Source organism: Chloroflexota bacterium (assembly GCA_011322445.1).
Lineage (GTDB): Bacteria > Chloroflexota > Anaerolineae > Anaerolineales > DRMV01 > DRMV01.
The window spans coordinates 57,672-115,342 of sequence record DRMV01000041.1 but is presented as its reverse complement, the minus strand read 5'-3'; the positions used below and the strand labels follow the sequence as shown (position 1 = coordinate 115,342).

Below are 57,671 nucleotides of genomic sequence, written 5' to 3'. Positions count from 1 at the left end.
TTCGCGTGGCAACACAACACCCGCGTGGTCATCTCTACCAACACCAAAAACCTGCAAGACCAACTCATTCAAAAAGACATTCCGCTGGTGCAAGAAGTGCTGGGCAAGCCCTTGCAGGCCGCCGTGCTGAAAGGGCGCGCCAACTACCTTTGCCCCCACCGTCTGCACGCGTTGCTCAACAAGCGTCAGAAAACGCCCGAAGAGGCACGGGTGCTCGCCAAGGTGCTGGTGTGGCTGCACGGAGGCGGCAGCGGCGACCGCGCGGAAATCAACCTGCGCGGCGCAGCCGAAAATGCCGTGTGGCAGCGCATTTCCGCCGATGCCCCTGCCTGCACGGCCGACAACTGCATGCGTTACAGCAGCGGCCAGTGTCCTTTCCAGCGGGCGCGCACCGCGGCCGAGCACGCCCACCTGCTGGTGGTCAACCACGCCCTGCTGCTCAGCGATGCCGCCACCGGTAACCGCGTGCTGCCCGAATACAACTACCTCATCGTCGACGAAGCCCACCACCTGGAAAGCGCCCTCACACACGCCCTGGGCTTCGAAATCACGCGCGAAGACCTGCGCCGTATGCTCTCAGAACTGGGTGGCCCGCGGGCCGGTCTGCTGGGGGCGCTCGCCGCGCAGGCTCGCGGCTGGCCGCTCGCAGTGCGCGAAGAAATCATGGCCAGCATCGACGACATCACCAGCCGCGCCTTCGTACTTCAGGAAGCCCTCAACGACACCTTCCGCGCCCTCGCCGACTTTATGGAAGAAGCCCGCGAAGGCCGCCCCTTGGGGCAATATGCCCAGCAAGTGCGCCTCACCCCCGCCATGCGCAGCCAACCCCAGTGGGAAGCCGTGGAAATCGCCTGGGACGACGCGTCTCGCGCTCTCGCCAACCTCAACCGCGCTCTGCACAACCTGCGCGAGGCTCTGGCTTCCGGCCGGGTGCCTTCCGATGAAAAGACCCTCGACTTAGCCAACGAACTCGCCAACATCCGCCAGCGGCTGGAAGAAAGCGGGCAAATGTTGCACACCCTGATTGCCGCGCCGGAAGACAACATGGTCTATTGGGCGGAACTGCGCCCGCGGGGGCGGTGGCTGGCCCTGCACGGCGCGCCGTTGGAAGTGGGCGAGGGCATCCGCAAGCACATCTGGGAGAAGAAGGAAACCGTGGTGCTCACCTCGGCCACACTGACCACCGGCGGCGAAATGGATTACCTGCGCCAGCGGCTTGCTGCCGAAGATGCCGACGAACTCATCCTCGGTTCGCCTTTCGACTACGAACACGCCGCCCTGTTGTACGTCGTCAACGACATCCCCGAGCCGAACCGTCCTGGCTACCAGCAGGCCGTAGAACGCACCCTGACCCACCTCGCCAAAGCCACGCGCGGGCGCATGATGGCGCTTTTCACCTCCTACGCCCAGTTGCAACGCACCGCTCGCGCCATTCGCCCTGCGCTGGAAGAAGCCGGGCTGGCCGTGTACGAACAAGGCGGCGGCGCCTCTCCCCAGGCGCTGCTCGAAGATTTTCGCACCAGCGACGGCGCCGTGCTGCTGGGCACCCGCTCGTTTTGGGAAGGCGTGGACATTCCCGGCGAGGCGCTTTCGGTGCTCGTCATTGTCAAACTTCCCTTTGCCGTGCCCAGCGACCCGCTGGTGGCCGCCCGCGCCGAAACGTTCGAAGACCCTTTCAACGAATACCAGCTCCCGGAAGCCATTCTGGCCTTTCGACAAGGGTTTGGGCGGCTCATCCGCACCAAAACCGACCGCGGGGTGGTGGTGGTGTTAGACAAACGCTTGCTTAGCCGTCGCTATGGCCAGGTTTTCTTGGATTCCTTGCCGCCGTGCACCCGGCATCAGGGCCCCATGCACCGGCTGCCGGCCGTGGCTTCCCGCTGGCTGGCGCGAGGCATCCCCGAAACCAAGGGGGGCGGGGAATGACGAAACCGCCCCCCACCGCAGCCGCACTTTTGCAAGCGGCAGGCTTTGGCTGGCCCGCCGATGCCCGCCTGGTGGTTGGCACGCCCCGCGCGCGGCTGGTGGGCTTCCTGGTGCGCCTGTGGGATGCACCGCCGGCCGCGGTGACCCTGGGGCGCACGGTGTTCGTGCCCGATGCGGCCTATTTTGCCAGCCTCAACCCCGCCAAACAAGCCGCTTTGCTGGCGCACGAAGCCGTGCACATTCGGCAATGGCAGCAATTAGGGGCGTGGCGCTTCCTGCGGCGCTACCTGCGGGAATACTTCCGCACCCGGCGGGAGGGCATTCCTACCCACCATCCGCAGCACGGCATTGACCTGGAACGCGAAGCCATTGCCATCGAAAACCGCGTGCGCATGGCTTTGAAGAACAACAATTCGGGGGAAATTCTGGTATAATTCGGCTGCCCAGGCAGGCACTCCCCCCAGTCTGCCCTTTACGGAGAGGTGCCGGAGTGGACGAACGGGGCGGTCTCGAAAACCGCTGTGGTCCTTAGGGCCACCGTGGGTTCGAATCCCACCCTCTCCGCCAGAAAAACCACAAGGCAGCCAAAAGGCTGCCTTGTTTGCTTTCTGCAACACTATTTCAAACGGGGGTCTCAGGCTTCTTCCGCCAGCGTCAGGCGGCATTCCTCGAAAATGTATTCCAGTGCCATCGTATGGCTGCAGCGGCCGCGCATTTGAAAGAAATCGCAATCGCAATGCCACTGCCCTTGCTCAAAAGTGACCACATGGGGGTTGTTCGCGCCCTGAAAAGTGACCTTGAGGCCCTCGAAGCGCAACCGATCGCGCTCCTGTGCATAGCGTTTGGCCTTTTCAATCTTCCGAACCATCCCAGAATCCATAAGTCGCTCCTTTCGTGGGATAAAAACACAGGCACGCGCGGGCGTGCCTGTGACTCACGGCTCAACAGTTGGGAGAAGCGGGAACTCGCATGGCGGGGCATTCTCCAGAACAAGAAGGTTGCCTAAGTATAAGCCTTCGAGTGAGGATTGTCAAATCGGAGAGATTGGGTTATAATCCGCCCCGCTATCGGGGCGTGGCTCAGCCCGGAAGAGCGCACGGTTCGGGTCCGTGAGGTCGGCGGTTCAAATCCGCCCGCCCCGACTAACTTCCCCAACATGGTTTTGGGGCTTCGCCCCTTTCTTGCCAGCATCGACGCCCGCGGAAAATCCGCGGGCGTTTGTGCGTTCAATGCCCTTGTGCAAGCCCTCGGTCAGGAGCAATGGCTATATCCATCCTCCCCACGTCTTCAATCCACGCTCCCCGCGAGGGGGAGCGACAAGGCGCTCTATGTGGTGAAGGAGTACACCGAGGCGTTTCAATCCACGCTCCCCGCGAGGGGAGCGACCGGCTACGATCTATAATTCGTCAACGACCGGGCGTGTTTCAATCCACGCTCCCCGCGAGGGGGAGCGACCTCAACCTGTGCCACTTCGCCCGCCGCGAGGGAGGTTTCAATCCACGCTCCCCGCGAGGGGGAGCGACGTCAACATGCCCCGCCACGCCCGGCCACGAACCCGTTTCAATCCACGCTCCCCGCGAGGGGGAGCGACCCGCTGGGCGGCGGCGGTGCGTTTTGGGTGCGGTTGTTTCAATCCACGCTCCCCGCGAGGGGGAGCGACATGTGCCAGCACCGTTGCTAACCAAACCCTCAGCAGGTTTCAATCCACGCTCCCCGCGAGGGGGAGCGACACGCAAAGAGAGGGCATAAAGTGGAGCGGGCACGAGTTTCAATCCACGCTCCCCGCGAGGGGGAGCGACTGGTATTCCCGGCAATACATTCCCCAGGTCGACGTTTCAATCCACGCTCCCCGCGAGGGGGAGCGACAGTTAGCACGCTGAGGGGCGGTCACTGCCCAGGCCAGTTTCAATCCACGCTCCCCGCGAGGGGGAGCGACATTGTGACATTGGTCAACTCCCTTTGTGAAGATTGGTTTCAATCCACGCTCCCCGCGAGGGGGAGCGACTTTCAACTCTTGTCAAGAGTGTTGAAAACAAATAGTTTCAATCCACGCTCCCCGCGAGGGGGAGCGACATCTATACATGACGCAACCCCAGGGAGCGGATGGGTTTCAATCCACGCTCCCCGCGAGGGGGAGCGACCGCCAATGCCGGTGGGAACGCTGCCCGCCGGAACGCCGTTTCAATCCACGCTCCCCGCGAGGGGGAGCGACTGGAGTATTAGCGTTTTTGGTTTGCGTGGCAGATGTTTCAATCCACGCTCCCCGCGAGGGGGAGCGACTCGGCGAGGATTACGCAAACCAATTTGAGCAACGTTTCAATCCACGCTCCCCGCGAGGGGGAGCGACTCGCCAGCGCCTCATCTCGCCTCGCCAGCGCAGCATCGTTTCAATCCACGCTCCCCGCGAGGGGGAGCGACATCATGCGCAGGTAGGTTTCCTCGGCCTCCAATTCGTTTCAATCCACGCTCCCCGCGAGGGGGAGCGACGGTGCCGCCAGATGACGCACCGCAGCAGGAGCCCCGTTTCAATCCACGCTCCCCGCGAGGGGGAGCGACACGTCGCCAGACGGCGCTTGGCGTCAGTTTTCTCAGTTTCAATCCACGCTCCCCGCGAGGGGGAGCGACTAACGCCGCCCGCAATTCCGCCGCTGCGTCAGCATGTTTCAATCCACGCTCCCCGCGAGGGGGAGCGACATGTATTCGCCGTCCACCCAGCGGACGTCGAAGGTGTTTCAATCCACGCTCCCCGCGAGGGGGAGCGACTTCGCGGGCGAACGCTTGGGCCGCCATTGCGGGGGTTTCAATCCACGCTCCCCGCGAGGGGGAGCGACGAGGGAATCATGTCCGAGCAACAAAACAATCCAATTGTTTCAATCCACGCTCCCCGCGAGGGGGAGCGACCACCACCGCCCGCGCCGACAACCAATACACCACCCCAGTTTCAATCCACGCTCCCCGCGAGGGGGAGCGACGTGATGGAGCGGTACTACACGCCGCCTGCTGAACTGTTTCAATCCACGCTCCCCGCGAGGGGGAGCGACAGGATCGCGAGTACATCAAGACGCATGCTATCCAGTTTCAATCCACGCTCCCCGCGAGGGGGAGCGACCCTGTCGCTGGTGTTTTCGTACGTGCCGGGGGTGTTTCAATCCACGCTCCCCGCGAGGGGGAGCGACGACGCTCTTGGTGCAGCGCTCCTCAACCTGAGCGGTTTCAATCCACGCTCCCCGCGAGGGGGAGCGACAGAAGCCTTTCGTCAAGCCTTCGAGGTCTCACCAGTTTCAATCCACGCTCCCCGCGAGGGGGAGCGACCTGGCCCGCGCAGTTGGCAGGCGGCAAAATACGGGTTTCAATCCACGCTCCCCGCGAGGGGGAGCGACCAACACTGCGTCCACAATCGGGGCGGTTTCGCTGGCGTTTCAATCCACGCTCCCCGCGAGGGGGAGCGACAATACTCAGGAATTAAAATTTACAGGTTGGAAGTGTTTCAATCCACGCTCCCCGCGAGGGGGAGCGACGTGCATTATCGTAGATAATATTGATGACTATATTGTTTCAATCCACGCTCCCCGCGAGGGGGAGCGACTTTTGGGTTTTTCTTATAATTCTTCAATTTTCTCTCGGTTTCAATCCACGCTCCCCGCGAGGGGGAGCGACGGCTGAGGTTGGTCTTTGCCATTCACTTGCAGGGTTTCAATCCACGCTCCCCGCGAGGGGGAGCGACGTTGGATTTGGAGTGGTATCCGCCGGAGGGCGAGGTTTCAATCCACGCTCCCCGCGAGGGGGAGCGACAAACTGCTCCAACTCGGTCACATCTCGCGCCCAAGTTTCAATCCACGCTCCCCGCGAGGGGGAGCGACCCGTGCTACGACCTGGTGGGCGCGCGCGATGGGCGCTGTTTCAATCCACGCTCCCCGCGAGGGGGAGCGACACAGGGAACGGGTACGGTTCCCGTATGGATTGCGGGTTTCAATCCACGCTCCCCGCGAGGGGGAGCGACCGCTTTTGTGCGTTCATATTTTCTCGCATGCGAGGTTTCAATCCACGCTCCCCGCGAGGGGGAGCGACTCTTCACATGCTGCTTGCAGTAGGCAGCTTGGAGGTTTCAATCCACGCTCCCCGCGAGGGGGAGCGACATCTGGAGCATACATGATTGTGGTGAGGTAATATGGTTTCAATCCACGCTCCCCGCGAGGGGGAGCGACTTTCCGCCCACGCTGATTTTTCCAGGTGGTGGCTCGTTTCAATCCACGCTCCCCGCGAGGGGGAGCGACAGATTGGGAATAGGTGGTTAGTGTGCTACTACCGCGTTTCAATCCACGCTCCCCGCGAGGGGGAGCGACTGGCAATACAGAGTATCTACAAGCGGGAATTATGTGTTTCAATCCACGCTCCCCGCGAGGGGGAGCGACGCCCCACCTGCAAGCCTATCATCAGCAGGCCGCTGTTTCAATCCACGCTCCCCGCGAGGGGGAGCGACATAATGGCGTTTATTACTGCGAAAAACACTACAACGTTTCAATCCACGCTCCCCGCGAGGGGGAGCGACTTCCGCCCACGCTGATTTTTCCAGCCAACCGACCGGTTTCAATCCACGCTCCCCGCGAGGGGGAGCGACTATCCAGAATCATTTCTTGTCTGGTAATTACAAGGTTTCAATCCACGCTCCCCGCGAGGGGGAGCGACGGTGTTAGCTCCGCTGCATTGCCGAAAAGAACCCGTTTCAATCCACGCTCCCCGCGAGGGGGAGCGACGAGATATAGGCGTCACCCGGGGTAATATGGAAGGTGTTTCAATCCACGCTCCCCGCGAGGGGGAGCGACCATGACCGCTTCGACCACCGTCGCCGTTTCGCCAGCGTTTCAATCCACGCTCCCCGCGAGGGGGAGCGACCGGAGATTGTCAAAAATTGGCAAAAACGGTATATAGTTTCAATCCACGCTCCCCGCGAGGGGGAGCGACTTAGACGCTTAAAAAATAGTTGGGCGCTCTATGCCCGTTTCAATCCACGCTCCCCGCGAGGGGGAGCGACACGCTGATGTCAGGAGCGCGGTGACCGACATCAAACTGTTTCAATCCACGCTCCCCGCGAGGGGGAGCGACAGGTGGCCTCGCGAACCATCGGCGCAATTGGCATTGTTTCAATCCACGCTCCCCGCGAGGGGGAGCGACGCCCTGCGTGGCATGTCGCCCGACAATGTGGCCTTGTTTCAATCCACGCTCCCCGCGAGGGGGAGCGACATGATACGGATAGTGGCGAAGTTATCGCAGATTTTAGTTTCAATCCACGCTCCCCGCGAGGGGGAGCGACAAGCGAGGTTTTGAAAATCCGCCTTGCGAGCGGCGTTTCAATCCACGCTCCCCGCGAGGGGGAGCGACGTAAGACGAGTTTCGGCGGTTGGGTGTTTTGGACGGTTTCAATCCACGCTCCCCGCGAGGGGGAGCGACCGACTGCGTTCTACCCGCCCTCATTGGGCGGCGATGTTTCAATCCACGCTCCCCGCGAGGGGGAGCGACGCTTTCCTCATTCCACCACCCACCACCAAAGGAGAGTTTCAATCCACGCTCCCCGCGAGGGGGAGCGACTACTCAATGCTTTCGGCCTTCTTCAGGGCTTCGAGGTTTCAATCCACGCTCCCCGCGAGGGGGAGCGACAAGCGATAACATTGGCATTTTTCAAGGCTTCGAGGTTTCAATCCACGCTCCCCGCGAGGGGGAGCGACTTATCCTCATGGAAATCTTTAACAATTTCCCTAAGTTTCAATCCACGCTCCCCGCGAGGGGGAGCGACGCACAAACACCAGGGCGATAAACGCCACAAAAGCGTTTCAATCCACGCTCCCCGCGAGGGGGAGCGACAGCCCTACTTCTGCTCATTCAGGCATAACCTGGCAGTTTCAATCCACGCTCCCCGCGAGGGGGAGCGACTATGTTGAGATATAAGGAGGCATAAAAATGGAGAAGTTTCAATCCACGCTCCCCGCGAGGGGGAGCGACTGAAAATTTCGTACTTTACAATTACCTTACAAGGTTTCAATCCACGCTCCCCGCGAGGGGGAGCGACCTTCCGGCCCCGCTGGTTTTTCCAGTTCACGGCCCGTTTCAATCCACGCTCCCCGCGAGGGGGAGCGACATAATTTCAACTATCGGGAATATGGGAGCGCACGGGTTTCAATCCACGCTCCCCGCGAGGGGGAGCGACTTGCCAATTTCTGCCAGGTTATGCCCAAATAGGCAGTTTCAATCCACGCTCCCCGCGAGGGGGAGCGACCGCAACATCTGGCGTTCAAAAACACCAACGCCGCCAGATATGGCGCTGGCTTCCGCTATTTTATCCCAGAATGCCCCTTGTTTGTGGGGCTGTTCGGTTGTTAAGGTGCCTTTTGACCTGCGAACCTCCGCACATTTTTATGATCGCTTGCGGTTCGCAGGTGCCTTTTTCTACACCACGAGGGTGCCTTCCAGGTCTACCGGCGCTTTGGCGCCAATGTGCTCTATTTTCCCTTTCCAGTTGTTGCCCAGAAGGTAGAACCGCAGGCTGTCTGTTTCCGGGTTGATGACGTCGCTTAGCCGCGCTTTCAACACTTTCAGTTGGGCAGTGTCTATCAGGCACTCAAATACCGAGTTTTGCACCCGCTGGCCGTAGTCTTCGCAGATTTTGGCCACCTTGCGCAGACGCGCCTGCCCGGCCGGGCTTTCGGTGTTGACATCGTAAGTGACCAGTACCATCATTTCAGGCTCCTCGTTCAACTCCAAAAGAAAGGCGGATACGCGTCCAAATCGCCCCGCAGGTGGCGGGCAAGCAGTTGCGCCTGCACATGGGGAATCAACCCAATGGGGATACGCTCTTTCAGGAAAGGGTGCATGATTGGCTCCCGCTTGCGTTCCTGCCAAGCGGTAATCACTTTCTTGCGGGTGTCGTCGTCCATCAGCACGCCGCCGCTTTCCTTGCGGGTGAAACCACTGCCCTTGATTTGCCTGCGGTTGATCAGGGTGAGCGCCAGGCGGTCGGCCAGCATGGGGCGCAGTTCTTCCATCAAATCCAGCGCTAACGAGGGGCGTCCGGGACGATCGGCGTGCAGGAATCCCACCTGGGGGTCCAGCCCCACACCTTCCAGCGCGGAGGCGACCTCGTAGGTCAAAAGGGAGTACAGGAAGGAAAGCAGCGCGTTGAGGTTGTCGCGCGGCGGCCTGCGGTTGCGTTCCTTGAAGGGAAAGTCTTCCTTTTGCTTGAGCACCAGTTTGCCGAAGACGCGGAAGTATTGCTTGGCGGCGCTGCCCTCCAGGCCGCGCAGGGTTTCCAGGCTGTCGGCATCGCGTACGGCAGGCAAGGTGGCTTTCAGGAAGGTGGAAGCCTCCAGCAAGGCCTGAGTGTCTACCAGCATGGCATGGTCGCGTAGCGCCCGCTCGATGACCACGCGGCTGTTGGCGATTTTCGCCAGCACGCAGGAAACTGCAATGGGCAGGCGCGCGGCCTCGTCTGCGGCGACCTGGTATTGCTTCTTGCGCAGAAGCAGGTTGCCCTTGACCGGCCCCACCACCCGCGCCAGAAAGCGCCCGCTGGGGCGCAGGAAGGTCAGGCCGATGCCGCGCGCGGCGCAGGCGCCCATCAGGGCCGGGCTGATGCCGGGGTAGTTGAAGCACACGATGGCTTCCAGGTTATGCAGCGGCAGTTTGAGTGCCTTGCCCTCTTCTTTTTTGACCACCACGGTTTCGCCTTCCAGCGAGAGGTAGGCTTCGGGGGTGGTGACATAGAGCACGTTGCCGAGTTTCTTCATGCCAGGTCGTCCAGGTATTTTTGGATGTAGGCCGAGGCGGTGAGGCGGCGGTTTTGCAGGCTGGGCAGGCAGATGTCGGCCAGGGAACACGAGCGGCAGGCTTTGGAAGGTTTGACGCGCGGGGTGTAGCCACGACGAAAGTATTGGTGCATTTCCTGCGCCGCTTTGCGCACCAGGTCGCGCAGTTCAGGGGTAAAGGCCACTGGCTCACGACGGCGGGTTTGGGCGTAGAAAATGTAGCCTTGGGGGATCTCCGTCAGCAGCATTTCTTCCAGGCACATGGCCTGGGCGCAGAGTTGGGCTTCGTCTTCGGGGCCGTGTTTCTTGCGCCCGCGTTTGTATTCCACGGGCACGGGCTGCCAGCGGCCTTCCTGCCCGGGAAGCTGGACACCCTCCGCGGCGCGCACAAATTCCACCACATCGCAGATGCCGCTGAGGCCCAGGGTGGGGGAAGCCACCGGCACCGCGCGGGCGATGAGCACATCGCCGCGCTTTTCGGTGATGAACGGCTCATCGGCCCGGCGGTGCAACAGGCGGCCTTCGGCGGTGAGCGCGTTTTCGGCCCACTGGCCTTCAATGTGGATCAGCGCCCACTGCCGTCGGCAAAAGACGAAGTGCTGGATGCCGGAGAGGGGAAGCCATTCGTCGGGCGGGTATGTGCTCATGGGTAGGCGGCGAGGGGACGCCGGCCAGGAACTCCGGCATCCCCCAGAAAAGGTCAGAGTATCTCGGTCAGTTCAACGCCGGGGGGAAGATTGGGATGGTCAACGGTGATGATATAGTCCGAGAATTTGCGCGGCACGGCAACGTCTTTATCTTCAACAAGCGAGACGTGAACCAAATCGAATAATTTATGAGCGGGCGCATTCCCCAGCATTTTCTCATGGGAGAAAATATAAAGGCCGCGGAAAGCCATCAAACCGCGAGAGGAAGAGCGGTCGAAATCCCACATGTTTTGCAAAGCGTTCCAAAACAGTTCCAAGTCTTCTGATGTAAAACCTGTCTGCCTGGCAAAGTAGGGATTGAAAAAACCATGTGCACGGTACAACCCGTACGGCAAGATAGGCTTTCGTCCCATTTCGCTTACCTTGCCTTTTGTTTTGCCATCTTCCGTCACTGCCACCAAGTCCTCTTCCTTCGTAACTGCGACGCGTGTAATGGAAATATCCAGCGGGGCAATAGGATGAATGGAACGGGCAAACGTTAGTTGAATCGGGCCGCGCACTTGTCCGCAATTTACGCCGACCGTCATTACCGCGCCAAAAGCACGAATGTCATAGAAGTTTTCACACATCCACCGGCGGGCTTTTTCAACGTCTTCCCGGGCTTGCTTTGAACCAGTAGATTCAAGCCCCAGCGCCGTATATGCTCGCTTGTGTTTAGTGATCAATGCTTCGCCACTTTGTACATAGATTTTGTATTTTTCCTCTGAACCGCGTATGGCGTCAACCCAGTCTCTAACACGGCGCTTTATGGAAACATCGGTTACAAGCCCTTGCATCGTCTCCGGATCGACGCGAGGCATATTATCCGCATCAGGATCGCCGTTTGGGTTGCCATCTTGTACATCAAAGAACAGCACAAAGTCATGGCGACGGTTGACATCGAGATAAGATTTTGTTGACATGAGAAACCTCCTCAGATAGCGTGAAATTGGACAAAAGACTCAAATCTCATTGTTCATTGGCAGTCGAACGTTCGCTAATACGTTGCCATTTGCGGGCGCGCTGGTGGTAGTAACCAAGAGCGAAGAAGCCCTGCTCCTGCATGGTCAGTGTGGTCGGGAATACAGTGATGTGTGATAACACATCACTCAGTTCGTTTTGCGCAAAAACATACGCCGATTTTTTCTGGCGACGGAGTTTGGAAAGATGGCTTTGGGCTCGGGTGAGTAAGCGCCCAAATACATACGCGGGGGATGTAGAAGCGCCACCATAAGCACGATCGACGATAGTGGTGTTTGTTTTACCCAGTGCTTCGTATTGAATATTCTCCAACACTGCAAGCAAACGGCCACAATGATAAGCCAGAGAAAACTCGGGAGGGGGAGTTTCCAATTGCGACATATCATCCTCCTTGATTAGGTTACGGGTGACAAAAACGAGTTTAATTAAAGCGGCGCGAGCATGCGTTACACGCCGTTCACTCACATTCCGCCTAACAGCCTGTTGCAATAGATTCCAGGGTAATGGAGACCCCATTAAACTGGCCCGCAACAACGTCTGGTAAGTCGAAGTGGTTACCTTGCCTAAATCCATAGCCGTGGCTCCAGCCAAAGCATAAATGCTTAAAGGCTGAGATAAATCGCCGTGTGCATTTACCATGGCTTGAGCAGCAAACCATTGGCGCAAATGTTCTTTCACCTCGCCAACCGTCGTATCAATCCAATCGCGAATGACGGCGCGCCCTCCGCTAGCCGAGAGAGAAGCAGCGTAAAACGACGTAGTATCCAAATTGGGATTCCATTTGCTGGGACGTTGTGATGCGTCCAGTAGATTTTGTACATCTTGAGGATCGGGACGTTGCAAAAAGGAAAGAGGGTTCCACTCTACGGGGTCTCTCGTCCAAAACACAAATACCAACTTCTGTCCAAAGACCAAATGATGTTTATCATTTGCCAGCAAGAAATTCAACGCTTTCGTGAAGCGCTCACTGCACTCAAAGCAAATGGGAGCAATCAAGGAATTCTTAAGCCCATAAGACTCGAATGCGGTTTTGTTGGCAGAAATAAGCGATGTACCTGAACTTTGCCCTCCAGGGATCCCTTTGATTTTTCCCTTGAGTCTAGGCAAAACAGGCTTACGCTCTCCACACGCAATGCACTCCATAACGTTGCCCCTAGGCATATTGTGCTCAATCCAAAAATCGCGCACAGCAGTGATCTCATGCACCAGTTTTCCATCGACTTCAAACACAATGATGCCGCCGGCATCGAAATTATCAGGTAAAACAAGATGCTGCAGAGGGTCATTTTCAAGAAATTGAAGCACCGCCATGACCGCCGGCTCTTGCGTATGGTCAGCACAATCTCTAATCAGGCTCAGATAAGCGGCGTGGCACTTGCGTACTCGCTCCGGTTTGGATTCAGACCGTCCGATACCTAAGGTATATTCTGCGTTGTCGGCCAACAAGATAGGCTTAATGCCCGAGGCCTTCACTGTATCCGGCAAAATCCAACGAGGCAACGTCCCGTCTTCCTTAGTTAAATCTATGGGGTGAGGATTTCGCAACCGGCCCTGGCTATCCAGGCTCAACATATAGCGCACCCCCTTATTGCGATGCACGGGCGGGGCCAAATTGCCTTGTTGTTCCAATCGAGACGCCAGTTCAATGAGCTGTTGCAATAACATCTAAACTCCCTCCGAAGACAACACAGGGACGCGCAGTATCCCCCTTTCCAAACGAGCAGAGAAAAAACGAGGGGTACCGCGCCCGTCATCTTTGTAGTCCAAATCGTAGAGCATGCGCCCGATCTCCATGCTAAGATCAATGGGCTGCTCATCCCCCATGGGTTCAGAGAAATATGCTGCGAACTCGCGCGTGCCCAAATAAGGGCGATGGAAACACGCCCCACGGCGTAACCGGCGTTTAAATTGAGCAACATATTTGGCCGGGTTCGCGTCAACATAAGGCTTCACATCAATGCGGGCTCGAATAATGTATTCTACGTCTCGCAATGCCAGTGTGTGGCGTTGAGCACGATGAAATTGGGCAACGTACCCTTTATGGCTCCCCACCCAAGACCTTGCAGCGCGATGACTAGCAGGTTCGTTCACTTCATTGCGCAGAATCGAGAAATACCGAATTGGTTTGAGCACCCAAATTTCTCTCACCCGCCACACGAATTCCGGTTTCCAGAAAATAGCCTCCAAAATTCCGCGGGCCGCAGATGGGGGGGGCACCGGATAAGTAACACGCTCTGCCTTCATTTCGGGGCGGGTAAAGCAGGCATAGTGACCCCACACCCGCACGCTCAATAAGGGAAAATCATCACTTTGGGACATAGAGCCGCCCTCCTTTCTTGAGATGTACCAGCCGATAACATGATTTCAATCCACTTTCCATGTGATTGGTTGGTAATGGAAAGACAAAAGTATCATAGCACGCAGCGAGGAAAACGTCAAGAGAAGATCACCGCTTTTCCTTCGCCAGGTTCACAGTCACTTAATACAATGCCTCGACGCTCATCATAATTTCCCTTCCATTCCCACATTTGCCCTCCAAATCCTTCTGATGTTTGAGGCATCAAGAGCCCGGCGTGCAAACATGTTGCTGCCCGATAGCGTGGCAAAGTGACCAAATAAGGCTGCAAAGCGCGCATTCTCTCGCGTGTAAGTGGCGCGCCCGCATATAAAGCGCTCAAAATAGAGCGGACTTCTGCCTGTTCTTTCTCACTCCCATATGAGGTGATCACCACATTTACCGTATCGTCTGGTATCAGCCGAAAACGGCGGGCAACCTCGGGGAAATCCCAATTCTCACGGTATTGCTGAATGGTTTTCCCCAAAGCATTATGATCTTGTTGAGCGAGTTTATACAAAGATGAAAAGTATGCATGGATAGCCTCTGGACTGTAAATATCCGGCAATTCCTTCAACAACATGCGTGTGATCTCAACCGCTTGCCTGTAAACACCCCGTGGCAAATGGCCTTGCTCTGGCTCGAAGACAACGACTCGTCCTCTGTGCCGCTTCCCTTCGCGATTTGCGCGCCCAGCAGCCTGAATAATGCCATCCAGAGGGCCTAAAGCGCGCAATACTAACGGAAAATCTATATCTACACCAGATTCAACCACTTGAGTCGCAACCACACGACAAGGCTGCCCTTCACGTAAGCGGTTTAAAATCTCATTGATGACGGCATCCCGGTGTTTTCCGCAAAGCCGTGTGGAAAGGTGCAACGCGTTCGGGTCGTCTAGCGCATCCAACAAGGCCAGTGCATCATCTTTTGTATTGCAGATTGCCAACGAATGGCGTTCCATTCGCATAATGTCAGCCACCTGCTCCCATGACAAAGGCCGTTTCAAATGCCACTCAAATTCAACACGTTTCAATTCGTGAAAATATCGTTCAGAGTTTGGAACAATTTCTCGGGCGTTCAATTCCTGCACCAGGCTGCGGAAAGGAGCAAAGACCTCAAAAGCGGGTTGCGTGGCGGTCGACAATACGACCGTAGTGTGATAATGTGTACACAACTCTTGAATAGCATCCAGCATCGGCTCTAATAAGTGAGGGGGCAAGGATTGGGCTTCATCCAAAATCACCACGCTATTTGCAATGCGATGTAATTTGCGAGTCTGGCTTGTGCTATTCGCAAACAGGCTTTCAAAAAACTGCACTGTTGTCGTCACTATAATGGGAGCATCCCAATTTTCCGATGCCAATCGCCAAGTTTCGGGGATTGTTCCATTCCTGAATATGTTGCTATGATGCTCTAGAACAACAATTCCATCTTCGCCAGCCACTTCAAAAATTTCCCTATATGTATTCGCCGTCTGCTGCGTAATCGTTATATATGGTACAACGACAATGATACGATTCTGACCATGTTTAACAGCATGGCGCAGGGCAAACCCCATTGCCGAACGCGTTTTTCCCCCGCCAGTGGGCACCGTCAAACGAAACAAACCGGGAGGGTATTCGGCGGCCTTTTTGGCCTCTTCGTAAATCTCAGATCGGATCCGGTTGATTTTTAATGCCTGATTCGCTTTCTTTACCAACCGTTGCTGATCTTTCTGAAAACGCTCCCACAGATCTGAAATATCAGCCCAATTACCCCGTTGCCTCGCTTTTGCCGGTTTAAAGTGCGCTTCTGTATCCAAAAAATCAGCATCTACCAGAGATGAAAATAACATGCGGGCAAAGAACTCCCCACTCCGACGATTTTTCTCCCCATTACGGTGATTTCTCAATACATGTTGAGGAAAAGAAATCGGACTGGTTGGTTCAAAGTCCAACACTGTTCTTGCGACCGTTAAAGATTGTTCTGCTGCACCTTTATTTCGCTCATACCAAGATCTAAAATCACTGGGAGACTGCAAACCGCCGTGGTGTCCCTGTATCAACATGCCCAAAAAGTCCCCGAGATGCTTAACAGCAACCCGCGCGCCTGCGGCTTTATGATCAGGCCCTTTACGCTTAATCCCAGCATCTGCATCCCATAAATAACGCTGAAAATCTGGGTGAAATTTGCCTAAGTCATGCCACAAACCCAAGTAATAGGCCACATCTGCCGCTTGGAGGTTTGCAGCAAACGCGGACGCTAATTTTGCTACGTTTAGCAAATGCTTCACCAGATCATGATATTGACCTTGTTCATTTCTTGTATGTGCAATGAATTGAGGAAGTGTTCGCTCAATTAAGATTCCATACAAATTCGCCAACTTGCCTACCTCCTGCTGCAACCTTTTCCTTAACGCCTCGGGCGCCAGTGCTTCCACATCCGCCCCCCAGCCGCGAATCCAGGGGAGCATTTCACGCCAGTCGGCCACCCACGCCCGCCAGACGAGCGCGCCATCGGGCTGGGGTTCCAGCACCTGGGTGTGATGCCACAGCGTCTCGCCCACCCGTTTGGCGACCCGCGGGCTGAAGCGGAGCACGATCTCGGTCGGCGCTTTCTCCGATACCCAGATGCCCCAGGCGTCTTTGAGGTACTCGGTGGGGTCGAAGTCCGGCGGGATGGTGTATTTTTCGCCCAAAGGTCGCACGGTGCGAATGCGCTCAATCTTGAAAGTGCGGATGGCCCCCGGCGGCTCGCGGAAGCCGATGACGTGCATGGTGCGGCCTACGGCATACGGCTCGATGAAATAGGGGGCAAACTTGTAGGCGAAGGTCTGGCCGTCTTCCATCTCATGGGTGACTTTGACCTTTTCGCCGCGCGACCAGGCGCGGGTCAGGGCTTCCAGCACTTCCAAAAACGCACTGTCGTGGCGGCGATGGGGGCCTTCCAGCACTGCCGCCGAGCGCATCATGTGCTCGCTGATCAGAGGCGCCAGGTGCTTCAATGCCTCGCCCAGTTTGCGCAGCGCGCTGGCGGCGTGGGGGTAGTGTTTGTCAGTGCGGGTGGTGAGCAGGCGCGTGGCCAAGTGCAGCGCCAAAGCCTCGTGCATGTTCACGCTAATGCGCACTTGATAGCGGTCGCGCAGGATGCCAATGCGGCGCTCGTCTTCCCAAATGGGGATGCCGAGTTGCGAGAGGTCTTCCACATAGCGCCCCACGGTGGAACGGTGCACGCCCAGCCGCCGGGCGACCTCGGCGCGGCTGAGACCCTCGGGATACTCCAACAGCAACATCAGCATCTGTTGCAAGCGGGTTGCCTTGCTGGCGCTTTTTTCGGCCAATGTTCCCTCCTTTGAGCAAGATGGTGGCTTTGTACCACTATAGCACAGAAGGCCTTTCCATTCCGCAACAACGGCGCAGGTTATCGTTTCACCTTCCGCCAGAAAAAGAGGCGACCGCTCTGGTCTTCGTACAGCAGGTATCCCATCTCTTCCAGAGATGGCAGGCGCCTTTGCACCGTAGAACGGGCAACCCCCAGGCGCTGTGCCAGGGCAGCCGGCCTGATGCCGGGGTTTTCCTGAATGAGTGCGGCCATCCGTTCATATTCGGCCTGGTTTCGTTTTCGCCAAACAGGCATTTTGCCACCTCCAGCCAGGGTTTTGCTTCAGGATAGAGGTGGCATGTTGCAGGGTTTGCAACATCAGGGCTTTTTCTCCACTTTTACGGCCAAACGCTGCTCACAAACACTGGAATCGTTGTATTCTGCACCAACGACACGTTCTTTTGGAGAATTGATGCTCTCTGAGGGAATTATGCGCCTGCTCTCTCTTTACAAGGCAATGGCGCTGCGCATTAAACGCCAAACCCCACCCGAAGGTGGGGCATAGTGCAGAAACGCCGCCGCAGGAGGAAAATCCTGCCTCCCAGCGGTACCCATGCATAGGCACAGGAATGCGACCACCGTCACCCCCTCTGGCGGGCAGCCAGAAGATGGGCGCTGGGAACGACCTGTCGTCACAACGCAGGGGCATGACGTTGTTGGTCTGAGCGCAAACAACCATAAACAACACAGAAAGGGAACAAAAGTCGCTGCCCCCGCGATTTCCCTCTTTGTTGTTCCCAGGAATGCTGGTATTGTTTGACACGCTTGATAGCCCAGTCATGAAGGAGACGTTTTACGTCATTACGGGGCCCCTGAATTGTTCTTTTCCGCGTGCGGGGGCTATTGGCTTGGTCGGTTGAAATGAACTTTGCGAATCACGGAAACCACCCTTTCAATATCTGTGGAAGTCAATTGGGTCCCAGAGGGCAAACAAAGCCCATTCGCAAAGAGATTATCGGAGATTCCCCGACCAATGTATTCGCAGGCTTGATATACAGGTTGCAAGTGCATGGGTTTCCACACAGGGCGGGCTTCGATATTCTCGGCTTCTAACGCCAAACGGATGTCTTCGCGCGTCGCTCCGAATTCCTTCGGGTCGATGGTGATAACGGTCAACCAGCGGGTTGCACGCCCCCACGGGGCCTCGGGCATGAAATTCAGGCCAGGAATGTCTTCAAGGGCTTGCTTATAGGCAGTAAAAATTTCCCGTTTCTGTCGAACTCGCTCATCCAATACCCGCAGTTGCCCCCGTCCTATTGCAGCCAGGATGTTGCTCATACGGTAATTGTATCCAATTTCCTTGTGTTCATAATGGGGGGCGGGCTCTCGGGCCTGGGTTGCGAGTTTGCGTGCATGAGCAATGAATGCTGCATCGTCGGAAACCAACATGCCCCCGCCAGAAGTGGTAATAATTTTGTTCCCGTTGAAGGAGAAAATACCCGCCGCACCAAAAGTGCCTGGTGAATGCCCTTTGTAAGTCGCCCCCAATGCCTCTGCAGCGTCTTCCACCACAGGGATATGATAGCGTTGACAAATTTCCATGATCGCGTCCATATTGGCCGGTTGACCGTAAAGATGGACGACAATCACCGCTTTGGGTAATTTTCCTGCTCTGGCTTTGCGTTTGAGAGCGTCTTCCAACAGATCAGGGTCTATGTTCCAGGAAGTGCGCTCGCTATCGATGAAGACTGGCCGTGCCCCCTGGTACACGATGGGGTTGGCGCTGGCAGCGAAGGTCAGTGTAGAAACGAAGACTTCATCCCCCGGCCCTACGCCCAGGTGAATCAATGCCAGATGAATGGCTGCAGTGCCTGCGCTAAGAGCCAAAGCGTGTTTTGCCCCCACCTTCGCCGCGAATTCCTGTTCAAAGGCTTCTACCTGGGGGCCAAGCGGTGCAATCCAGCCGCTTTCGAAAGCCTCTTTGAGGAACTCCCATTCCAGCCCCGACATGTGAGGAGGGGAAAGGTACAGTCGAGGGTTTGCCATGGTTTATGTCTCCTCGCGCGCCGCGAAAGGCCGCGCCGGTATGCCAACCACCGTCGTTTCAGGGGGCACCTCGCGCACGACTACTCCTCCGGCCCCCACTACAGCCCAAGAGCCGATGCGTTGTTGTGGAATCACAGCCGCGCCCACACCAATCAAAGCACCTTCCCCTACACTGACTTCACCGGCTAAGTGCGCCCCAGGGGCAATGTGTGCAAAAGCACCGATGCGGTTGTGGTGATCGACAGTACATCCCGTGTTGAGGATAACCCCCTCGCCAATTATGCTGCCTGTATTGACGACCACCCCCGCCATCACCACCGTGCCTTCGCCCAGAGAAACACCGGGGGCGATCACGGCTTGTGGGTGCCGGGCCGTAAAAAAGCGGGCCCCTGCGGCGCGAAATGCTCGGTGTAAACGCGCCCGCGTAGCGTTGTGTCCAATGGCAACGATCAGCGCATCGTGCGCTATCTGCCGCCAGACAGCAAGGGGGCCTAAGATAGGTAACCCCATCAGCATTTGGCCTTGTAAAGCAGGGTCATCATCCAAAAAACCGACAATTTCAATCTCTGCGCCCGTGGTCTGCATTGCCATCAGGGCATCGGCGATGACCTGCGCGTGGCCGCCTGCTCCAATCAGAAGGATTCTTTCAGGTTTCACGGCGGCTGCTTCCTGTAAATTTAGGCATGGTTTTGCTGCCAGGGTGGGAAATCCCTTCCTGCATCAACACTTTCCAAAGCGTCAGGGCCAGAATTTTCATGTCCAGCCACAATGAGAGATGGTCCACGTACCAGACGTCCAGGGCAAAGCGCTCTTCCCATGTCAGCGCGTTGCGCCCGTGGATCTGTGCCCAGCCAGTCATTCCCGGTTTGACCTCGTGACGCCGGAACTGTTCGGGGGTGTACAGGGGCAGGTACTCCATAAGTAGTGGACGAGGCCCTACCAGGCTCATGTCTCCCTTGAGGACATTCCACAGTTCCGGCAGTTCGTCCAGGCTGGTGCTGCGCAGGAAGCGCCCCAGGCGGGTAAGACGCTGCTCGTCGGGCAGAAGGTTGCCCAGCGCATCGTGCGCGTCGGTCATGGTGCGGAACTTGTAAAGGATAAAAGGTTTGCCGTGCAAGCCAGGGCGGCGCTGGCGGAAGAGGATGGGTGTGCCCAACTTCCAACGGATGAGCAATGCAAGGACAAGCAACAATGGCGCCAGCACCAGCAAGGCTACCGAAGCCACGATGACATCCAGCAACCGTTTGAAAGTAGGGTTATAACGCGGTTTGGGCATATTGTAGCACCTGCTCCAGGCGTTCGGCCAGCCGGTCCAGGTTGTGCTCTTGCTCCACATAGGCGCGGCCACGCAGCCCCATAGCCCAGCGCTCCTCGGGAGACGTCTGTGCCAGTTGCTGGATAGCCCGGGCCAGTGCGTCGGGGTCGTCGGGAGGCACAACGATACCTGCCTGATCCTTCTTTACAGGATTATATTTACTGACATTTGAGATGATAATGGGCCGCGCCATTGCTAAATAGTCGAAAAGTTTGTTCATGCTGAACCCCCACTGATACAAGGAAGATTTTCTCACAATTAACAAAAAGGCACCTGCCTCCTGCAAATAATGATATATCTCCGCTTTAGACACCGGCGGCTCGAATTGTACATTGGTGAGCCGCCACGCTGCGGCCTGCGCCATCAGGCGCGCCTTTTCCGGGCCATCGCCCACAAAGCGAAACTGCACTCGCTCCCCCCAGCCCTGTTGCTGAAGTTGGCGGGCAGCCGCCAGAGCCACGTCCAGGCCATTGGCCAGACCATGGGCACCGGCGTACATCACTACGAAAGGCTCACCAGGTGGCGGGGGAACCGGATCAGGGATCAGAGAAAAGTCCACGCCATTGGGAATCCAGAACACCCCCTCTTGCCGCCCCACCTTTTGGGCGATATAGTCCGGGCCTCCCGGAAGCAGGGAGACGATGGCATGGGCGCGGCGATACAGCGTCCGCTCCAGGGCAGCCAGGAGCAAGATGAAGGGATGGTAGGGGGAAAAACCGCCCAAATCAATCAAAGTCTGCGGCCACAGGTCCCGCACTTCCAACACGAAAGGAACGCCCAGACGACGGGCCAGGCGGTAAGCCGCCCAGGCCCCAAAGAGATGGGGGGTGGAGCCAACGATGACGTCGGGGCGCGCCAGGCGGCGGGGCACGACGGTGCGCACCCGCCTGGCAAAGGCCAACATATTCGCCACCCGGCGCAAGGAATTGCCCTGGTAAGGGGGAGTACGTAGCCAAAGGAAAGGTACTTCATCCTGAATCTCCAGGCGAGCCTGCTCACCTGGAGCCAAATGGCTTTCCTGGCGCCGCATATAGTCCACGCTGGAGGCAATCAACGTGACATCGTGTCCGCGGCGGATCAACCCTCGGGCCAGAGAGTAATGCCGGGTGCCGCCGGAGCGTTGCGGCGGCAGGGCATAGTGATTGACCAGCCAGACCTTCATGGCCGGGCCCCCCACAAGGATTGCACGATCCTCTCGGCCGCGTGGCCATCGCCATACAGTGCCCCAGCCTGACCAGGGCGATCCAGGCGGGAAAGGATCCCCCGCCAGACCGCTTCCGCTGAAATGGGCGGAAGGAGTACGTTCCAGCCCGTCTCTACCAGCTCCACCCACTCCGTCTCGGCGCGCAAGGTCACGCAGGGCACCCGGTGGAAGTAAGCCTCCTTCTGCACACCACCCGAATCAGTGGCAATGAGCCGGGCGTGCTTTTCCAGCATCACCATGTCCAGATAGCCTACGGGGTCGATCAGGCGGATGTGCTGGATATTTCCCCACAGACTGTGGGCTTCCAGGGCTTTGCGGGTACGCGGGTGAAGAGGCAGCACCACCGGGATTTCCTGCGCCACCCGCTCCAGGGCTACGACAATGGCCCGCAGCCGTTCAGGGGCGTCGGTGTTTTCCGCCCGATGGACGGTAGCAAGGATGTACCCCCGCGGCGCAAACCCCAGGGCAGAGAGAATGCGCGAGCGCTGCTCCGCCTTAGTGGCATAGTACAGGGCGGCATCGTACATCACGTCCCCCACCATCGCGATACGCTTTGCAGGGATGCCTTCCCGCTGCAGGTTGGCCACCGCCGTTTGGGTCGGGGCAAAGAGCAGATCGGCAGCATGGTCGGTGAGCACCCGGTTGATCTCTTCGGGCATCTGGCGGTTGAAGGAGCGCAACCCGGCTTCCACATGCGCGATGGGAATGTGCAGTTTGACTGCAGCCAGCGCGCCCGCCAGGGTGCTATCGGTGTCACCGTACACCAGCACCCAATCGGGGCGCTCCTGAAGAAGCACCGCCTCGATCGCCTCTATCATCCGCCCGGTATTCTGGCCATGCGTTCCGCCGCCAATGCCCAGGTTATATTCCGGCTGAGGAATTTCCAGTTCTTCAAAGAAGACCTGGCTCATATTCTTATCATAGTGCTGCCCCGTATGGAGCAGGGCCTCCTGCACCTCGGGGCGTTGCTGCAAAGCCCGCGACACCACCGCGGCCTTGACGAATTGGGGGCGAGCGCCGACGACCGACACAATTTTCACGGCAAAAGCCTCTCATACAACTTCAAAAGTTTTTGGGCCTCAGCATCCCAATTGTACTCCTTCAGAACCCGTTCACGCCCCCGCTGGCCCATGGCCTCGGCCTCTTCAGGGTGGGCAAGTAGCCAGTCGATGGCCTGGGCGATGGCCGATGGGTCTAAAGGGTCAACGAACAACCCCGCGCCTTCACCCAGTTCGCGCCAGAGGGGGAAATCAGAAGCCACAAAGGGAATGCCCGCGGCCATGTACTCAAAGAGTTTGACAGGCCAGGCTTCCCGATACCTTGGAAGAGGATGGAGAAGCACCAATCCCACACGCGCCTTTCCCAATAAATCCCTCACCTGGGGGCGGCCCAACCACCCCAAGAAACGAGTGCGCTGCCACCCTGGAAAAGACGTCAAAGTGTCTTGCAAAGTTGCCGATTCAAAACGCCCCGCGAATACAAGTTGAGCAGGTGTCTTTGCCTGTGCTATAGCCTTGACCATTTCAATTGCACCGCGAACAGAAGCAATTCCACCCACGTAAACCACCCAGTGGGGGCGTTCAGGGTACGGAATCGCTTCCTCCTGATCGAAGGTTAATTCCTCTACACAGGGAAAATTGCGCACAATCACGGTTTTGGAAGGGGGAAAACGGCGAGCAATTCCCGGCGTGGCGGCAACCAAACCGTCGAAGCACCCGGCTGCCAGGCGTTCCAACAGCCCCATCCCCCAGGCGATGGGCTTGCGGAATGCAAAAGGTATCCACGGCTTGGAGAGAATCTGACGGGGGTAGTCTTCGTGGATATCGTACACTACCCGTGCAGATGTCAGGATCTTGAGTGCCAGTCCCAAGGGTATCAATTCGGGATCGTGGAAGTGATACACATCTGCCCTTTGCCCCAGCGCCAGGCGGAAGGCAGTCCAGGTGAGGCCGAAAATGCGGGTAACCCTGTTTTTCGGTTTAGGGAGAGCGACAACCTTTACACCATCTACAACCCCATTTTCTTTGTGCTGAGCAATTAGCGCTACGTCATAGCCTGCTGCGACCAAAGTCCGCGCCTCTTTGTGGAAGATGCGGGTGTCGAAAGGAGGATGGACGGTGGTTAAAACGCACACCTTAGGCGCCATTCAACACCTCTTCATAAACTTTGATTGTCTTTTCAGCATTTTTCTCCCAAGTGTAGTTTTCCAGAACAAGTTTGCGGGCTCGTTTGCCCATGGCTCGTGCTTCCTCTGGGTGACTAAAGAGAAAATCTATGGCTTTAACGAGGGCGTTTACATCGCGCGGTTTCACAAGGAGCCCCGTTTCACCATGTCTCACGATACCATCAACCCCTTGTCCTTTGACCGCCACAATAGGTTTTCCGTGCGCCATTGCTTCAATGTAAACCAATCCAAAAGTTTCCTGCCAACTGGGCAAGGTAAAAACGTCAGCACGAGCCATATATTCCATCGCTCTTTCGTGCGGTACCCACCCTATGAAGTCGACATACTGGGTTAGATTTAAATCTCGTGTCATTTCTTCTAATTTCACACGTTCTCCCCCATCTCCCACAATTACATACTGCAAATTATCATATTTTTGCACTAAATAAGGCAAGGCTCTAAGAACTAAATCGATACCCTTTGTGGGAAGCAATCGAGACACACTTAACAATACTCGCTTATCTTGATACTTTGTCAAAGGAAAAGAAGACGGCGCATCCACAATATCCTCTAGATAGATTCCATAAGGCACATCTGTAGGCTTAAAACCAAAAAGAGCGACAAAGTCTTGAGTAAGACGGGGGCTTGGGGAAATAACGGCCGCGGCGGATTTGAACACTGTATGCAACATGCTGGCGCAGCCTGTGCCCCGTTGTAATGTAATATCCGTGTCGGTGGCTTGGTAGGTGACGACAAAAGGGATTCCAAACAGCTCACTCAGTAACATCGCGGCAAAGCCATCGGGTAAAGCCATGTGGGCATGTATCAAGTCAAAAGAGAACGCCTCCCTTATCTTTTTCGCAACGGACAAAATACTAAAGTACATAAAGCGAGCCGATATCGTAAAAAACCACGCTTTAGGAAAAGCCAAATAGCGGGGATAGTATACTTCTATTCCCTCAATTACATCATACCTTGGGACCCTAGAATAAGCCTCCCACTTCTGAGAAAAGCGATTTACAGGGAAAGGAGACCACGGGACAGGCGCTATGACTTTGGAGAACCACCCAAATTCTTGCAAAGTTTTGACTTGATGATGCATTGTAATACCCAGCATTGGATCGTATGGTTTCGGGTATAGATGCGTGATATGAAGCACTCTCTTCATCTCAATCCCCTTTGTGGAGACAGATTTTGCGAATAAGCCAAACCTAAGAACACGATAAAGACCGCCATCAACTGAAAAGAGTGATACACGGAGGCCAAGACCATATACACCCCGTAACCGATAAATGTACCCTGCAAGGCTGTTGTATAAGCCATAATTTCAAACTGGGGATTTCTCGCACGGATGCGTGAAAGGCCAAAGAATAGGCTCAAGAATAAGGTTAGAAAAACGGATAGGCCGACAACGCCATACCTTCTTAGCAAAAGCAACCATTCGTTATCTACGATTGTGCCCATGTTGGCCTTGCCAGGGCCCCAGCCAAAGACAGGCGATGTTTGCCATATGCCAACATTATTGCGCCAGTTAACAAGTCTCGCTTGCCAGCTTGTTGCTCCGGAAATATTAGAAAGTTGGGCATAGCGAGCCAGACTTCTCTGGGGCAAAACATAAACAGTTATTCCCCCTGCAATAACCCCAAAAAGCAAAAGCAACATCCATCTTCTAAATTTCCATTTCAAACACACGCCTCGCTGTTTCGTAAATATCCCCAAAATAATACCCGTGCTTACGAGGGCTGAGACCAAAGACGTTCTGGACAAAGTTAGCACAAGAGCCACCCAAGAGATTATCAGACTTGCCCAACTTAATCGCCTGAATTTTTTATCTCTGAAAAACAGTACGCCGGCCAATGCCAGAGAAACGGACAAAACCATAAGCGCACCGAATTCGTTGGGGTTGGGTGTAGTCCCTGTAATCCGTCTATGAACCAACAATCCTCGCATCTGGGTAGGGGCATAGTAGGGAGAAACAACCTCATTGATCCCGGCAAAGTTAAAATACTGCAGAAATCCCACAAAAGCAGAAACCATAAAAAGAATCAATGACAACCGATAATATCGCCGGAAAGTCTTCAGACCCACTCGTTGACTGGCAACAAAAGCAAAAAGCAGAAAGTACAAGAAAACCTTAACCACTTCCCACCAATCGCGCGCGATGACAGGTTCCCCCTTGAACATTCCAGCATACGCCATAGACAACACTATAGAAACACCAAACAGCCCAAACCACTTATAGGCAGGTTGGGCACGAAGCCAAAGGTGCCCGGTTCTTATGAAGTTAATGAAGAGCAAAGACCAGGTGAGCAAAATGAGAACAAACTCTGGGCGAACATCAGGAATGCTTCCGGGAAGGCGAATGTATGGAAAAAGCACAGAGAGCACAAGAAGCACTGGCGTTACGTTCCTTTTACACTTTGGCAAAGCCATAACGATTTGATGCCGCTTTTCCCCTCCCAACGTGCGCAGGGTCATTCTCTCTCCCTCCTCTTTTCCACCAACATCCGCACTTCTCTGATTTCAGCCTCTATGCGTTCCTCCCAGCTCCAGAAGTGTTCCTCAGCAAATTTGCGGGCATTACCACCTAAACGCTCCCTGAGGCCCCTATCGGAAAGTAAGTTTTTAATGATAGTAGGGAGGTTGGGGATGTCTTCATATTCCAACAAGATTCCATTCACGCCATTCGTTATGAATTGCCCCGTATCACCATTATTGAGTGTTATGATGCTCTTGCCTGCCATCATGGCCTCAAGCAAAGGATTGCCTACATTCGACCAATCATAAAAAGAAAGGAAGACGTCTGCAGCCGCAAGGTATAAAGGGACATCTTTATGAGGGACAGCCCCTTCAAAGCGCACATTATCACTCACCCCCAATTCTTCTGCCAATTTCTCAAGGCGCTCGCGCTCATTACCATCACCTACAATCAATAAAAGTACGTCTGGAAATTCTTTCAGAACTTCCGGGAGAGCCTGAATGCTACGGTCAACCCGCTTGATGCTCACAAGTCGGCTAATTACCAGAAGTACATTTTTAGCATTGATATTCAACTTTTTTTTGGCATCACTATAACCAAGCATTTCCTCAAAAAGTGACCAATCCACTCCATTCATCCAAAAACGGATTTTTCTAGCATCTACATTCATTTGTGATAACAATTGATCACCCTGCGAACCATCGTTGGTCATTATCACGATATCAGAAAATCTTGATGTCTTAAAGGCCAAGACGTGTTCCCATGCCCTAATCCTCCAAAAGGGTTTTCCCTTCCATAACAACTGCACAATGCTCCCCTGAAACCGCGCAACCATAGGCGTGCTCCACAACTTCGACAAAACCTTCGCCACCGGAGTCCCATAAATTTCATATCCGTATACCACATCAAATTTCACAGTTCTATGCAGTTTTATTGCTTTCAAGAAAGCCACAACTTGAAAGTATAGCCACCATACGGCCCTGGTAAAAAATCCTACCTTTCTGATCTTCATTAGCCGTTTCAACCAGGGGGCATCAAATCGAATCACTTGAATATTAAGATGGTGGGCTTCATTATCACCATTAGCGCGGTTTCCAGTAATGAAATACACCTCCCATCCACGCTGGGCATAGCCTGTCAATGCCTTATATAAAGCAGGCCCCCCTTTGCCTTTTCCCAAGGACCAGAAATCAAGAGCGGAGATAAATAAAATGGAACGCTTTCCGCTATTGCTTTTCGTGCTTTTGTTTTTTCTCATTGGTCCATTCATGACCTTATCCCAATTTTGCCCCAACCCCATCGAAAGAGCGCCTTTCCCATCTTGAGATACAGTGCCCAATCGCCCCGCTGGGGCAAAACAACTTTCCACCAGGGGTTGCCCGAAAGACGAGAGTAGAAGTAAAGAACTAACACAAAAGAAATATTGTAAGAGATTGTAGAGGCCCATGCTGCGCCCAGAATTCCATAGCGAGGAAGCCAAAGCAGGTTCAAAATGATATTAGAGGCAACCACAACTGCTCCACTATAGGTATTTAAAATTGGGCGGCCACGTCCCGCGATATCATTAGCTAAGACCCGACTGACGCTAAGCGCTGTAATTCCAACCAACAAGGCGCGCAACACACCTACAGCGGGCAAAAAGGGCTTAGAGTAGAGGAAAAGAATAAGCCAACGGCTCAAAAAAAAGAGCACCAACGATCCAATTATCGTAACCCAAAGGACAGTACGAGCTACCAATGGCGTGAAATGCTTGCGGCGTTCTTCCTTTTGCTCGCTTGCTACCCGTGGGAAAAGCACTGTGCCGGCCGATTGAGAAACCATCCAAACTTTCTCTGCCAATCCTACCCCTACAGCATATAATCCTACAGCAGATGGCCCCAAAAAACCGTTAACAAGAAACATATCTGCACGATAGTTAAGAAAACTAAGAACATTGGAGACATGTGCTTGGATACCGTAAGTCAGTGCCCTTTTCAGGTAAACAGTATTGATCCCTAGTTTAATTCCACCAGCCACCTTCTTCGCAACGTAAAGCAGAAAGATATCCACAATTGTCCAAGTTACTATATTCGCAAGGATTGCTCCACTCACTTTGCCTTTTAGCCCCAACAGGGAGATCACCAAAGAAGCAAGGAACACAACAGACCGAATAATTTGCACATAATTGAATGCTTTAATGTGCTGAGCACCCAGTAAAATGTATCTGGTAGAAGCGAAAAGCAAATTTAGAGGGACGAGAGATAATGCCAGCAAAAGGTATTTTAAGGGTACGCCTGAAAAAAGAGGGTCTTGGAAAACTAAAGCAATAACTATCCCCACACCAATTCCAATCCCACTAATAAGAATGCTCAACAATACATTCGTCCCCAATATCTCTTGGCGGGAGAACTCATTGCTGGCGACGTAGTAAACTGTTGCCGAGCCAATGCCTAAATTTCCAAAAGTTACAATGAGAGATGGTAAAAGTATCGCCAACCCATAAATTCCCCGTCCTTCCGGCCCCAGTACTCTGGCCAAAATAACAGAGGAAAATACCCCTAAAGACAAGTTAATTACCTGCGAAATGGAGGTAATTCCCACTCCTGTTGAGAATTTATTCATAGTGGCTCTTAATCGTACTTTTTGAAGTATCCTTTGAATGCGCTACTGTTACTCTTATTGAGTGCCAGGGCTCAACAAATTCTGAAATCTACGCAGAATATTCGCCGTTAAATTCTCCGGACGCATATGCTGCAACATATACGCTCGTCCCTTTTCGTTCAAGGTTAGCAAATTTCTCCGGTGTAATGTGTACAGACTATCAATGTGGGCACGCAATGACACATAATCCTTAGCGAGAAAAGCCCCAGGAAATGGGTAAGTCCAAATAGCGTATCTCCCCAGCGATAATCCTTCCTGAATAGTTCCTCCGTAGCCATCATGTGTTGTCATCCGAACCACGACACTACACTCCGCAAAAATATTGGCTGTATCATGAAGCCACCCTAAAAAGTGTATATTTGGAGGGGGAGAAGAGACAAAACGCCCTCGTGCTCCAATAACGAGAATGTCAAGGGTCGGAAAATCTTCGGCTAAACGTAGAATATGTTCCCATCCGTAAAATGCTGCCCGGCGCTCAGGAATATAAGTCAATATCTTAAATTGGCGAGGTAAAGGAGGGGGCTCTTGGGAGAGAAAATAGCCTACCGTTTTTAAAGGCAAAGGGACAAACTGAGCATTAATGCCTATTTGTTTAAGCTCGTCGGCAAGCCAAGGCGCTCCTGCCCAGTGGACTATTTTTGATTGTACTTGTAAATGTTCAGAATGTTTACTAAAGTAATCCTGCGCCACTAACACATCTGTACCAACCCAATGCAAGACCACAGGGGTATTAAACAGATTTGCCAATTTGAAGACCCTACCAGGGCCAATAGAGCCACCAATTTGATACCAGAGATTAACTTTCGGCAAATATTTAGCTAAAGTAGACAATTTGCGAAAACGAGACATCTCTTGAGCCAGCTCAGGAGCAAATATTCGCCCTTGATATATTCTTGAAAAAGATTCAATAAAATGTTGAACAAAATACTCTATTCCTGTGATCAAAAGGGGTTTGGGTTCACCACTTCTAGAGAGTAATTCCATGGTAGTTACCCCATAAGCACAAGTAATTATGCCTATTACTTCCACTAAAGAGCAATGACATTTTAGCTTGACAATTGGGATAGACAATCCCCAACTTGCTCCCTAATATAAGCAAGAGCAGAACATTGTTTAAATGCTGGAAAGATCGGCAACGCCACCACCTCCTCAGCCGCGGCCTCAGCCTGTGGCAGCGAGCCTTCAGGCCAGGCGTAAACGGGCAAGCGATGCACTGGCACCGGATAGTACACCATGGTGCCAATGCCGGCTTCGGCCAGGCGAGCCCGCAGAGCATCCCTGCGGCCGTGCTTCACCCGCACCGTGTACTGATGGTACACATGGTGGGCGTATTCTGCTTCCACGGGAAGCATCAAACCCTCCACACCGGCCAGGGCTTCGTGATAACGCGCCGCCACGGCCCGCCGCCGCGCATTCCACTCGTCAATGTGGCGCAATTTGACGCGCAACAGGGCTGCCTGCAGGGCATCCAGCCGCGAATTATAGCCCAACATCTCGTTGTGGTATTTCTTGCGCGCGCCATGCGCCCGCAGCGCCCGCGCCATTTCAGCCACTTCGGGGTTGTTGGTGGCAATCAGCCCGCCATCGCCAAAACCGCCCAGGTTTTTTGTGGGGAAGAACGAGAAAGCGCCTGCATCGCCCAATGAGCCGAGTTTGCGGCCCTTGTATTCACCGCCAAAAGCCTGGGCCACATCTTCCACCACTTTCAGGCTGTGCGCACGGGCAAGTTCCAGAATCGGCCCCATATTGGCCGCGTGCCCGTAAAGATGCACCGGCAGGATGGCCTTCGTGCGCGGGGTGATGGCCTGAGGAATTAATGCCGGGTCAATGTTATAGGTTCGAGGTTCAATATCCACAAACACCGGCTTGGCCCCCACCATGCTGATGGCTTCCGCGGTGGCGAAAAAGGTGAAGGGCGTGGTGATAACCTCATCCCCCGGGCCAATACCCAACGCCCGCAAGGCAATCACCAAAGCATCGGTGCCCGAATTGACGCCCACGGCATAGCGCACGCCAAGGTACCCGGCCACTTCCTCTTCAAAAGCCTCCACCTCTGGCCCCAGGATGAAACGCCCGGAGCGCAGTACCCTATCGATGGCCTCGTGCAATTCCCCCCACAGTGCTTCGACTTCGGGGCGGGGGTCGTAAATGGGAATGCGGATGTTCTCGCTCATTTTTCTCCCCCCGGGGAAGAGATTGGCTCGATGTGCTCGGCATCGATCTGCCGGTAACGGCGACCGCATTTCGGGCAGACCGTTTCCTTTTCCTCATCAAAATGCAATACGGCCCCGCAGCGGCACGCCCAGCCGATGCGGCGGGCGGGCACCCCGGCCATCAGGGCATAGGGAGGCACGTTTTTGGTCACCACCGCGCCAGCAGCGATGAAGCACCACTCGCCCAACGTCACGCCAGTGACAATGGTCGCGTTGGCCCCAATGGTCGCCCCGCGCTTGACCAGGGTACGCTGATATTGCCCGTGAACCGGGAACGGCGAGCGGGGGTTGCGCACGTTGGTAAACACCGCGCTGGGGCCCAGGAAGGCGTCGTCTTCCACTTCCACGCCTTCGTAAACTGAGACGTTGTTTTGAATTTTGACGCCATTGCCAATATGCACGTTTTTCCCGATGAAAACGTTTTGCCCTAATACGCAGTTTTGGCCAATTTGCGCGCCGGGCATCACATGACAAAAATGCCAGATTTTGGTGCCCTTACCAATACGGGCGCCTTCGTCCACATACGACGATTCATGCACAAAGTAATCGGTCATGTTACGCCTCTGCCAACAGCGGGTGCCGCACTTCGGCTTTGGGCAGTGTGAGGGGCATTTCCCGAATTTGATGTACCAGCCAGATAGCCTGTGCGACGTCGTCGATGCCAAAGCCCTGACCTGCCAGCACGCGCTCGTAAACCCTGGTGTGCAGGTCGGTGAAGCCACCTGAAAACTCCACCGGCTCGCCATCCACCGTAATCGTGCGATAGGCGCGTTGCCCCTGCGCCAGCCGCTCCCGGGGCACGTCGTCCAAAGCAATGGAAAGCAGCCAGCGCACCCGCGCCCGCTCCAGGGTCAGGAAGCCAGCCACCCGCTGCCGCGAACGGGCATGGACTTCCAGGTGTTCTACTTTCCCAAACAGCCATCCCAACAGGTCGAAGAAGTGCACCCCGATATTGGCTGCCAAACCACCGCTCTGTTCGGAGCGTGTTTTCCAGGTATTGTGATACCAGCGTCCGCGGCCGGTGATATAAGTCAGCACCACATCTTTGGTGCCGCCTTCTCGTAGCAGTTGCTCCCGCAGGGTTAGCAGCACCGGATGCACCCGCAGTTGCAAAATTGTCCATACGCGGCGGCCGCTACGGGCCTCGGCTTCTCGCAGACGCTCCAGCCGTTGATAATCGGTCACCAAAGGTTTTTCACAAATGGCGTCGGCGCCCTGGCGAAACGCCATCCGAATGTGCGGCTCGTGCAGGTAATTGGGCGTACAAATAGAAAGGTAATCGACGCCCTCGTTTGCATCACGCAGGTCTTCCAGATATTGCTCGAAAATCTCCGGCTGGGTAAAAAATTCTGCCTCTGGGAAATAAGCATCCAGCACACCTACCGCTTCAGCAATATCCAGCGCGGCCACCAGGCGATTGCCGGTTTCTTTGATGGCTTTGAGGTGGCGGGGAGCCACATAACCCGCCGCACCGGTGAGGCCAAAACGTTTCATAACAGCACCACCTTGTCACTTTCGAGGCCGTGAGTGGCATTACGGGTATCCAGCACCCGGCGAGCGTGTTTGACCACGAAGGCGTAATCCACCGTTTGGTGCGCAGTGGTGATGATAACCAGATCCATGGCTTCCAGCAGGGCGGCGTTCAGCGGTTCGCTGTACAAGTTCAGCCCTGCCTGTTGCGCGTCTGGAATGTAAGGGTCGTGGTAATGCACTTCCACCCCATCGGCCTGCAGCAGATGGGCGACTTCCAGGGCAGGGGATTCTCGCCAGTCGCTGATGTCGTTCTTATACGCCAACCCCAACAGCAACACCTTAGACTGGGAAGGCGCTTTGCCCATTTGGTTCAGCAACCGATATGCCTTTTCACGCACGAATTCCGGCATCTTGCGGTTGATTTCCCCGGCCAGGGTGATGAAGTGGGTGAAAAAGTTGTATTCGCGCGCCTTCCATTCCAGATAATGCGGGTCGAGGGGAATGCAATGCCCGCCTACGCCGGGGCCCGGGTAAAAGGGCATGATGCCGAAAGGCTTGGTGAAGGCCGCGTCCAACACTTCCCACACGTCCAGCCCCATGCGGTCGCACAACAGGGCCATTTCGTTGACCAGCGCGATGTTGACTGCCCGAAAGGTGTTCTCGAACACCTTGACCAATTCGGCGGCCTTGGCTGAGGAAACCGGCACCACTTTTTCGATGATTTGCCCGTAAAAGGCCTGTGCGACCTCTAAGGAACGCGGCCCCACGCCGCCTACCACCTTGGTGGTGTTCTTGGTCTTCCAGCGCTTGTTGCCAGGATCGACCCGCTCGGGCGAGTGGGCGAGGAAGAAGTCTTCTTCCGCCTTCAGACCGCTTTTTTCCAGAATGGGCTTCATCACCTCTTCAGTGGTGCCGGGGTAGGTGGTCGATTCCAGGCTGATCAGTTGCCCCGGCCGGATGTGCGCGCTCAGCGCCTCGGTGACACCCACGATGTATTGCAAATCGGGCGTCAGATGACGGGTAAGCGGCGTGGGCACAGCGATGACGACCACATCTAGGTCTTCCACGCCGTCGAAACTCACCTGGGCGCGCAACTGCCCGGCCTGCACCGCGGCTTGCAAGTCTTCTTCCCGGATGTCGTCGATGTAGTTTTCCCCCCGGTTGACCATGGCTACCCGCGCTGGGTTGCGCTCGATACCGGTCACCTGAAAGCCCGCTTGCGCGGCTTCCAGTGCAAAAGGCAAGCCAACGTATCCCAACCCAACCACACCAACGCGCGCCGAACGTGCCTGGATGCGCTCGAGTAAGGGTTGCTGATTCTCTGAACATCCTTTCTTAGCCGCCATATGCTTCTCCGTGAATTGTCAGAATAATGCAACCATCCCGTCTTTCTCAAAATTATGATCCCCTTACCCAATCTCAGCACCGTTGCACAGAGAAGGTTCAGCACCAAACGATGCGAGTATAGAGGGGACAAGGGAAAAGGAAGATTTCCACACTTGGGGGGCAGGTCTTTTGGCGCATGAGCAAGAGCCATTGCCACACTTGTTCTCAGCAATCCCTGCATGAAGCCACTTCATCATCTTGACTTTGTGCATAAGACCGCAGGGCACACAGGCCTCGCTCTAAATGACCTCAGTTTCGGATAATATCTCTGGTAGCGTTCCGTGCTGAGCGAAGCGACCAAGGGGAGCCATGCCGAAGTGCCTGCACTGAGCCACGTCAAAGTGCCCGCACTGAGCTGCCGAAGTGCGAAACGCTGCTAACAGCGCGCTTTAACGACGATTGCTCCGCAATCTCCGCTCAACGCGTTTATCCGCAACTCAGGTTAAATGAGAAGAGAGATGGCAAAAAAGTCTCAAAACCAGAACAAGCCTTCCTTCCGTGGTCAAGGCGTCTTTCTGTAATTGAAAGGCTCACAATTTTACAGCGATCGTCGGTGAAACGCCAAGGCGCAAGGGACGGCATGACAGCCGTCCCTGTTACAACGTAACGGACAACTTTGTCCGTAATTGCGGCTATTTTAGCACAGGTTCGACCGCTCCCGTGAAGATTGCCCTCGCGGGAGCGCCCAGATGTTGTAGAAGTGATGTTTCGCCCTTGCCCCTGATGGGAACGATAGCGTCGTTTTTCAGGGCTCACCTTCCCTGCTCCAGTCTTCTCCAACGTTATCCGGACTGGAATGCTTCAAAAACCAGGGGCGGTAAGTAGGTATCATCATCCGCAAGATCTCTCGAATACGCCGACCGTCCCCGGCACGAGCCGCTTGTCGAAGAAGATCAAGGTATTTAGCCAACCAGGTAGCGTCTACTGGCGTGATACGGGCCACAAAGATTTTCTCGTGTTGGCTACTGGACACGCCTTCTTCAGCCGTCAGAAGTTCTTCGAATAATTTTTCCCCAGGTCGAAGCCCCGTAAACACAATGGGAATGTCCTTTTCTGTAAGGCCGGATAGGTGGATAAGATCTCGGGCGAGATCTGCTATTTTGATAGGCTCTCCCATGTCCAAAACATAGACGGCTCCATTATCTCCCAACCCTCCTGCTTGCAGAACCAATTGCGCGGCTTCTGGAATAGTCATAAAATAGCGTTTGATCTCCGGGTGGGTCACAGTAATAGGGCCTCCCCGGCGAATTTGTTCCTGAAACAGAGGAACTACGCTCCCTCGGCTGCCCAGCACATTGCCAAACCGGACCGAAACGAAAACCTGCCCTGGTTTGGCTTGGGCAGAAGCACTTTGCACCACATATTCAGCCACCCGTTTTGAAGCCCCCATCACCGAAGTTGGATTGACAGCCTTATCGGTAGAAATATTCACTAGGCGCTCAACGCCAACCGCTTGGGCCGCGCGCACAACATTGAGCGTTCCAAACACATTGTTGAGAATGGCTTCTTCGGGGTTCATTTCCATCAGAGGGACATGTTTATGAGCAGCAGCATGAAATACAATTTGAGGTTGTACCCGCTGGAAGACAAGCATTAGTCGTTCAGCATCCCTCACATCAGCAACGATAACCTGGTAACGTACCCCCGGCCACTCGAATCGAATTTCTTTCTCCATCTCATAAAGACTGTTTTCGCCGCGTCCCAAAAGCACAATTAAGCGTGGGCGAAAGCGAATCACCTGGCGCACAATCTCCGACCCAATAGAACCGCCCGCTCCCGTCACCAGCACAGTTTTGCCACTAAGGTATGAAGCAATGGTATCCAGGTCCAGACGAATAGGCTCGCGTCGCAGCAAATCCTCAAGGCGAACTTCGCGGATCTGACGAATAAGCACTCGTCCTGAAATGACCTCATGCAAAGCCGGAATTGTACGACAAGCCACCCCTTCTACCCGACACACCTCAGTAATCTGCCGGATCACCTTCCCGGGAGCAGAAGGCATAGAAATAAGCACCTCATTAACCCGATAGCCTTTGATGATTTGAGGCAAAGCAGACAAAGTGCCCACAACAGGAACACCCAATATGGTCAAGCCTTGTTTTGCTGGATCATCATCCAGGAAAGCCACCGGCAACAAACCTATATCGGGATGTCGTTGCATTTCTCGAACAATGAGTGAACCGGCTTCGCCAGCGCCAATCAGTAAAACGCGTTGGCGAGGCTGCGGGCTTTGGGCGCGAATGCGCCTTTCATCCACCCACCGGCGGAGAAACCGCACACCCCCTAAAAGCAGAATGCTCAAGGTGCCTTCGATAAGAGGAATGCTTCGAGGCAAAAGAAGGCCCGGGCGTCCTAATTGAAAAATGTGCCATAGCCACACCAGGGAGAGCATGATGACACTGTAAACCCCCACGGCTCGTCCCACAATATAGAGGTCATGCATGCCTGCTCGCCGCCAGGCTTGCCGATAGAGCTCATTAAGCCATAGGAGGCCAATTTTGATAGGAGCGGAAACTAAAGTGTAGAAAAGTATGGAAGTCAAAAAGAGACGAGGGGAATCCACCCGGAGGATAAAAGCCAAAGGCGCAGCAAGCAGCCACAATAAGGCATCAAGCAGGAACTTGACCGCCATCACTTTTCTCGAGAGGGTATATCTTTTCTTCATTCAGGAATCCTTCTGACCAAGAAGCGTATCAGGCAAAGGGTGGCGCATTCACCAAGAGGGGAAAAAATTCTGCTACTGGCTGGCACAAGAGTTTCCTCCTTTTCCCCACGGTTGTGAGTTGAAAAATGCCTCAGGTGTTCCTTTTTCCGTGCTCTCCCTGCCCTCGCCCAAAGGCTGATTTTACCCACTACTTGAAGAAAGGGAAGCAAAAGGGGAAACCGGCGCCTCTGCCCATCCCCACTTCATGGATAGCCTGGGGAGAAAAGAGGAAAGCCTTGCCCTGCTCGAGCAAAAGATTTGCAGGCCTCGTTCAGTGTGACGATAAGCGCAAACACAAAATGCGGCGTCACTGCCGCGTCACCGTAATCGTCCCCCGCCCTCCTTTTATTAAGGCGAGGAAAGGGGACAAGTGACCCAAGCACCTGGCCTGAACAAAGCCAAAGGCCAAGCGAGGCTCATCGGGGGTGAGCAAGGTCCTGCCACAAGCGAGGCCAATTGTGCTTTTTGAATGACCAAAATCATGTTTGAGAACGCATCATGCTTTCTCTTGGGGAGCGCTCTCTTCCAACGGCTGCCACCACGCCTTCACCCACACACCCATCATGCCAAGTATCACGCCCAGCACCGCCGCCAGCGCCACATTCATCTTTGTTCGCGGCGAAACAGGTTCCTCTGGCGGTACCGCTTGCGCCGACAGCAAGGCCACCTGGTTCTCCGACGACGCCAAGGCCTGGGTTTGGGAACGCAATGCAGTCAGTGAACGATAAGTCTCCCATGCCGTATCCCGTTGTTGAGCCGCCTCGCGCACGCGAGCCTGCTCTTCTTCCAACGTCTTTTTAAGGTTTACCGTCTCAGCCTCTAAAGATTTCTGCTGCTCTGTCAAACCCTGCTCGCGCTCTTCGATCGCAGTCTGCAATTCTTTTATGAGTCCTTTTGCTTCCCCAACCGTCAATGAGGACAAAGCGTCTGCTGGCCACTGCACTTGGACATTGATGGTACTGGAGGCGCACACTTGAAGGGCCCACACCTGTTGTTGCAACATCACCAAAGTCAAAGCATCACTAGGAGAAAACGCCGCGGTTGTCTCTAACCCGTTCAGGTATTTTTCAAAAGAGGCCACACTGGCCCGCAAACGCTCTAGACTGCGGGAAAGGGAAAGAACACAATCCAAAGTACTTTTTACATTTTCCAGTTGGACACTCAAAGCAGTTGCCTTACTCCCGTCCAGTACCTGAAGATAATTATCCTGCGTTTTTTGGTAATTCTCCCATGCCGACCGAATTTGAGGCGCAAGTTGGGCATCTAACGCCTCCCACCCATAACGCGCATTGATGTCATCTGCAACCAACTTAGCCCAATGGTTTGCGACCAACGCCGCCCGGGCCGGATCCGTATCCTTGAACAACAACTGCAATCCATCTTTCCCTTGCTCTTTCACTTCAGCGCTACCAGCAAGACGTTGCCATGTCAACGACTTTTCTTCTTGCGCCCACGCGGCCTGAACAGCCGGATCCTCGCTCAAACGCTGGAACAATTTAGGTGCTTGTGCCATGACTGTCACTGTTTTCACGTCCGGCACTATAATATGTAAAGAAAGACCTTCGCTGACCTGGTTCTCCAATTCGGGTTGGGTCAGCACCAAATCCGCTTCGGCCTGATATTGCTCAGGCAATGCCAGACTCACCACCAGAGCCGCCACGGCGGCCGCCAGCGTAACAGCCACAATGATCCACTTTCCACGCCAAAGGGTAAGCACCAGTTCTCGCAGATCGATTTCGTCTTCACAAAGATCCACGACTTGGTTTTCCATACCGTTATCCTCCACGCCTGGGCATCTCCCTGCCTGCTGCTGTTTCATTCTCAGGGCGAGAGGGAGCCATTATACTCCCTCCTCAGGGCTGAGGACAAGCCAGCGTGGCCTCTGCCGGCACAAAGACCCTCACACTCCCCGCGAGCGGTGCCTTCCCCCCCCGCTCGATCTGGATCAAAACCTGCGCTTTTGCATGAATGAAGCCATGATCTCTCAGCGGTTTGCAAAAGAGCACCAGCACTTCGCTCCCATCCTGAATCGCGGGCGGTGGTGTCGCCAGTGGCAGCCGGAAACGCATTTGCCCTATACCTCCCAGCACACCAGCGAAGAGCAGAGAAGGTGATTCTATCCCCCCAGGCCAGCAAGGCCCGCCGCAATCGTCGGTGGGTTGCACATAGCGGGGGTAAAAGAGATACCCCCAACTGCCCCACACCTTGTGCTGCACTAACGCCTGCTGCACCTCTTCGCGTGACCAGGGAAGGCTTGACCACGCGTGGAGCATATCCAGGCGGCGCAGGATTTCATCGGAGGTGGTGGGGCGCCAGCGGGGCGGCGTGGTGGCCGGCCAAGTGCTCGCGCCAGCCTGCCCGGAATAAGCCACCCATCCCATAGCGCCAAACTCCAGCACAACCATGGCCAGAGAAAGCAGCGCCACGCCGCCGCCCAGTTGCCATCCGCGGCGGGCAAGCCGTGGCGTGTTTTCCGCCAAGTCAAGCGGTGTTTGCAACCATGCCGGCAGCGTGCCGCCCAGCATCGCCGCGCCTTCGCGCAGCAATGTGACGCCCCCCACCGCGGCGAAGAGCGGCAGCACCCAGTCCAGCGGCACGATATACCGCCCCCCAGCGTCGCGCGCCACGGCGCTAACACCCAAATAGAAAACCATCAACCCGAGCGGAAAGACTACGGCCTCCCGCCGTTTGCGCCACAGCGCCGCCATGCCTGCGGAAAGCACCCCCATTTGCAAGAGTAGTAACAACGTGGTTTCCCCCGGCAACCGATACCAGGGGGAGGAGAGGAAGTCCCGCCAGAGAGGAACTTTCTCGCCCACGACCCACGTCATGGGGTAAAAGCGCGCCACCGGCGGGAACGCCAGCACGAGCGCCAGGATGTTGCGGATGAACAAATCGCCGATGGCAACGAGCAATCCCTCATGCCATTGAGCAAGGCGTTCCCAAAACCCTGTTGACGTAGGGCCTGACGAAGAAGTTGAGGCAGTTTGGGTGGCCAACGCCGTGTGACGAGGAAGCGGTGTGGCTTGGGCAGTGGCAGTTGGCACCGGTTCAGGGGTAGGAGTGGCGGAGAGGGAAGCGCTTGTCTTGGAAGGCGTTGCTGCAGGCAAAGTGGAGGGCACAATGAGGGTTGTGCCCGACGAGGGGGAAGGCACCGAAGAAGGGGGGCCTGCGGCAACATTTTGAAAGACGTCCATTCTAAATTTTGGGGAAAGCACGGTGTTTACCGGGCCAAGCAACCACCCGCGGATTATAGAAACCGTTGATATCTTTGAGCGCGCCCCGGGAGGCCTCAATGAGAGAATATGCCCCCGGCCCACCCATGGTACTAACACAGCGGCAATTCCTGCCACAAGTATCCCCATTAAGGCAATAGCCCGGATGATTCGTTGTCTTTGCCGGCCGCCCGAAAACAATATGGGGAATACCAAGAGCGGCGAGAGTGCTGCCAGTACCAGGACCTCCCGCCGGACGAGCAAACCAAAGGCCAGCAGCGCCCCCACGGCAAACAGCCACGCTTTGCGCTTCCACGGGCGTTGCAAGAAAAGCACCGCTGCCAGCGTCAGGAGCACGAAAGTTTCCCGCAGCAGGGGTTCGGTAGCCCACATGTGGACGTGCGAGGTAACATGAAAAAGGTCGGCGTGCAGAATCGCGTTCCTTTCGTGCAAAATTTCAAAGCCGGCCAGCAACAGCCCCGCGGCGCGTGAATGCACGAGAGCCCCCAGCAGGTACAACAGCGCGGGCATCCACGCAAGCAGGAGCAGGAGCACCGTGGTGATGGCAGACGCACGCCTGGCCCACACTTGAATCAAAGCCAGCAGACCGGCCAGTCCCAGATGAGTGTTGACCAGGGCTCCGCGCGGCGCACTCGCGCTGGCGAAATAACCATAGCCCAACACCGCTTGCTCACCGGCAAGGCCATAGCGTTCCGCGTCCGAGAAAGGGTAACGCTGGTAGTTCGGAGGGAATGCGGCCGGTTGGAAATGGGTCGGCGCAGGGGTGGTGCGCCACCAAATTCCGAAGGCCACCAACCACAGAACGACCACCACGATGGCGTCGCGCGCCTTGACCCGTTTCCAAAAACGGGAAGGCATCCACCGCGCCACCGTGATGCCAAGCCCCAGGAAAGTCAGTAAAAGCCACACCTGCCCGCTGAGGATGGGCACCCCCACGCCCTGCCAGTAAAAGGACGCCCGCCACCCCCAGCCGGTAAGGATGATGAACAAGGCTGCAACCCCCCACAGGGCAAGGATGGCAGTAAACGTTTTCCAGCCCGTGAATGCGGGGCGGTGAAAAACGCCCTGCTGCTTCCAGCCGAGGAACCAGGCGCTTCCCCCCACCCACACCAGCCAGAACCACAGCAAGAGGCCATGCTGCCACAATACGGCTGCGCGAAAGTTGCCTTCCCAAAAAGCGGAAGGGGTCAGCGCCAGCCCCAGGCTCAACCACGTCAGCCACCCCCAGCCCCACAGCCACAACGGGCGCTGCGCAGCCCGTTGCATCGCGGCAACGCCTCCCCGCCGCTGTTGCCACGCAAGCCACCAGATCGCCAGCGTGCCCAGGGCAATGGCGGCCACTTCACCACCCCACACGCTCAGGGGCACCGGATGCCCAAACCACCACGGGCGGCTGAGGAAATATCCGCCCCCCAGCACGCTGCCCAAGGTTGCCCACACAGCCCACCACAGCCAAGTGCGCCTTTCAAATTTGTCCGAAACGGTAGCATTCATGAAAACCTCGCGCGTCGCGGCCGCTTTGCCCAGAGAGCCCCATCGATGCCAACAATACACATATTATACCCACGCTTTCCCGCCCCAGCGGCGCGCCACCGACAGCAAGAAGCATTGTCAGGACGCGGGTCAGCCGGGCTAAAGCCACCGCACCGGCCCCGCCACGACCGCCTCCCTGCCCCAAAGGTAAGCCTCTCGCCCCGACGGTTTCCCCATCTTTGGCCATCTGGCATGGTGGTCGGCGGTAGGATTTCTGCTCTGGACGTTCTCTGCAGTGCTATAATGAGCAGGGGCACATCCTCGCGGCTCCGGCCGCGCAGCACACGAGGTCACGGTATGAACTTTCTCATCACCGGCGCAGCCGGTTTCCTGGGGGCAGCGTTAGCCAACCGCCTGGTGCGGGAAGGCCACCAGGTACGCGGGTTAGACGACCTTTCGGCGGGCGACCGCGAAGCCCTTTCGCCCGAGGTCATGTTCACCCGCGGCGACATCAACGACCGCCCCAAGCTGTGGACCTTGCTGCAAGGCGTCGATTGCGTCTATCATCTCGCCGCCCGCGTCTCGGTGCCGGAATCGGTGCTCTACCCGCGCGAATACAACGCCGTCAATGTCGGCGGCACGGTAGCGTTGATGGAAGCAATGCGCGATGTCGGCGTGCGGCGGGTAGTGCTGGTGTCTTCCGGCGCGGTGTATGGCTTCCAGGAAACCCAGCCGCTACACGAGGCCATGATGCCTAACCCCCGCTCACCTTATGCGGTTTCCAAACTCGCAGCCGAGCACTATGTGCGCACCATTGGGCTGCTGTGGGGCATGGAAACCGTGGTGCTGCGAGTTTTCAACGCTTACGGCCCAGGGCAGCACCTGCCGCCCTCTCACCCGCCGGTCATTCCCAACTTCCTTTACCAGGCCGTGCGCGGCGGCACGCTGGTCGTTCACGGCGATGGCAGCCAAACGCGCGACTATGTTTTCGTGGATGATGTGGTCGATGCGCTGGTGGCCGCGGCCACAGCCCCGCAGGCAGCCGGCGAAATCATCAACGTGGGCAGTGGCAAGGAAACCAGCGTCCGCCAACTTGCCAACCTGGTGCTGGAAATTGCCCACAGCCACGCCCAAATTGTGTACAATCCCCGCAGCGGCGGCGGCGTACCCCGCATGTGCGCCGACCTCAGCAAAGCAGCCCACATTTTGAACTATCACCCGCGAGTCGGGCTGGCCGAAGGGCTGCGGCTCACCCTGACACGCGACCCCCGCTTCCAGCCCAAGGAAGCCCAGCCCGCCTAACCAGCCGCGGCACTGCCTTCCCCTTGAAGGCCCACACCACTTCCCGGAGGTGCGTCATGCGTGCCTGGCGATTGTATGCCCACGATCTCATCGAAAACGAACCCATGCGCCTGGAAGACGTGCCGACCCCCGAGCCCGGCCCGGGCCAGGTGCGGCTCAAAATTCGCGTCTGCGGCGTGTGCCACACCGACCTGCACACCGTCGAAGGCGACATCCACCCCCCACGCCTGCCCATCACGGTGGGGCACCAGGTCGTCGGCATTGTAGATGAACTCGGCGAAGGCGTCACCAACCTCAAAATCGGCGACCGCGTCGGCGTGCCGTGGTTTTACGACGCTTGCGGCCAGTGCGAATATTGCCAGCACGGTGAAGAAAACCTGTGCCCCAACGCCCGCTTCACCGGCTTCCACGTGGATGGCGGCTACGCCGAATACATGCTGGCCGAAGCCCGCTACGCCCTGCCCATCCCTGAAAAAATGGACGACCTGCACGCTGCCCCGCTGCTCTGCGCGGGCATCATCGGCTATCGCGCCCTCAAGAAAGCCGACCTGCAACCGGGTGAACGGTTAGGGCTGTTCGGTTTTGGCGCCAGTGCGCACATTGCCATTCAGGTGGCGCGCTACTGGGGCTGTGAAGTCTACGTGTTCACCCGCTCGCCCAACCACCAGGACCACGCGCGCGAACTCGGCGCCGCATGGGTGGGAAGCCCCGACGAGAAGGCCCCCAAACCGCTGGACCGCGCTGTCATCTTCGCCCCCGCGGGCAAAGTCGTCCACGCGGCGCTGGCAAACCTCCGCCGCGGCGGCACCGTGGCCATCAACGCCATCCATATGAGCCCCATCCCCGAAATGCCCTACCCCCTCATCTATTGGGAACGCACTCTGCGCAGCGTCGCCAACGCCACTTATCAAGATGGCGTGGAATTCCTGAAACTCGCCGCCGAAATCCCGGTGCAGACCACGGTGCAGGAATACCCCTTAGAAGCCGCCCAAAAGGCGCTGCAAGATCTGAAAGCCAGCCGCATCAACGGCGAGGCCGTGCTGCGCATTGCACCGGAAGAAGATTAACAACGCCAACGCGTGTCGGCGATAAAAGCAAGGCAAAAGCCCTCCCACCACGGCAACCTTCCTCTCCTTGCCCGCTAAGGACCGCTTCGAAAACCCACGCGGGGAATGCCATCGCGCGTTCCCTGAGCGGCAAGTGCTTTCGGATGGGCACCGAGCAAGGGATTTTTGCCGCGCACCGAGCAGAAAGCCTTGCTTTTTTCACATTTCTAATTTATAATCTCTCTAACCTTGATAGCGTTACAAGGAAAAAACCATGAACTCACACCCGCATACCACGGCAGTCCCGGAAGAGCGTCTGATTCAAGCCCTGCGTGAGGCCGGCTTACGGCTTACCCCGCAGCGGCTGGCCATCTGCCGCTACCTGGCGAACACCGATACCCACCCCACCACACAAGAAATCTATCGCGCGCTGAAGCCGGAATACCCTTCCCTGAGCCTCGCGACCGTGTACAACACCCTCAGCGCGCTGGTGGAACTGGGTGCCATCCATGCCCTGGGTGACGCCGGTGACGACACCACGCACTACGACGCCGACATCGCGCCGCACATCAACCTGGTGTGCGTCCGCTGCCACCGCATCGTCGACCTGCCCCACGAGGCCGTCGCCGAACTGGAGCAAGTGGCCGCAGCACGCACCGGCTTTCACATCCTGGGCGCGCGGGTAGTCTATTACGGCCTCTGCCCCGACTGCCAGCGAAACGAAAGCCAAGGATCATGAGCACTCACGACCCCCAATTCCCTAACGGACGTTGTACCGACATCGTCGGCGATACCCTCATCGGCTACGACGGCGTGTTGGAAACCCGTCTGGACTACGAACACGCCCGCCTGCAAATTACCTACGACCCGCGCCTGCTGGAAGACGCCCAGGCGCAGGAAATCGCGCAAGAAGCCGCCCACCGAGCATGGGCGCGCGTGCAGCACTGCCCCCTCGCTGGAACCAAGACCTGCAACGATTGCGCGGCCCACTTAGCCAAAGATCTGGCCCAATTTTTTGGTCAGCCGCCCAAAGTGGTGCTGCAAGACGACGGCACCCTGGTGGCACGCCTGCCCCGCCACGCACCGCTCACGGCGGTGGTGGAAGCCGAAATCACGCCGCCGCCTCAGCCCGCCCCTGCCCGTCGCGGCTGGAGCAAACTGACGTGGGAAACCGTGCTGACCATTACCACCCTGGTTGCGCTGTTAGGGGCGCTGGCAGCCAACCACCTGGCCGCGCCGCCGTGGGTTTCCACCGCGCTGTTCGTCCTCGCCTACGCCGCAGGCGGCTACTTCGGTTCTATCGAGGGCATCGAACTGCTGATTACCGAGCGAGAAATCGACGTCGACCTGCTGATGGTCGTGGCGGCCTTAGGGGCCGCGCTGGCAGGCCAGCCCGCTGACGGCGCGGTGCTGCTCTTCCTCTTCTCGCTTTCCAACACCTTGCAATCTTACGCGCTCGGGCGCACCCGCCGCGCCATCGAAAGCCTGATGGACCTGCGCCCCCCCACCGCCACGGTCAAAACCGAAAAAGGCTGGGAAACCCTGCCCGTCGAGCAACTGCGCCTGGGCGATATCGTCATGGTGCGGCCGGGCGAACGCTTCCCCATCGATGGCGAAGTGGTGGCCGGCACCACCGAAGTTGACCAGTCGCCCATCACCGGCGAATCGGTGCCGGTGCTCAAAGAGCCGGGCGACAAAGTCTTCGCTGCCACCGTCAACACCACCGGCACGGTTGAAGTGCGCGTCACCCACCTGGCCCAGGAATCTACCTTGGCGAAAATTGTGCAAATGGTGGAAGAAGCCCAGGAAGCCAAGGCCAAAACCCAGCGCGCCCTGGAAACCTTCGAGCGCAACTATGCCAAGTTTGTGCTCGGTGGCGCTGTCTTGCTGACCGCCGTGCCGCCGCTGGTATTCCACGAACCCTTCGACACCGCCTTTTACCGGGCGATGACATGGCTTGTGGTGGCTTCCCCCTGCGCACTGGTGATTTCCACCCCCGCGACCATTCTCTCGGCCATCGCCAACGGGGCGCGCAAAGGGGTGCTGTTCAAAGGCGGCGCCCACCTGGAACGCACCGCCACGCTGGAAGTGGTCGCCTTCGACAAAACCGGCACGCTGACCGTAGGCGAGCCCCAGGTGCAGGGCGTGCACCCGGCCGAGGGCATAAACGAAGACGAATTGCTGCGCCTGGTCGCGGCGCTGGAAGCCCGCTCAGAACACCCCATCGCCCGCGCCCTGGTGCATGCAGCCCAACAACGCGGCCTGGAAATCCCCCCTTCGGCCGATTTCCGCGCCGTGGTGGGGCAAGGCGTGCAGGGGACGGTCGAAGGGGCTACCCTTTGGGTCGGCAACGTGCGCATGTTCCACGAGCGCGAGGTGCCCCTGCCGGCCTCACTGGCCGGGCAAATCACCGCCCTGGAAGCCCAGGGGCAAACCGTGGTCATCGCCTACCGTCCCGAGACACGGCGCTGGCTGGGGATGATTGCCGTGGCCGATTCGCTGCGCCCCGAGGCCGCGGATGTGGTCAAGAAACTGCACGACCTGGGCGTCAAGCATGTGGTCATGCTCACCGGCGATAACGAGCAAGTGGCAGCGGCCATTGCTGCCAAGGTGGGCGTGGACGAATTTTACGCCGAACTGCTGCCCAAAGACAAAGTGCGCGTGCTGGAACGCCTGCAAAAGCAATACGGCCCCACCGCGATGGTGGGCGACGGCGTGAACGACGCGCCAGCGCTGGCATTAGCCGATGTCGGCATTGCGATGGGCGGCGCCGGCACCGACGTGGCCCTGGAAACCGCCGACGTCGTGCTGATGGCCGACAACCTCCACCATTTGCCCTACGCCATCGGTCTGGCGCGCAAAGCCCGCCGGGTGGTGTGGCAGAACCTCACCTTTGCGATGGGCGTCATTGTGTTGCTGGTGGCCTCGGCCTTTGGCGCGGGCCTCACCCTGCCGTGGGGCGTCGTGGGCCACGAAGGCAGCACCGTGCTGGTTGTGCTCAACGGCTTGCGGTTGCTGGGCTACCGCGGCTAAAACCACCGGCCTTCCCTACGCACCGTTTCCGGTCGTTACTCGGGGCAGGGATGAACATCCCGCCCCGGAGCCTTTTAACGGCTCACACACAGCACAACGGCTTCGGGGCCCGCCTACGGCTTCCAGGGCGCAACGTACCACCGGATGTAGGCTTCCACGTGGCGGTGCCAGTAGGCCTCATTGTGCCGCCCGATGTTGAAATGCCACTCATGAGGAACACCTTCCTGCGTGAGCACCCCCTCGAACCAGCGCGCCGACTCGGTAATTTGCTGCTGGTCCGCGTCGCCGATATCCAGATAAATCCGCGGCCACTCGCCAGGCGGGATTTCGCGCAGCCAGGAGCGGACGTGCGGCACATCTTCCCAAAACACCGGGGGGCTATGGCCGCCAATGCTGCCAAACAGTTCCCAATGGGAAAGCCCGAGATGAATGGCCCACGACGCCCCGCGTGAAAGCCCCCCGATCGCCCGGTCGTAGCGGTCGTTGCGGGTGCGGAAGTGGCTTTCCACCCACGGCATGAGCACCTGCAAAAAGGTTTCATCCCAACCGGTGTTGCGGGGCTGCTCCCATGTGCGCTCGCCGGGCATCACAATGATGAAAGGCGGCGCCTGGCCGGAAGCGATCAGGCGGTCGGCCACCGCAGGCGCCCCCAGCCGCACCCACTGGGTCTGGTCAAAATTCTGGCCGTGAATGAGGTAAAGCACCGGATAGCGGCGGGTGGGCTGCTGGTCGTAGCAAGGCGGCAGGTACACCAGCACCGGCATACGGTACGTGAGGTAACGGGAAGGCAGGCTGGCGCTCACGATCTCCCCACCGGCATACCAGCATGCGGGGGTAGGGTTGGGGGTGGGGGTGGCCGTCGCGGCAGGTGTGGGTGTAGGTGTGCGCGTCGGCGTGGGCGAAGGCGTCGCCAAAGGGGAAGGCTGCACCGTTGCCGCAGGGGTGGGCGGCACCCATGCCGTGCCCGTGGCAACGGCATGGGCAGAGGCACAGCCCCCCAACAACAAAAGCCCGACGAGTAACCACCATCGGGCTGCTGCAAAGCGGGGCCACCGGCCTGGCCGCTGGAACCACTTACGAAACCGCTTCGACCTCAACGTACGCGCCGTTTCCATTCTTCCTTCAACTGCAACTGCCGCGGGCTGACGCCCGATTCCAGCAGCAAAAAGTCATACATCAAACGGTTGAACTTGCTGGGCTCGTCGAGCATCGGGAAGTGCCCCGACTTCTCGAAAATAATCTGGTGCATATTTTCCGGCAGGCGGGTGAGCGTGTCTTCAGCGGGCAGGCCGATGAGGGGGTCATTCCGCCCGTGCACCAGCAGGCAGGGCGCTTCCACGCGCATCACCTCGGCCAGTAAATCCATCGCCTGAATTTCGGCCAGCGAGGTGGTAATCGCTGCAGGGTCGGTCTTAGGGGCTTCCTTGCGGGCCGTTTCGGTGGAAAGGGTCGGCGTGAGCAACCAGGAAGCCAGCCGCTCCGGCGGGTCGCTCTGCAACCGCGGGTGAATGGCCTCCACCGTGCTGGGCATCGCCACCATAGCCATGCGGTCCACCGCCAACGGATATTGCAGGGCAAAAAACAGCCCCACCACAGCCCCCAGCCCATGGCCGATGAGTGCGACTTTCCCAATGCCCATTTCTTCCAAAAAGGCGGCCAGCAGGTGAATTTGAGAAGCCAGGGCGTAATGCTCGGCGTGCTTGTCGCTATCGCCAAAGCCCCACAAATCCAACGCATAGGCGCGATAGCGCTGAGAGGCGCTTTGCATCGCGGGCACCCAATAGCGCCACGACCCCACCCAGCCGTGCAAAAAGAGCACGGGGCGGCCGCGTCCCAACACTTCGTAATGGACAATATGGTCTTTGATGATAATGGCGCTCATGGGGCCACCTTTTTACCTCTTGCCTGTGCGCAAGGCTTAGCCGCGGCCGTGCTGCTGCAGCAGTTCGGCCACGCGAGCCGTCAACTGGTCGGGAGAAAAGGGCTTCAAAATGTAATCAACCGCACCCGCCGCGAGGCCTTCCTTGACCTCGCTTTCCTGCCCTTTGGCCGAGAGGAACACGACGGGAATATCTTTCGTGGCTTCATCAGCCTTCAACTGACGGCAGGCTTCGTAACCGGTCAGGCGGGGCATTCGCACATCCATCAACACAATGTCCGGCTGTTCCCGGCGCACGGCTTCCACTGCCTCAGCGCCGTTGGCCGTCGGGATGACCTCATGCCCTGCAAATTGCAGGGTGAAGGTGATCAGGTCGCGGATATCGCGTTCGTCTTCGGCTATCACAATTTTCGCCATGGCTCAAGCCTCTCCAGCGGAATCTTCGTGCTCGGGGGTAAAAACCGGTAAAGTGAACGAGAAGGTGCTTCCCTCGCCGGGCACACCGGTGCTTTCCAGCCAAATGCGCCCGCCGTGCATTTCGACCAGGGTCTTGACAATCGCCAGCCCCAGGCCGGTGCCGGCAGAAGCCATCACCAGGGAATTTTCACCCCGGTAGAACCGCTCGAACACCCGTGGTTGCTCTTCGGGGGGAATCCCCACGCCGGTGTCTTGCACGTCGATCTGCACTTCATCGCCTTCCCGATGCGCCCGCACCCACACATGGCCGCCATCAGGGGTGTAGCGGTAGGCATTTTCGACCAGGTTTTCGGCAATCTGGCGAATGCGCTCCCGGTCGCCATACACCGGCGGCAAATCGGCGGGGATTTCAGCGGTGAAGGTCATTTCACGGCCTTCCTCGGCAGCCCGCCGCTGTTGTTCAGCCAGTACGTCGCGCAGCAAGGCAACCAGGCCCACCGCTTCGGGCATCAGCGAGACGCGCCCGGCCTCGATGCGGGAAATATCCAACAGGTCGCCGACGAGCAGGTTGAGGCGGTCGGTGTTGTTCTTGACGGTCTCCAAGAAGCGCCGCTGCTGGTCGGTAAGCGGCCCCGCCGCACCCATGAGCAGAATATCCACATAGCCTTTGATGGCCGTCATGGGGGTGCGCAACTCGTGGGAAACCGTTGCCACGAACTCCGACTTCAGGCGATCCACTTCTACCTGATGGGTAATGTCGCGGAAGACTGAGACCGTGCCCAGGAAATCTCTGCGGAAGAACACCGGCGCCAGATGCACCGAAATCACCCGACCGTCTTCCAACTCCAGGCGTTCTTCGTAGGCCACATCCTGGTCACGGTAACTTTCGGGGTCAGCCGACCAGTGATGGATAGTTTCCATCCATTGGCGGCCGGCGCTGCCAAAAAGGCCAACGAAATGGTCGAGGGGGCGGTCGAGGGTTTGCTCGGCCGGCAGCCCCAAGATGCGCTCGGCAGAGGGGTTGAAAAGGGTAATCGTGCCCTTGCGGTCGGTCACCAACACGCCGTCGGCAATAGCCTCGAGGATGGCGCGTGCGCGGCTGGCTTCCACTTCCTGCTGGCGCAGCAGTTTGCCCAGGCGCTCGGCCTGCTCACGGATCAGGTTGAAGAGTTCGGCGTTGTTGATGGCAACGGCAATTTGCCGGGCCGTCGCCGAGGCCAGGTCGAGGTGATATTCGGTGAAGTGATGAGGTTGTGAATGGAAAAGCAGCAACGCGCCAAGCACATCTTGCGCCACCACCAGCGGCACCCCGATGACGCTTCGGTGGGAAATCGGCAGACCATGCGGCTTTTTGCGCCAGCGGGGGTCTTTTTCCAGGTCGGGCACCAGCACAGGCTGGTTGTGCTCGATCACCCAGCCAGCCAGGGAATCGCTCGCCGAGACATCGGTAGGGCGCCCACCGAGGGGCGGCTGCTCGGCATAGCCACGCCCCGCACGCAAGAAGAGCGTTGGCGCATCGGCGCGTTTTAGCAAAATGCTGCTTTGCTCGGCGCTCAATGCCTCGTTGAGCAGGTCAAGGGTGCGGTTGAGCACCTGGTCAAGGTCGAGGCTGGCCGAAAGTTCGGTAATGATGTGCAACAGCGTTTGCGCGCGGTGGTGTTCTTGTTGCAACTGGCGGGTGCGCTCGGCGACACGGGCTTCGAGTTCCTCGGTGAAGCGACGGCTGGCAGCATAGAGGCGGGCGTTTTGCAAAGCCACCGCGGCCTGCTTGGCCAGGGTTTGGGCAAGTTCAACCTCGTCGCTGGTAAGGCTTTCTTGCGCCGGCAGGTGAATGAACAACGCCCCAAACAGGTCTTGCCCTGCCGGCAACGGCACCACCGTGACCTTCGGCGCGTGCCGTGCGAGGATGTCTTCCAGCGGGGCTAAACGCGGGTCGGCGTGAACGTCGGCGTCGGCCAGCACACCCAACGTTTCGGCCAGGTGGGTGAAAACCGGCGCAGCAGGCCAGGGTTGGGGCAGCGTTTCACCTTCCGGCGCGGGCGCTGCCGCCAGCAGGGTAGGCGTTTCATCTTCCAGCAGCACAAAGGAAACCGCTCGCCCCGCCAGCGCCTCGTGCAGGCGACGGGTGGTGTATTCGGCAATGTAAGTGGGGTCGAGGGAAGCCGAAAGTTCGGCCGTCACTTCATAAACCAGCGCCAGGCGGCGGGTGCGGTGGTCCAGTTCTTCGGCGTGGCGGCGGACTTCTTCATAAAGGCGGGCATTGCCCAACGCTGCTGCCGCCTGACCGGCAAAGGTCTCGGCCGTTTCCACCCAGTCGCGCGTGAAGAAGCCCGGCTCGCGCTTCTCGAGAGCGATGACGCCCAGCACCTCGTCTTTGAACCGCAGCGGCAACCCCAGCCAGGAACGGTTGGGCATGGCTTCCGGGGCTGGGAAACGATCGTCGGCGTGGGTGTCTTCCACGGCCAGCGCCTTGCCCGAGGCCAGCATTTCCTGGAACAAGCGGCTGTCTTCCACTGCAATCGTGATGCCAATGAGTTCATCGGCATTGGGGAAGCCGCGCGCATCCCGAACCCGCAGGCGGTTGCCTTCCCGCAGCCAGAGGGTGCCGCCATCGTAAGGCAATACCGCCGCCAGTTGTTCCAGCAGCGAGGCTTCGACCTCTTCCAGCGACAGGCTGCGCGCCACCAGCCCCGCCGAAGCATTGGCCAGAGCGTGCAACTGGGAAGCGCGCCGCTCCGCGGTGTGCAGCAGGTGGGCGTTTTCCAGGGAAAGTGCCGTTTGCCCGGCCAGCGAAACCACCAGCGATTGGTCTTCACGGGTAAACGCCGCCGTAGCGTTAAAATTATCCAACACTATCACGCCCAGGGGGCGTTCACCGGCGCGAATGGGCACCATCATGCTGGAAACCGGAATGCGATCGGCCGTGGCACGGCGGTAAGCCGTCAGGGCTTCCGGCGAAAGGGGATAGGCCGCGGCGAAATCCAACTCGCCGATGCGCCGCGCCTGCCCTTCCAGCATCACCTGTACGGGCAGGCTCTCTTTGGGGAAGGTGATGGCGAGCATGGCCTCCGCGTCGGCATAGCCACCGGCGACCTGGGGCTGCAACTCTTCCCGCTCGGGGTTCCAAAGGGCAATGAAACCAGCGTGGGCATGTTGCAAAGCCCCCAACGTGCTTTCCATCAAGGTTTGCAAAATGCGCTCGGGGTCAAGCACGCCCAACTGGCGGCTAAAGGTCAACAGCAGGTCTACCTCTTGCAAGCGGCGGGAGGTGTGCGCCAGCAAATCGAGGTTCTGGAGCACAATGCCCACCTGCCGCCCCAGCAGGCTGAAGATCATCTCGTCCTGCGTGGCAAAGGAAGGCGTGGGCGTGGTGGAGGTCGCCAGCACAATGTGACTGACCAGCGCGGCCTGGCCGTTTCCACCTTGCGGCTCGACCAGCACCGGGAAGGCCACGAAACTCTGCGCTTGCAGGCGTTGCAGCAACGGGGAACGCTGCCATTCTGCCGCCCGGTCAATGTCGGGGACGACCAAAACTTGTTTTTGATGGAATACTTCGGCCAGGGGGTTGCGTTGCCCCAAGAGCATGTCGAGTTTGAGCGCAGGGGGCAATTCCCCAAAAGTGTGCAGCAACCGCACGCCGCCTTCTTCCGTCCCCCCCGGCACGAAGGGCGTCGGTTCGGCAATCAAAACGTAGTTGAAGCCAAAACGCTCCATCAACTGGCGGCCCAGAGCATGCAGCACACTGGTATGGCTGGGCTGGCGGTTGAGCAGGGTGGTGATTTCCAGGCTAATGCGCAGGCGCTCGGCCTGGCGGGAAAGGGCATACCGGTCCAGCGTTTGTTGCAGATCTTTGTGCAACCAGCGGGGGATGTCGTTCTGCGCCTGACGGGCGGTGGCTTCGGCTTCTTCCACCCGGCCGGTGAGGTGCTGACGCTCGGCATCCCACGCGACGGCCAATTGCTGCATTTCGAGCAGCAAGGCCGCGGTGGCAGCCAGCAGCCGCAGAATATCTTGCGTGGGGGCATCGGGGCGGCGGGCATCGCGAGGCGCATCGAGGTAAAGCAACCCCAACGGCTCACCCTGCGTGGTGCGCAAGGGGACCATCAACAGGTCCCGCGGGTGCCAGGTTTGCGCATCGGCACGGGCGGGCATGGGCCGGCTCACGCGCGGCAGGGCCAGGCTGGCCGGCAAGGGGGGGCGTTCCTCACGGGGGATGAAGTACACCCCGCCGCGCTGGAAGCGGTCTTCCAGCAACAGGCTCAGGTCGTCCCATCGGAAGGGTTGCAGCGTCTCGAACCCCACCGAGGCCACCGGCTCGAGGAGGCCGTTTTCCGCCCCGAGGCGGGCCAGCAGCACCGCATCGAAGCCGACCGCGTCGCGCACCAGGGCCACGAAGTCATCCAGCGCCTGCTGCGGCGCGCTGAGGGGATGGGCTTTCTGCAAATAGGCCTGCAACAATTGCAAAGCCCGCACCTGCCGCTGGAGGGAAAGGTTTTCCTGGAAGAGGGTTTGCGTGTGCAGCGCCCCGCCAACGGCCAGGGCAATGTGCTGGGCCAACAGACGGGCAAATTGCTGCCGCGGGCCGCTGAAATGGTTGGGATGTTGGCTGTGCAGATGCACCACCCCCACCACGCTTTCCTGGTAACGCAAAGGCAGGGAAAGCGACGACCGCACCCCTTCGTGAGGTTGGGGGTAAGACGCCACATGGTAATCGGCCACCTGCTCCGGCATTCCCCGCTCCAGCGCGGCCAGGTCCAAGGGGTGCAGGCGCGGCTCACACGGGCCGCCGGTATGGTGCAACACCTCCCAGTGTTCCCCGTTGGCAGCAACCACCAGCGTCTGACCGCAATCGGCTTCGGTCAACGCCACAATTTGTTTATGGGCATAGGCCAGCAGTTGTTCCAGCGAAGAAAATGCCGCGAGTTCCCGACTCAGGCGGGTCAGGGTGCTCAGTTCCTGCACCTGAGTGCGCAAGGCCTCATCGCTGCGGGTCAAAAGGCGCTGCCGCTCAACCCCCACGGCCATTTGTGCGGCGGTCGCTGCGGCCAGTTGCAAGTCGTTGCGGTCGAAATGGCCGGGCTGCGGGTGGCCGAGCAAAATTTCGCCCATGCTTTCGCCGTGCGCTTCCAAAGGCACCACCATCGCCGAGCGCACCTCACCCAGCGCCTTCAGCAAAGGCCGGTAAGCCGCGATCACCCGCTTGTCGGCCAGCAAATCGGAAGAGAGGAAGGGACGTCCGGTGCGGCTCACCGTGAGGTGGAAATCGGGGGCGTTGGCTGGAATCACACCAATGGCGCGCGCTTTTTCAGGCGAGATGCCATACAACGAAGGCTCGTGGGGAGCCAGTTGGGTCTGATGCTCATCGAGCAACAAGACGGCAGCATAGCGGGCGTCCACCAGGCGAGCAAGTTCCACCAGCGAGAATTTGAAAAGCTCGTCGAGGGTGGCAGGAGAAGCCGTCAGGCTGGCAATGCGGCGCAGGGCTTCGGCGCGGCGGGCACGCTGGCGGGCTTCCTGAAAGAGCACGGCGTTTTCCAGCAAGGGGGCAACTTGCGCGGCAATCAGGGTCAGCACTTGCAGGTCGTTGTCGCCAAAGGCGTCGCCGCTGGGCTTGTTCGCCACCTGCAGGAAGCCCAGAAAACGCCCCCCCGCCATCAATGGATACAGCACGCTGGCGTGAATACCGGCCGTGCGGCTGAGGTCAGCCAGGCCCAAAACCTGCCAGCGGTCGTCGTCGGCAGCCTCTTCGGTGACCAACGGTTCGCCGGCCATGAGCAGCGTTTCGGCCTCACTGCCCGCGGCAATGCGCGTTTGATAAGCCGCGACGAACCCCTCGGGCAGCCCTTCAAACGGCCACTGCGCCGCCAGGGTGCGGTGCACTTCATCGTAAAGCAGAAAACCCGCCACCTCCGCCGTCAGCAACGGGCGGATGTTTTCCAAAATGCGGGCAATCAGTTCCTCAACCTGACGCACCCCACCCACAGCACGGGCAATCCCCGCCAGGCTGCGGAGTTCTTGCAAGCGGCGGCGGGTTTCGCTGAACAGGCGTGCATTGTGCAACGCCAGGGCCACTTCGCGCGCAATCAACGAGAGGAATTCCAGGTCGGCAGGGGTGTAAGCCGCCGGGGCCAGCGATGCCACCTCTAACGTGCCGACGACCTCATCGCCCACCTGCAACGGCACCCCCATGTAAGCGCGCACCGGGTAACGGCGGCGGTCAATGGCCGCGGGCACGGGGGTGTATTTGTCGATGTCTTCCAGTAAAAGCGGCTGGCCCTGGCTCACCAAATAACCCGTCAGCCCTTCGTCGGGGGCATAACGTTCCGCTGCAGAGACAGGTTCAACGCCCTGCCCGGTCGCCATGTAGCGATGGGGCACCAGCGTCTCCTGGCGTTCATCCCAGAGGGTAATTTCCAGCAAATCCGAGGGCAGCAAGCGGTCTACGGCAGCAGCGACGGCTTGAACGGCTTCGTCGAGGTCAAGGCGACCGCCAATTTGCTCCCCCAATTCAACCAACACTTCCAACGCTTCTGCGGTGGGGGCCGTGCGCGTCTGGCCCTGACCATCGTCGGCAGCGAGCAGGTGAAGTGGACGCAAGGTCACCACCAACGCTGCTCCCCCCGCGTAAGGCACAGCGTAAGAAGCGCCTTCCAGCGCCATCGTGCTCAAAGTCAGGCGGGCGCGCCCCGGTGTAGCACACAAACGGATGAATTCGTCGGCCGGGCGAATGCGCTGCGCCAGAAATTCCAGCGGCGGCTGGTCTTCCAGGGTCAGGCCGAACCATTCGCGCGCCCGGGCATTGAGATACCCCACCCGCCCCCCTGCCAGCACCACCAGCACGGCTTCGTCGTCGTTTTGCAGGTGAGCAAACGCGCCTTCTGAAACGGTAAGGGGCATGCCCCCGCGCGTCGCCACATCCCCCAAGCGCGTCATCGTGCGGGCGACAAGCCACAGGCCCGCGCCGATGATGGTCAATGTAATGCCCAGCGCAACGGCTTCGGTTCCGAACATGGTTTCCCCTCAATCCAGGGGGCAATCAGGGGGCGGCGATCAGTTCTCGGTAGGCGTATCTTTACGGCGGGCTTCCGCAGCCAGTTCGGTGATTTCCCGAATATCGGCAAACTGGTATTGGGAAGGCGAAACAATGCCCATGGAAAGCGTCATCAGCGGGACTTGCCTGGAAACACCATTTTCTTCCACGGTGATGTAGCCCTGCTCGCGATCCATGAAGTTGTAATGGCTTTTGACTTCTTCGGCAAAGCGTTCTTTCAAACGGGCACGAATGGCCGGTGCGGATTCTTCGGCCGTAATGACCACAAAGTTCTCGTCGCCGGGGTGACCGATGAAGTCTTCCGGCGTGCCGAGTTCATCCACCACCTCGTTGAGCAACATCGCCGTGAAGCGCAACACATCGTTAGCCGCCACGAAGCCATACACCTCGCGGAAGGCGTCGTAGTAATTGATGCGAATATCCATCAACGCCCAGCCGTCGGTGCGGATGATGCGGCGCAGTTGCTCTTCGATCAAACGCCCTGCCGGAAGGCCAGAGCGCGGGTCGGTGAGGCTTTCCCGCTCAGCGCGGCGGATGGCATTTTGCACCCGCAGGCGCAGTTCCTCAATGTCGAAAGGTTTGGTGATGTAGTCGTCCGCGCCAAGTTCCAGCCCCTGCAGGCGGTCGCTGCGCTCGTCTTTCTGGGTGAGGAAGATGACCGGAATGTGGCTGGTACGGGTGCTGGTGCGGAGACGGCGGCACACTTCATAACCGTCGATATCCGGCAGCATAATGTCCAGCACAATCAGGTGCGGCATGCTCTGGCGCGTCTTCTCCAAGGCATCGGAGCCGCGAGGGGCCAGTTCCACCTCGTAGCCCTGGCTGGAGAAGTAGATTTGGAGCATATTGGCAATGTCCAAATCGTCTTCCACCACTAAAATGCGAGCCTTGCTCATAACCTACCTCCCTGCTCGCGACGCCCGCCGTTTCTGGGCTGCGGCGCGCACCCGAGCGATGTGTTCGGCGGTCACCGGCTTTTCAAACGACCGGAAACCACTCAAGCGAAAACCGTGCTTGCTTGCTATGTGAGCAATTTCTTCCACCCGTGCGAGGGAAATTTCTTTGCCTACGGTGTAATCTTCAAAGCGGCCTTCCAGGGCAAGCGCCATGGTCTCGGCCATGCAGGCGTAGGCTTTGCCGGGCGGGAAGCCAAAATCAAAATGGAAATCTACCGGGCCGGGCACTTCCACCATCCCGCCGTCAATGACCAGCACGTCGTCGCGCACTGCGGCGACCTGGGCAGAAACATCGCGCGGCCGGGCAACGTCGCACACCACGCTGCCGGGTTGAAGGTGCTCCGGCTCAACCACGGCATCCAGGGCACTGGTCACAGTGAGAATGAGTTGTGCGTGGCGCAGGTCGCCCATATCGGTGCTCACGCGCAAGCGGGCGCGGCCGCCATTGGCGGCGATGCGCTCGCGCGCGGCTTCCAACGCCGTGCGCCGCCGCCCTATTAAGTATACCTCACCCACCCGCCGGGCAATCAGCGTAGCAGCCACACGCCCAATGGCGCCCGAAGCCCCCACCACCGCGGCCGTCGCCTCGGCCGGGGGAATATCCATCAAGCGGGCGGCTTCCCACACGGC

General features: G+C 57.7%; 39 protein-coding genes, 2 tRNA genes and 1 CRISPR repeat array (2 of these 42 cut by a window edge). Of the genes, 8 read left to right on the top strand and 33 right to left on the bottom strand.

The genetic code is table 11. The annotated features are described in order from the left end of the window. The 3 genes from ENJ54_08765 to ENJ54_08755 form a co-directional block, all read left to right on the top strand. Nucleotides 1-1,926 carry the 3' portion of a DNA polymerase III subunit epsilon gene (locus ENJ54_08765; protein HFC09921.1) on the top strand. It extends 885 nt beyond the left edge of the window, so only the last 1,926 of its 2,811 coding nucleotides appear in the window; the start codon falls outside the window, past its left edge; the stop codon is at nt 1,924-1,926. Further along, nucleotides 1,923-2,360, top strand: a complete 438-nt coding sequence (locus ENJ54_08760; protein HFC09920.1) for a hypothetical protein — start codon at nt 1,923-1,925, stop codon at nt 2,358-2,360. Before ENJ54_08765 ends, ENJ54_08760 begins: the two co-directional genes overlap by 4 nt. Before the next feature lie 42 nt (nt 2,361-2,402). After that, nucleotides 2,403-2,493 (top strand) — tRNA-Ser (locus tag ENJ54_08755). Between the two features lie 67 nt (nt 2,494-2,560). On the opposite strand, the gene ENJ54_08750 is transcribed toward ENJ54_08755, so the two are convergent. Next, complete coding sequence (locus ENJ54_08750; protein HFC09919.1) at nt 2,561-2,806, bottom strand: hypothetical protein; 246 nt, start codon at nt 2,804-2,806, stop codon at nt 2,561-2,563. Nucleotides 2,807-2,994: 188 nt separating this feature from the next. On the opposite strand from ENJ54_08750, the gene ENJ54_08745 reads away from it, so the two are divergent. Next, nucleotides 2,995-3,071 (top strand) — tRNA-Pro (locus tag ENJ54_08745). A gap of 139 nt (nt 3,072-3,210) precedes the next feature. Beyond that, nucleotides 3,211-8,197: direct repeats of the CRISPR family, unit length 34 nt; unit sequence GTTTCAATCCACGCTCCCCGCGAGGGGGAGCGAC. A 170-nt stretch (nt 8,198-8,367) separates the two neighbouring features. Here ENJ54_08745 and cas2 read toward each other — a convergent pair. The 26 genes from cas2 to ENJ54_08615 form a co-directional block, all read right to left on the bottom strand. Next, nucleotides 8,368-8,658 carry a CRISPR-associated endonuclease Cas2 gene (gene cas2, locus ENJ54_08740; GenBank protein HFC09918.1) on the bottom strand — a complete coding sequence of 97 codons (291 nt, stop codon included), beginning with the start codon at nt 8,656-8,658 and terminating at the stop codon, nt 8,368-8,370. 14 nt (nt 8,659-8,672) lie between these two features. Then, a complete protein-coding gene (cas1c, locus tag ENJ54_08735; protein ID HFC09917.1) occupies nt 8,673-9,704 on the bottom strand; it encodes a type I-C CRISPR-associated endonuclease Cas1 in 1,032 nt (343 codons plus the stop codon). Next, nucleotides 9,701-10,369 (bottom strand): CRISPR-associated protein Cas4, encoded by a 669-nt coding sequence (cas4, locus tag ENJ54_08730; GenBank protein HFC09916.1) that lies wholly within the window; start codon nt 10,367-10,369, stop codon nt 9,701-9,703. Before cas4 ends, cas1c begins: the two co-directional genes overlap by 4 nt. A 53-nt stretch (nt 10,370-10,422) precedes the next feature. Continuing rightward, nucleotides 10,423-11,331: a type I-C CRISPR-associated protein Cas7/Csd2 gene (gene cas7c / locus ENJ54_08725; GenBank protein HFC09915.1), complete on the bottom strand. Its 909-nt coding sequence runs from the start codon at nt 11,329-11,331 to the stop codon at nt 10,423-10,425. A 46-nt stretch (nt 11,332-11,377) separates the two neighbouring features. Then, a complete protein-coding gene (cas8c, locus tag ENJ54_08720; GenBank protein HFC09914.1) occupies nt 11,378-13,054 on the bottom strand; it encodes a type I-C CRISPR-associated protein Cas8c/Csd1 in 1,677 nt (558 codons plus the stop codon). Continuing rightward, nucleotides 13,055-13,708 (bottom strand): type I-C CRISPR-associated protein Cas5, encoded by a 654-nt coding sequence (cas5c, locus tag ENJ54_08715; protein HFC09913.1) that lies wholly within the window; start codon nt 13,706-13,708, stop codon nt 13,055-13,057. A gap of 116 nt (nt 13,709-13,824) precedes the next feature. Continuing rightward, entirely contained in the window at nt 13,825-17,043 is a 3,219-nt protein-coding gene (cas3, locus tag ENJ54_08710) for a CRISPR-associated helicase Cas3' (GenBank protein HFC09912.1), read from the bottom strand. 80 nt (nt 17,044-17,123) lie between these two features. Next, nucleotides 17,124-17,339 (bottom strand): winged helix-turn-helix domain-containing protein, encoded by a 216-nt coding sequence (locus ENJ54_08705; protein ID HFC09911.1) that lies wholly within the window; start codon nt 17,337-17,339, stop codon nt 17,124-17,126. Between the two features lie 585 nt (nt 17,340-17,924). Continuing rightward, nucleotides 17,925-19,070 carry an aminotransferase class I/II-fold pyridoxal phosphate-dependent enzyme gene (locus tag ENJ54_08700; GenBank protein HFC09910.1) on the bottom strand — a complete coding sequence of 382 codons (1,146 nt, stop codon included), beginning with the start codon at nt 19,068-19,070 and terminating at the stop codon, nt 17,925-17,927. A 3-nt stretch (nt 19,071-19,073) separates the two neighbouring features. Continuing rightward, nucleotides 19,074-19,727, bottom strand: a complete 654-nt coding sequence (locus ENJ54_08695) for an acetyltransferase (protein ID HFC09909.1) — start codon at nt 19,725-19,727, stop codon at nt 19,074-19,076. Continuing rightward, nucleotides 19,717-20,346, bottom strand: coding sequence for a sugar transferase (locus ENJ54_08690; GenBank protein HFC09908.1), 630 nt, complete (start codon nt 20,344-20,346; stop codon nt 19,717-19,719). The genes ENJ54_08695 and ENJ54_08690 overlap by 11 nt, the downstream gene beginning before the upstream one ends. After that, nucleotides 20,327-21,547 carry a glycosyltransferase WbuB gene (locus ENJ54_08685; GenBank protein ID HFC09907.1) on the bottom strand — a complete coding sequence of 407 codons (1,221 nt, stop codon included), beginning with the start codon at nt 21,545-21,547 and terminating at the stop codon, nt 20,327-20,329. The genes ENJ54_08690 and ENJ54_08685 overlap by 20 nt, the downstream gene beginning before the upstream one ends. Then, entirely contained in the window at nt 21,544-22,620 is a 1,077-nt protein-coding gene (locus tag ENJ54_08680; GenBank protein HFC09906.1) for a UDP-N-acetylglucosamine 2-epimerase (non-hydrolyzing), read from the bottom strand. Before ENJ54_08680 ends, ENJ54_08685 begins: the two co-directional genes overlap by 4 nt. Before the next feature lie 5 nt (nt 22,621-22,625). Then, entirely contained in the window at nt 22,626-23,735 is a 1,110-nt protein-coding gene (locus tag ENJ54_08675) for a glycosyltransferase (protein HFC09905.1), read from the bottom strand. Continuing rightward, a complete protein-coding gene (locus ENJ54_08670; protein HFC09904.1) occupies nt 23,725-24,921 on the bottom strand; it encodes a glycosyltransferase family 4 protein in 1,197 nt (398 codons plus the stop codon). The genes ENJ54_08675 and ENJ54_08670 overlap by 11 nt, the downstream gene beginning before the upstream one ends. After that, a complete protein-coding gene (locus ENJ54_08665) occupies nt 24,918-26,231 on the bottom strand; it encodes a hypothetical protein (GenBank protein HFC09903.1) in 1,314 nt (437 codons plus the stop codon). The genes ENJ54_08670 and ENJ54_08665 overlap by 4 nt, the downstream gene beginning before the upstream one ends. Next, entirely contained in the window at nt 26,228-27,679 is a 1,452-nt protein-coding gene (locus ENJ54_08660) for a glycosyltransferase family 1 protein (protein ID HFC09902.1), read from the bottom strand. Before ENJ54_08660 ends, ENJ54_08665 begins: the two co-directional genes overlap by 4 nt. Beyond that, complete coding sequence (locus ENJ54_08655; protein ID HFC09901.1) at nt 27,499-28,833, bottom strand: flippase; 1,335 nt, start codon at nt 28,831-28,833, stop codon at nt 27,499-27,501. The genes ENJ54_08660 and ENJ54_08655 overlap by 181 nt, the downstream gene beginning before the upstream one ends. A gap of 54 nt (nt 28,834-28,887) precedes the next feature. Continuing rightward, a complete protein-coding gene (locus ENJ54_08650; GenBank protein HFC09900.1) occupies nt 28,888-29,856 on the bottom strand; it encodes a hypothetical protein in 969 nt (322 codons plus the stop codon). Between the two features lie 62 nt (nt 29,857-29,918). Next, nucleotides 29,919-31,046, bottom strand: coding sequence for a DegT/DnrJ/EryC1/StrS family aminotransferase (locus tag ENJ54_08645; GenBank protein HFC09899.1), 1,128 nt, complete (start codon nt 31,044-31,046; stop codon nt 29,919-29,921). Further along, nucleotides 31,043-31,639, bottom strand: a complete 597-nt coding sequence (locus tag ENJ54_08640; protein ID HFC09898.1) for an N-acetyltransferase — start codon at nt 31,637-31,639, stop codon at nt 31,043-31,045. The genes ENJ54_08645 and ENJ54_08640 overlap by 4 nt, the downstream gene beginning before the upstream one ends. Before the next feature lies 1 nt (nt 31,640). Then, nucleotides 31,641-32,579 (bottom strand): Gfo/Idh/MocA family oxidoreductase, encoded by a 939-nt coding sequence (locus ENJ54_08635; protein ID HFC09897.1) that lies wholly within the window; start codon nt 32,577-32,579, stop codon nt 31,641-31,643. Beyond that, a complete protein-coding gene (locus ENJ54_08630) occupies nt 32,576-33,904 on the bottom strand; it encodes a nucleotide sugar dehydrogenase (GenBank protein ID HFC09896.1) in 1,329 nt (442 codons plus the stop codon). The genes ENJ54_08635 and ENJ54_08630 overlap by 4 nt, the downstream gene beginning before the upstream one ends. 785 nt (nt 33,905-34,689) lie before the next feature. Next, complete coding sequence (locus ENJ54_08625) at nt 34,690-36,576, bottom strand: polysaccharide biosynthesis protein (protein HFC09895.1); 1,887 nt, start codon at nt 36,574-36,576, stop codon at nt 34,690-34,692. Nucleotides 36,577-37,144: 568 nt separating this feature from the next. Beyond that, nucleotides 37,145-38,467 (bottom strand): hypothetical protein, encoded by a 1,323-nt coding sequence (locus ENJ54_08620; protein HFC09894.1) that lies wholly within the window; start codon nt 38,465-38,467, stop codon nt 37,145-37,147. A gap of 34 nt (nt 38,468-38,501) precedes the next feature. Further along, the gene (locus ENJ54_08615) at nt 38,502-41,378 is read right to left on the bottom strand and encodes a hypothetical protein (protein HFC09893.1); all 2,877 of its coding nucleotides are present in this window, start codon (nt 41,376-41,378) and stop codon (nt 38,502-38,504) included. 336 nt (nt 41,379-41,714) lie between these two features. Here ENJ54_08615 and ENJ54_08610 point away from each other — a divergent pair, with 336 nt between their 5' ends. From ENJ54_08610 to cadA, 4 genes are all read left to right on the top strand, one after another. Then, nucleotides 41,715-42,659 (top strand): NAD-dependent epimerase/dehydratase family protein, encoded by a 945-nt coding sequence (locus tag ENJ54_08610; GenBank protein HFC09892.1) that lies wholly within the window; start codon nt 41,715-41,717, stop codon nt 42,657-42,659. A 56-nt stretch (nt 42,660-42,715) separates the two neighbouring features. Next, a complete protein-coding gene (locus ENJ54_08605; protein ID HFC09891.1) occupies nt 42,716-43,726 on the top strand; it encodes a zinc-binding alcohol dehydrogenase family protein in 1,011 nt (336 codons plus the stop codon). Between the two features lie 253 nt (nt 43,727-43,979). Further along, entirely contained in the window at nt 43,980-44,444 is a 465-nt protein-coding gene (locus ENJ54_08600; protein HFC09890.1) for a transcriptional repressor, read from the top strand. Beyond that, nucleotides 44,441-46,738 carry a cadmium-translocating P-type ATPase gene (cadA, locus tag ENJ54_08595; GenBank protein HFC09889.1) on the top strand — a complete coding sequence of 766 codons (2,298 nt, stop codon included), beginning with the start codon at nt 44,441-44,443 and terminating at the stop codon, nt 46,736-46,738. The genes ENJ54_08600 and cadA overlap by 4 nt, the downstream gene beginning before the upstream one ends. A gap of 113 nt (nt 46,739-46,851) precedes the next feature. On the opposite strand, the gene ENJ54_08590 is transcribed toward cadA, so the two are convergent. The 6 genes in view from ENJ54_08590 to ENJ54_08565 are tightly spaced (at most 39 nt apart) and all read right to left on the bottom strand, a layout consistent with a single transcriptional unit that may run on beyond the window. Further along, a complete protein-coding gene (locus ENJ54_08590; protein HFC09888.1) occupies nt 46,852-47,853 on the bottom strand; it encodes a hypothetical protein in 1,002 nt (333 codons plus the stop codon). Further along, the gene (locus ENJ54_08585) at nt 47,832-48,620 is read right to left on the bottom strand and encodes an alpha/beta hydrolase (protein HFC09887.1); all 789 of its coding nucleotides are present in this window, start codon (nt 48,618-48,620) and stop codon (nt 47,832-47,834) included. Before ENJ54_08585 ends, ENJ54_08590 begins: the two co-directional genes overlap by 22 nt. 36 nt (nt 48,621-48,656) lie before the next feature. Next, nucleotides 48,657-49,034: a response regulator gene (locus ENJ54_08580; protein ID HFC09886.1), complete on the bottom strand. Its 378-nt coding sequence runs from the start codon at nt 49,032-49,034 to the stop codon at nt 48,657-48,659. 3 nt (nt 49,035-49,037) lie between these two features. Next, on the bottom strand, nt 49,038-56,045 hold the full coding sequence (locus ENJ54_08575) for a GAF domain-containing protein (GenBank protein ID HFC09885.1): 7,008 nt from the start codon (nt 56,043-56,045) through the stop codon (nt 49,038-49,040). A 39-nt stretch (nt 56,046-56,084) separates the two neighbouring features. Continuing rightward, the gene (locus ENJ54_08570) at nt 56,085-56,981 is read right to left on the bottom strand and encodes a response regulator (GenBank protein HFC09884.1); all 897 of its coding nucleotides are present in this window, start codon (nt 56,979-56,981) and stop codon (nt 56,085-56,087) included. Nucleotides 56,982-56,984: 3 nt separating this feature from the next. Further along, nucleotides 56,985-57,671 carry the 3' portion of a shikimate dehydrogenase gene (locus tag ENJ54_08565; GenBank protein HFC09883.1) on the bottom strand. Its footprint extends 414 nt past the window's final position, so only the last 687 of its 1,101 coding nucleotides appear in the window; the start codon falls outside the window, past its right edge; its stop codon occupies nt 56,985-56,987.

Excerpts from the sequence above, each read along its gene's own strand:
- ENJ54_08760 (HFC09920.1), top strand. The coding sequence starts at position 1,923 with ATGACGAAACCGCCCCCCACCGCAGCCGCACTTTTGCAAGCGGCAGGC.
- ENJ54_08750 (HFC09919.1), bottom strand. The coding sequence starts at position 2,806 with ATGGATTCTGGGATGGTTCGGAAGATTGAAAAGGCCAAACGCTATGCA.
- cas2 (HFC09918.1), bottom strand. The coding sequence starts at position 8,658 with ATGATGGTACTGGTCACTTACGATGTCAACACCGAAAGCCCGGCCGGG.
- cas1c (HFC09917.1), bottom strand. The coding sequence starts at position 9,704 with ATGAAGAAACTCGGCAACGTGCTCTATGTCACCACCCCCGAAGCCTAC.
- cas4 (HFC09916.1), bottom strand. The coding sequence starts at position 10,369 with ATGAGCACATACCCGCCCGACGAATGGCTTCCCCTCTCCGGCATCCAG.
- cas7c (HFC09915.1), bottom strand. The coding sequence starts at position 11,331 with ATGTCAACAAAATCTTATCTCGATGTCAACCGTCGCCATGACTTTGTG.
- cas8c (HFC09914.1), bottom strand. The coding sequence starts at position 13,054 with ATGTTATTGCAACAGCTCATTGAACTGGCGTCTCGATTGGAACAACAA.
- cas5c (HFC09913.1), bottom strand. The coding sequence starts at position 13,708 with ATGTCCCAAAGTGATGATTTTCCCTTATTGAGCGTGCGGGTGTGGGGT.
- ENJ54_08705 (HFC09911.1), bottom strand. The coding sequence starts at position 17,339 with ATGCCTGTTTGGCGAAAACGAAACCAGGCCGAATATGAACGGATGGCC.
- ENJ54_08700 (HFC09910.1), bottom strand. The coding sequence starts at position 19,070 with ATGGCAAACCCTCGACTGTACCTTTCCCCTCCTCACATGTCGGGGCTG.
- ENJ54_08690 (HFC09908.1), bottom strand. The coding sequence starts at position 20,346 with ATGCCCAAACCGCGTTATAACCCTACTTTCAAACGGTTGCTGGATGTC.
- ENJ54_08685 (HFC09907.1), bottom strand. The coding sequence starts at position 21,547 with ATGAAGGTCTGGCTGGTCAATCACTATGCCCTGCCGCCGCAACGCTCC.
- ENJ54_08675 (HFC09905.1), bottom strand. The coding sequence starts at position 23,735 with ATGGCGCCTAAGGTGTGCGTTTTAACCACCGTCCATCCTCCTTTCGAC.
- ENJ54_08670 (HFC09904.1), bottom strand. The coding sequence starts at position 24,921 with ATGAAGAGAGTGCTTCATATCACGCATCTATACCCGAAACCATACGAT.
- ENJ54_08665 (HFC09903.1), bottom strand. The coding sequence starts at position 26,231 with ATGACCCTGCGCACGTTGGGAGGGGAAAAGCGGCATCAAATCGTTATG.
- ENJ54_08660 (HFC09902.1), bottom strand. The coding sequence starts at position 27,679 with ATGGGCCTCTACAATCTCTTACAATATTTCTTTTGTGTTAGTTCTTTA.
- ENJ54_08655 (HFC09901.1), bottom strand. The coding sequence starts at position 28,833 with ATGAATAAATTCTCAACAGGAGTGGGAATTACCTCCATTTCGCAGGTA.
- ENJ54_08650 (HFC09900.1), bottom strand. The coding sequence starts at position 29,856 with ATGGAATTACTCTCTAGAAGTGGTGAACCCAAACCCCTTTTGATCACA.
- ENJ54_08645 (HFC09899.1), bottom strand. The coding sequence starts at position 31,046 with ATGAGCGAGAACATCCGCATTCCCATTTACGACCCCCGCCCCGAAGTC.
- ENJ54_08640 (HFC09898.1), bottom strand. The coding sequence starts at position 31,639 with ATGACCGATTACTTTGTGCATGAATCGTCGTATGTGGACGAAGGCGCC.
- ENJ54_08635 (HFC09897.1), bottom strand. The coding sequence starts at position 32,579 with ATGAAACGTTTTGGCCTCACCGGTGCGGCGGGTTATGTGGCTCCCCGC.
- ENJ54_08630 (HFC09896.1), bottom strand. The coding sequence starts at position 33,904 with ATGGCGGCTAAGAAAGGATGTTCAGAGAATCAGCAACCCTTACTCGAG.
- ENJ54_08625 (HFC09895.1), bottom strand. The coding sequence starts at position 36,576 with ATGGCGGTCAAGTTCCTGCTTGATGCCTTATTGTGGCTGCTTGCTGCG.
- ENJ54_08620 (HFC09894.1), bottom strand. The coding sequence starts at position 38,467 with ATGAAACAGCAGCAGGCAGGGAGATGCCCAGGCGTGGAGGATAACGGT.
- ENJ54_08615 (HFC09893.1), bottom strand. The coding sequence starts at position 41,378 with ATGAATGCTACCGTTTCGGACAAATTTGAAAGGCGCACTTGGCTGTGG.
- ENJ54_08610 (HFC09892.1), top strand. The coding sequence starts at position 41,715 with ATGAACTTTCTCATCACCGGCGCAGCCGGTTTCCTGGGGGCAGCGTTA.
- ENJ54_08605 (HFC09891.1), top strand. The coding sequence starts at position 42,716 with ATGCGTGCCTGGCGATTGTATGCCCACGATCTCATCGAAAACGAACCC.
- ENJ54_08600 (HFC09890.1), top strand. The coding sequence starts at position 43,980 with ATGAACTCACACCCGCATACCACGGCAGTCCCGGAAGAGCGTCTGATT.
- cadA (HFC09889.1), top strand. The coding sequence starts at position 44,441 with ATGAGCACTCACGACCCCCAATTCCCTAACGGACGTTGTACCGACATC.
- ENJ54_08590 (HFC09888.1), bottom strand. The coding sequence starts at position 47,853 with ATGGAAACGGCGCGTACGTTGAGGTCGAAGCGGTTTCGTAAGTGGTTC.
- ENJ54_08585 (HFC09887.1), bottom strand. The coding sequence starts at position 48,620 with ATGAGCGCCATTATCATCAAAGACCATATTGTCCATTACGAAGTGTTG.
- ENJ54_08580 (HFC09886.1), bottom strand. The coding sequence starts at position 49,034 with ATGGCGAAAATTGTGATAGCCGAAGACGAACGCGATATCCGCGACCTG.
- ENJ54_08575 (HFC09885.1), bottom strand. The coding sequence starts at position 56,045 with ATGTTCGGAACCGAAGCCGTTGCGCTGGGCATTACATTGACCATCATC.
- ENJ54_08570 (HFC09884.1), bottom strand. The coding sequence starts at position 56,981 with ATGAGCAAGGCTCGCATTTTAGTGGTGGAAGACGATTTGGACATTGCC.